General features: G+C 39.4%; 46 protein-coding genes (2 of these 46 cut by a window edge). 19 read left to right on the forward strand and 27 right to left on the reverse strand.

What is annotated here, in order from left to right; genetic code table 11:
- The 6 genes from cobA to TP70_RS00475 form a co-directional block, all read right to left on the reverse strand.
- Positions 1–525, reverse strand: partial view of a uroporphyrinogen-III C-methyltransferase gene (gene cobA, locus TP70_RS00450; RefSeq protein WP_044358543.1) — the 5' portion only. Its footprint begins 420 nt before the window's first position; only the first 525 of its 945 coding nucleotides appear in the window; its start codon is at positions 523–525; the stop codon falls past the left edge of the window.
- Positions 516–830 carry a nitrite reductase small subunit NirD gene (nirD, locus tag TP70_RS00455; RefSeq protein WP_044358544.1) on the reverse strand — a complete coding sequence of 105 codons (315 nt, stop codon included), beginning with the start codon at positions 828–830 and terminating at the stop codon, positions 516–518. Before nirD ends, cobA begins: the two co-directional genes overlap by 10 nt.
- Positions 830–3,235, reverse strand: a complete 2,406-nt coding sequence (nirB, locus tag TP70_RS00460; RefSeq protein WP_044358546.1) for a nitrite reductase large subunit NirB — start codon at positions 3,233–3,235, stop codon at positions 830–832. The genes nirD and nirB overlap by 1 nt, the downstream gene beginning before the upstream one ends.
- Entirely contained in the window at positions 3,228–3,689 is a 462-nt protein-coding gene (locus TP70_RS00465; protein ID WP_044358548.1) for a precorrin-2 dehydrogenase/sirohydrochlorin ferrochelatase family protein, read from the reverse strand. The genes nirB and TP70_RS00465 overlap by 8 nt, the downstream gene beginning before the upstream one ends.
- Positions 3,661–4,410 carry a sirohydrochlorin chelatase gene (locus tag TP70_RS00470; RefSeq protein WP_240626949.1) on the reverse strand — a complete coding sequence of 250 codons (750 nt, stop codon included), beginning with the start codon at positions 4,408–4,410 and terminating at the stop codon, positions 3,661–3,663. The genes TP70_RS00465 and TP70_RS00470 overlap by 29 nt, the downstream gene beginning before the upstream one ends.
- 178 nt (positions 4,411–4,588) lie before the next feature.
- Positions 4,589–5,140 carry a GNAT family N-acetyltransferase gene (locus TP70_RS00475; protein WP_044358550.1) on the reverse strand — a complete coding sequence of 184 codons (552 nt, stop codon included), beginning with the start codon at positions 5,138–5,140 and terminating at the stop codon, positions 4,589–4,591.
- Between the two features lie 166 nt (positions 5,141–5,306).
- Here TP70_RS00475 and TP70_RS00480 point away from each other — a divergent pair, with 166 nt between their 5' ends.
- A complete protein-coding gene (locus TP70_RS00480; RefSeq protein WP_044358552.1) occupies positions 5,307–6,122 on the forward strand; it encodes a formate/nitrite transporter family protein in 816 nt (271 codons plus the stop codon).
- 59 nt (positions 6,123–6,181) lie between these two features.
- Here the strand turns inward: TP70_RS00480 and TP70_RS00485 are convergent, their stop codons facing one another.
- A complete protein-coding gene (locus TP70_RS00485) occupies positions 6,182–6,364 on the reverse strand; it encodes a hypothetical protein (RefSeq protein WP_044358554.1) in 183 nt (60 codons plus the stop codon).
- 1,307 nt (positions 6,365–7,671) lie between these two features.
- On the opposite strand from TP70_RS00485, the gene TP70_RS00490 reads away from it, so the two are divergent.
- From TP70_RS00490 to TP70_RS12130, 6 genes are all read left to right on the forward strand, one after another.
- Positions 7,672–9,198, forward strand: coding sequence for an SLC13 family permease (locus TP70_RS00490; RefSeq protein WP_044358555.1), 1,527 nt, complete (start codon positions 7,672–7,674; stop codon positions 9,196–9,198).
- A 983-nt stretch (positions 9,199–10,181) separates the two neighbouring features.
- Positions 10,182–11,213 carry a PTS sugar transporter subunit IIC gene (locus TP70_RS00495; protein WP_044358556.1) on the forward strand — a complete coding sequence of 344 codons (1,032 nt, stop codon included), beginning with the start codon at positions 10,182–10,184 and terminating at the stop codon, positions 11,211–11,213.
- 14 nt (positions 11,214–11,227) lie between these two features.
- Complete coding sequence (sdaAB, locus tag TP70_RS00500; RefSeq protein WP_044358557.1) at positions 11,228–11,905, forward strand: L-serine ammonia-lyase, iron-sulfur-dependent subunit beta; 678 nt, start codon at positions 11,228–11,230, stop codon at positions 11,903–11,905.
- Between the two features lie 16 nt (positions 11,906–11,921).
- Positions 11,922–12,821, forward strand: coding sequence for an L-serine ammonia-lyase, iron-sulfur-dependent, subunit alpha (gene sdaAA / locus TP70_RS00505; RefSeq protein ID WP_044358558.1), 900 nt, complete (start codon positions 11,922–11,924; stop codon positions 12,819–12,821).
- 243 nt (positions 12,822–13,064) lie between these two features.
- Entirely contained in the window at positions 13,065–13,322 is a 258-nt protein-coding gene (locus TP70_RS00510) for a hypothetical protein (protein WP_044358559.1), read from the forward strand.
- Between the two features lie 606 nt (positions 13,323–13,928).
- The gene (locus tag TP70_RS12130; protein WP_156962247.1) at positions 13,929–14,516 is read left to right on the forward strand and encodes a hypothetical protein; all 588 of its coding nucleotides are present in this window, start codon (positions 13,929–13,931) and stop codon (positions 14,514–14,516) included.
- 17 nt (positions 14,517–14,533) lie between these two features.
- On the opposite strand, the gene TP70_RS00520 is transcribed toward TP70_RS12130, so the two are convergent.
- Positions 14,534–16,111, reverse strand: coding sequence for an L-lactate permease (locus TP70_RS00520; protein ID WP_084207621.1), 1,578 nt, complete (start codon positions 16,109–16,111; stop codon positions 14,534–14,536).
- Here TP70_RS00520 and TP70_RS00525 point away from each other — a divergent pair.
- The gene (locus tag TP70_RS00525) at positions 16,110–16,676 is read left to right on the forward strand and encodes a helix-turn-helix domain-containing protein (protein ID WP_044358564.1); all 567 of its coding nucleotides are present in this window, start codon (positions 16,110–16,112) and stop codon (positions 16,674–16,676) included. The two genes, TP70_RS00520 and TP70_RS00525, sit on opposite strands and share 2 nt — an antisense overlap.
- A gap of 91 nt (positions 16,677–16,767) precedes the next feature.
- Here the strand turns inward: TP70_RS00525 and TP70_RS00530 are convergent, their stop codons facing one another.
- Positions 16,768–17,934, reverse strand: a complete 1,167-nt coding sequence (locus TP70_RS00530; RefSeq protein WP_156962248.1) for a hypothetical protein — start codon at positions 17,932–17,934, stop codon at positions 16,768–16,770.
- Between the two features lie 290 nt (positions 17,935–18,224).
- On the opposite strand from TP70_RS00530, the gene pflB reads away from it, so the two are divergent.
- Together pflB and pflA are read left to right on the forward strand one after the other, a co-directional pair.
- Entirely contained in the window at positions 18,225–20,474 is a 2,250-nt protein-coding gene (gene pflB / locus TP70_RS00535; protein ID WP_044358567.1) for a formate C-acetyltransferase, read from the forward strand.
- Between the two features lie 166 nt (positions 20,475–20,640).
- Positions 20,641–21,405, forward strand: a complete 765-nt coding sequence (gene pflA / locus TP70_RS00540) for a pyruvate formate-lyase-activating protein (RefSeq protein WP_044358568.1) — start codon at positions 20,641–20,643, stop codon at positions 21,403–21,405.
- 427 nt (positions 21,406–21,832) lie between these two features.
- On the opposite strand, the gene TP70_RS00545 is transcribed toward pflA, so the two are convergent.
- Positions 21,833–22,903 carry a PTS transporter subunit IIC gene (locus tag TP70_RS00545; RefSeq protein ID WP_044358570.1) on the reverse strand — a complete coding sequence of 357 codons (1,071 nt, stop codon included), beginning with the start codon at positions 22,901–22,903 and terminating at the stop codon, positions 21,833–21,835.
- Positions 22,904–23,079: 176 nt separating this feature from the next.
- Here TP70_RS00545 and TP70_RS00550 point away from each other — a divergent pair, with 176 nt between their 5' ends.
- The 5 genes from TP70_RS00550 to scdA all read left to right on the forward strand — a co-directional run bounded on the left by TP70_RS00550 (position 23,080) and on the right by scdA (position 26,872).
- Entirely contained in the window at positions 23,080–23,829 is a 750-nt protein-coding gene (locus TP70_RS00550) for an amino acid ABC transporter ATP-binding protein (RefSeq protein ID WP_044358571.1), read from the forward strand.
- Positions 23,826–24,668 carry a transporter substrate-binding domain-containing protein gene (locus tag TP70_RS00555; RefSeq protein WP_044358572.1) on the forward strand — a complete coding sequence of 281 codons (843 nt, stop codon included), beginning with the start codon at positions 23,826–23,828 and terminating at the stop codon, positions 24,666–24,668. The genes TP70_RS00550 and TP70_RS00555 overlap by 4 nt, the downstream gene beginning before the upstream one ends.
- Position 24,669: 1 nt before the next feature.
- A complete protein-coding gene (locus TP70_RS00560; protein WP_044358574.1) occupies positions 24,670–25,350 on the forward strand; it encodes an amino acid ABC transporter permease in 681 nt (226 codons plus the stop codon).
- A gap of 12 nt (positions 25,351–25,362) precedes the next feature.
- A complete protein-coding gene (locus TP70_RS00565) occupies positions 25,363–26,052 on the forward strand; it encodes an amino acid ABC transporter permease (protein ID WP_044358575.1) in 690 nt (229 codons plus the stop codon).
- A 145-nt stretch (positions 26,053–26,197) separates the two neighbouring features.
- The gene (scdA, locus tag TP70_RS00570; RefSeq protein ID WP_044358576.1) at positions 26,198–26,872 is read left to right on the forward strand and encodes an iron-sulfur cluster repair di-iron protein ScdA; all 675 of its coding nucleotides are present in this window, start codon (positions 26,198–26,200) and stop codon (positions 26,870–26,872) included.
- A gap of 38 nt (positions 26,873–26,910) precedes the next feature.
- On the opposite strand, the gene TP70_RS00575 is transcribed toward scdA, so the two are convergent.
- The 4 genes from TP70_RS00575 to TP70_RS00590 form a co-directional block, all read right to left on the reverse strand.
- The gene (locus TP70_RS00575; RefSeq protein WP_044358577.1) at positions 26,911–27,468 is read right to left on the reverse strand and encodes a tubby C-terminal domain-like protein; all 558 of its coding nucleotides are present in this window, start codon (positions 27,466–27,468) and stop codon (positions 26,911–26,913) included.
- A 4-nt stretch (positions 27,469–27,472) separates the two neighbouring features.
- Entirely contained in the window at positions 27,473–28,618 is a 1,146-nt protein-coding gene (locus TP70_RS00580) for a glycerate kinase family protein (protein ID WP_044358579.1), read from the reverse strand.
- A 131-nt stretch (positions 28,619–28,749) separates the two neighbouring features.
- Positions 28,750–29,337 (reverse strand): class A sortase SrtA, encoded by a 588-nt coding sequence (gene srtA / locus TP70_RS00585; RefSeq protein WP_044358580.1) that lies wholly within the window; start codon positions 29,335–29,337, stop codon positions 28,750–28,752.
- Positions 29,338–29,484: 147 nt separating this feature from the next.
- Positions 29,485–30,756 (reverse strand): MFS transporter, encoded by a 1,272-nt coding sequence (locus TP70_RS00590; RefSeq protein WP_044358581.1) that lies wholly within the window; start codon positions 30,754–30,756, stop codon positions 29,485–29,487.
- Between the two features lie 555 nt (positions 30,757–31,311).
- Here TP70_RS00590 and TP70_RS00595 point away from each other — a divergent pair.
- Together TP70_RS00595 and TP70_RS00600 are read left to right on the forward strand one after the other, a co-directional pair.
- Positions 31,312–33,267, forward strand: coding sequence for a fructose-bisphosphatase class III (locus tag TP70_RS00595; RefSeq protein WP_044358583.1), 1,956 nt, complete (start codon positions 31,312–31,314; stop codon positions 33,265–33,267).
- Between the two features lie 470 nt (positions 33,268–33,737).
- Entirely contained in the window at positions 33,738–35,120 is a 1,383-nt protein-coding gene (locus TP70_RS00600; RefSeq protein ID WP_044358585.1) for an alanine/glycine:cation symporter family protein, read from the forward strand.
- Positions 35,121–35,174: 54 nt separating this feature from the next.
- Here the strand turns inward: TP70_RS00600 and TP70_RS00605 are convergent, their stop codons facing one another.
- The 11 genes from TP70_RS00605 to TP70_RS00655 form a co-directional block, all read right to left on the reverse strand.
- The gene (locus tag TP70_RS00605; RefSeq protein ID WP_240626948.1) at positions 35,175–36,962 is read right to left on the reverse strand and encodes an ABC transporter ATP-binding protein; all 1,788 of its coding nucleotides are present in this window, start codon (positions 36,960–36,962) and stop codon (positions 35,175–35,177) included.
- The gene (locus TP70_RS00610) at positions 36,949–38,739 is read right to left on the reverse strand and encodes an ABC transporter ATP-binding protein (protein ID WP_044358588.1); all 1,791 of its coding nucleotides are present in this window, start codon (positions 38,737–38,739) and stop codon (positions 36,949–36,951) included. The genes TP70_RS00605 and TP70_RS00610 overlap by 14 nt, the downstream gene beginning before the upstream one ends.
- A 103-nt stretch (positions 38,740–38,842) precedes the next feature.
- Positions 38,843–40,486: an amidohydrolase gene (locus TP70_RS00615; protein WP_044358590.1), complete on the reverse strand. Its 1,644-nt coding sequence runs from the start codon at positions 40,484–40,486 to the stop codon at positions 38,843–38,845.
- Between the two features lie 150 nt (positions 40,487–40,636).
- Positions 40,637–41,143 carry a hypothetical protein gene (locus tag TP70_RS00620; RefSeq protein ID WP_115301260.1) on the reverse strand — a complete coding sequence of 169 codons (507 nt, stop codon included), beginning with the start codon at positions 41,141–41,143 and terminating at the stop codon, positions 40,637–40,639.
- A gap of 267 nt (positions 41,144–41,410) precedes the next feature.
- Positions 41,411–42,145, reverse strand: a complete 735-nt coding sequence (gene trpA, locus TP70_RS00625; protein WP_044358594.1) for a tryptophan synthase subunit alpha — start codon at positions 42,143–42,145, stop codon at positions 41,411–41,413.
- Positions 42,138–43,355 carry a tryptophan synthase subunit beta gene (gene trpB / locus TP70_RS00630; protein WP_044358595.1) on the reverse strand — a complete coding sequence of 406 codons (1,218 nt, stop codon included), beginning with the start codon at positions 43,353–43,355 and terminating at the stop codon, positions 42,138–42,140. Before trpB ends, trpA begins: the two co-directional genes overlap by 8 nt.
- Positions 43,327–43,983, reverse strand: coding sequence for a phosphoribosylanthranilate isomerase (gene trpF, locus TP70_RS00635; protein WP_044358596.1), 657 nt, complete (start codon positions 43,981–43,983; stop codon positions 43,327–43,329). The genes trpB and trpF overlap by 29 nt, the downstream gene beginning before the upstream one ends.
- Positions 43,984–44,766 carry an indole-3-glycerol phosphate synthase TrpC gene (gene trpC, locus TP70_RS00640; RefSeq protein ID WP_044358597.1) on the reverse strand — a complete coding sequence of 261 codons (783 nt, stop codon included), beginning with the start codon at positions 44,764–44,766 and terminating at the stop codon, positions 43,984–43,986.
- A complete protein-coding gene (gene trpD, locus TP70_RS00645) occupies positions 44,763–45,767 on the reverse strand; it encodes an anthranilate phosphoribosyltransferase (protein WP_044358598.1) in 1,005 nt (334 codons plus the stop codon). The genes trpC and trpD overlap by 4 nt, the downstream gene beginning before the upstream one ends.
- Positions 45,751–46,329, reverse strand: coding sequence for an anthranilate synthase component II (locus tag TP70_RS00650; protein WP_044358599.1), 579 nt, complete (start codon positions 46,327–46,329; stop codon positions 45,751–45,753). The genes trpD and TP70_RS00650 overlap by 17 nt, the downstream gene beginning before the upstream one ends.
- A complete protein-coding gene (locus tag TP70_RS00655) occupies positions 46,326–47,729 on the reverse strand; it encodes an anthranilate synthase component I (protein WP_044358601.1) in 1,404 nt (467 codons plus the stop codon). Before TP70_RS00655 ends, TP70_RS00650 begins: the two co-directional genes overlap by 4 nt.
- 597 nt (positions 47,730–48,326) lie before the next feature.
- On the opposite strand from TP70_RS00655, the gene TP70_RS00660 reads away from it, so the two are divergent.
- A complete protein-coding gene (locus TP70_RS00660; RefSeq protein WP_044358603.1) occupies positions 48,327–49,307 on the forward strand; it encodes a YeiH family protein in 981 nt (326 codons plus the stop codon).
- A 58-nt stretch (positions 49,308–49,365) separates the two neighbouring features.
- Here the strand turns inward: TP70_RS00660 and TP70_RS00665 are convergent, their stop codons facing one another.
- Together TP70_RS00665 and TP70_RS11725 are read right to left on the reverse strand one after the other, a co-directional pair.
- Positions 49,366–50,409 carry a 2,3-butanediol dehydrogenase gene (locus TP70_RS00665; protein WP_044358605.1) on the reverse strand — a complete coding sequence of 348 codons (1,044 nt, stop codon included), beginning with the start codon at positions 50,407–50,409 and terminating at the stop codon, positions 49,366–49,368.
- Between the two features lie 224 nt (positions 50,410–50,633).
- On the reverse strand, positions 50,634–57,065 hold the full coding sequence (locus tag TP70_RS11725) for a YSIRK signal domain/LPXTG anchor domain surface protein (RefSeq protein ID WP_052502846.1): 6,432 nt from the start codon (positions 57,063–57,065) through the stop codon (positions 50,634–50,636).
- Between the two features lie 449 nt (positions 57,066–57,514).
- Between TP70_RS11725 and TP70_RS00680 the strand changes: the two genes are divergently transcribed.
- Positions 57,515–57,671: the 5' end (the start) of a sugar diacid recognition domain-containing protein gene (locus tag TP70_RS00680; protein ID WP_044358606.1), read on the forward strand. It continues 971 nt past the right edge of the window; only the first 157 of its 1,128 coding nucleotides appear in the window; its start codon is at positions 57,515–57,517; the stop codon falls past the right edge of the window.

Below are 57,671 nucleotides of genomic sequence, written 5' to 3' on the forward strand. Positions count from 1 at the left end.
CATATAAATCGCTAACGTGCCGCCATTTTCAAGTGTTGTAATATCAATTTCATTTTCAACGTTATCTTTAAAATGCCCGGTTGTAAATGTGATGTTCGTTGACACTTGTCGTTCTGTCAAACCTCGCCCTAATTGACTAATCGCCGCACTTGCCGCTGTAATACCTGGCACAATTTCAAAATTAATCCCATGTGCACGCAACGTATCTACTTCTTCAGCCACTCGACCAAAGACAGCAGGATCCCCACCTTTAAGGCGTACAACATAACGATACTGTTGTGCTTTTTCAACAAGTAATTCGTTAATACGTTCTTGTCTCATATATTTCGTATAAGGCGTTTTTCCAACGTGCACCCATTCAGCATCCAGTCTTGATAATTGTAAAATAAAAGGATGTACAAGCTGATCATACAAAATAACATCTGCTTGTTGAATACAACGTTCTGCTTTTTTAGAAAGCAGGCACGGATTCCCCGGACCTGCTCCAACTAAATACACTTTAGTTGCATTGTCTGTTACAGACATACATATACCTCTTCATCAATCACTTCAACTGCATACGTTTCAACACAGCCTTCATCTGGTTCTTGAACAATACCCGTATTCAAGTCAACCTTTTGATCGTGAAGTGGACAGTAAACATAATGACCACTTACAGTACCTTCAGATAACGGCCCTTGCTTATGTGGGCAAACATTATTTACCGCTTTAATTTGACCGTCTTCCATTAAAAACAAGCCGATTTGTTTGTCGCCAACGATTACTTTTTTGCCGATTAATGGTTCTAATTCTGACATATGTGCCACTCTTACTTTTTCTGCCATCTGCATTACACCTTCTCCACTTCGAAAATTTTACGTTTATGATCATCACTTACGATATCGTTCCATGGTTCTTCCGCAACAGCTGCTTTCGCTTCCATAATACGTCCGTAAAGTTCTTCTTGTTTTTCAGGGTCTAATACGACTGACTTCACTTGATCAAAGCCCATACGTTTCAACCATGGTGCTGTACGTTCTGCGTAAATACCTGTTTCACGGTAGTATTGCATGTACGCACCACATAATTTTACAACGTCATCTTCTGTTGGCACAGTTGTCAGGAATTCTGCTTTCACAACATCTGTACCACCGTTACCACCAACATAGATTTGGAAGCCGTTTTCGACACCGATAATACCGAAGTCTTTTACACCTGATTCTACACAGCTACGTGGACAACCAGACACACCCATTTTGAATTTATGTGGTGTATCAATGTATTCAAATGTTTTTTCAAGACGAATACCAAGTTTCGTTGTATATTGCGTACCGAAACGACAGAATTCTTTACCAACACAGCTCTTTACTGAACGTGTTTTCTTCGCATAAGCAGACGCTGAACGCATGCCTAATTCATCCCATACTTTCGGTAATTCTTCTTTTTTCACACCGTATAAACCGATACGTTGTGAACCTGTTACTTTTACAAGTGGTACATTGTATTTCTTCGCCACTTCACCTAAACGGATTAATTGATCTGCATCTGTTACACCGCCGCGCATTTGTGGGATAACTGAGAATGTACCATCATTTTGGATATTCGCATGGTAACGTTCGTTCGCAAAACGTGATGCTTTTTCATCTTCATGGTCATGCGGATACACCATATTTAAATAGTAGTTAATTGCCGGACGACACTTCGGACAACCGCCTTTATCTTTGAAGTCCAATACGTGACGTACTTCTTTAGATGTTTTAAGACCTTTCGCACGGATTTGTGTCACGATTTGATCACGTGATAAGTCCGTACATGCACAAATACCTGTTGGTGCACTTTCAACGAAGTCATCGCCTAATGTGTACTCTAACAACTCGCCAATTTGACCTTTACATTTACCACAAGAGTTCCCTGCTTTTGTTACTCTTGTCACGTCTGCAACAGATGTTAAACCTTGTTCTTTAATCGCTTTAACGATGACACCTTTTGAAATACCGTTACAGCCACAGATTGTTTCGTCGTCATCCATATCAGCAACACTAATCGCATCTACTTCGCCTGCTTTATGCAAGATAGACACAAGTGTATATTCATCAATTGTGTCGCCTTTCTTCATCATATTGTAGAAACGGTTACCTTCTTCTGTATCGCCATAAAGTACCGCACCGACAATTTTCTTATCTTGAACGAAGATTTTTTTGTAAATGTTATCAACACCATTGAACGTTTCAATACCACGTACATCTTCGTTTTCAGTAATGCGCCCTGCACTAAATAGGTCACAACCTGATACTTTTAATGATGTGAACGTTGTAGAACCTTGATAGCCGTCTGTTGGTCTACCGGTAATATGGTCAGCAAGCACTTTACCTTGATCATAAAGTGGTGCAACTAAACCGTATACTTTAGAACGGTGTTCCACACACTCACCCACGGCATAAATGTTTGGATCACTTGTTTTCATAAAGTCATCGACAACAATACCACGACCGATTTCTAAACCAGCAGCACGTGCTTCTTTTGTCACTGGACGGATACCCACAGCCATTACAACCATGTCAGCATCTAACACACGACCATCTGATAAACGGATACCTTCTACATGATCTTGACCAATAATTTCTTGCGTATTCGCTTGTAGTTCAAATTTAATACCTTGTTTTTCTAGGTCTGCTTTCAATAAGCCCCCTGCTTTACGGTCAAGTTGTACTTCCATTAACCATTCCGCTAAATGCACAACGGTTACGTCCATACCTTGATCGACAAGACCACGTGCACATTCAAGACCTAATAAGCCCCCACCGATAACGATTGCTTTCTTTTTCGTTTTTGATACTTCTAACATTTTTTCAGTATCATCAATTGTACGGAAACCTACAACATCGTCTAAGCGTGAGCCGTCGATTGGTAAAATAAATGAATCTGAACCTGTTGCGATAATCATTTGATCGTATTCAACAACACGACCACTTTCTGTTTCCACATTTTGTGCTTCACGGTTGATTGTCACGACTTTATCGCCTGTAATCAACTGAATACCATTCTCTTCATACCACTCATATGGATTCATGATTGTCTCTTCGACAGTCATTTTGTTTTGTAAGATATTCGATAACATAATACGGTTGTAGTTCGGATAAGGTTCTTTACCGATGATTGTAATGTCGAACTTATCTGGATCACGTTCTAAGATTTCTTCGATTGTGCGGACCCCCGCCATACCGTTACCAATCATTAATAATCTTGTTTTACTCATGGATATCCTCCTCTAACGTTTCTAAATATGCCTTTAATTTTTTTGCGTATGCCTGTGTTTTACGAATCGACTGCCCCGACGATCCTACGCTAATCATCATATCGTCGTGCTTGATTGTTAACATGTTAAAAAAATCGGATTGTGCTCTGTCTCCCGTATGGTTCACCCATTGTGTATCTCGGGCATCTCGTACCACACGATCATTGACGTCCTGGTCGTCTGTTGCGACAATCACTAACACTGCCGTTTCAATATCTTTCGCTTCATATGGTTTTTGCATCAAGCGTACCGTTTCAGGCCATTGCGTTTCCATAAAGCTTTCGTGAAATTCAGGACTTACCACATCAATGGTGCAGCCTTCATGTATGAGTGCTTGAAATTTTCTCCAAGCAATCTTGCCCCCACCAACAATAACTACGTGCTTCTTACACAAGTTCAACTGTATCGGATACATGGTGTGCCTCCTCGCATGATGCAATACGCGCTAGGATAATACTTTTTAATACTGGGTCGAAGTTGATTGCTGTCGTATACGTAATTTCAGTCGGTAATGCAAGTTCTGCAATTTGTCGTTTCGTCTTATTGACCAAATAACCATCATAGAAGAAAAATGGGATAATCAATAACTTTTCATATTGTGCAGCTAATGGTGGCAACGTTTCTTGAAATTTCAACTTGCCATATACCATACTCGGATAACATTGTCGTTGTTCAGTCGTATGGTGTTTCGCTAAACGTGTTAATGCAATATCCGGTTCATCAAAACGCGCATTGCCATGTGCTAAGATAACAATACCTGTCGTCTCATCCACTTCATGTGCGTAGCGTGCTATTTGATGTGATACCCATTCCGCCATTGCTGGATGTGTGCCAAGCGGTTCAGCTAACACAAAGCGAACGTGTCGATACTGTGCCGTCCAATGTTGCACTTGATCCGCAATGTCTTCATAGTAATGTGACGCTGTAAAAAGTAGTAACGGCACAAGATTCACTGCACGATAGCCTTGTTGAATCGTTGCATCAATGACTTGATCTAAGGAACGTTCCTTAGATTCTAAAAATGCCACATCATAATCAATGTACGTCCCACTAAACAACTCATGAACAAAATGTGCCAACGTCTCATTTAACTTTCCTTTTCGCATACCGTGTACAATTAAAATCGTCTTTTGCAATCCACTCACCCCTCACTTTATATTGTAAGCTAATTCACAAAGTTTTTGTGATTCTATTCACAACTTAAAATAAAATTAGGGAACCCCCTATGCAACTCGCAAGGGGATTCCCTAGTGATTTATAAATACCTATTCATAACGACATATCTTCGGTTTACCTAAAACACGTGTACTCGATTTATTCATCCGCTTCAGACCACGGTGGCGGTGTTAAAAATGACGGATTATAGCGCTCTGGAATTAATACTTTAACCATCATCACGCCTTTGTCACCACTCGTTGGGTCTTCCATTTCAAAAAATGTTTCATAACCACGTCGTTGATACACATCTTCCAGCCAGCCGACTTTACGTGCAGATGTTCCTAACACAACCGCTGGCGCTTTCAATGTATCACGCAAAATCGTCTCTTCGACATAGCGCATCATTTCACTACCATAACCTTGCCCATTATAGTCTGGATCTGTCGCCAACCACCAAATAAATGGATATTTAGACACAGGTTTATCGCTCTCCCACGGAAAACGAATAGACAATGTTGAAACAATTTTACCATCCACTTCTAAAACGTAACACGCATTGTCACGAATATTATCTTCTATCATATCAGGCGTTGCATTGACAGATGGCCAATCAATCCCTACTTCACGTAAAGGTGTAAACGAACGATACATCATATCATGAAGCACCGCTGTATCTTCTAAAGTCGCCAATCGAAACTGTTGTGTCATCGTGACACATCCTTTCTTTCTCATATCGTAAAAGTTATTCTACCAAATGAAACAATCAAACAAGTAATAGTTCGCTCAAAAATACATATAAAAGACACTATGTAACTGATACATAATCAAGTACAATGTAAGTGTGAAATATCATGCGTTAATGGAGGGATTGAAAATGTCGATTGAAAAACCGACGAAAACAATTGAAGACACGTATGCATCACGTGGAATTGTAGAAGGGATTATTAGTAGCGTAGCGATGAAAGAAGTCATGCTTGATCGCACGATGCCACGCTACATTTTGAAATCAATGATGTCAGGATTCTTACTCGCCATTGTCACAATTTTTATGCTAGCAATGAAAACACAAATGGCAGGCGCATTACCGGGCGTTGTGAACTTAATGGGCGCAATCGCATTCAGTATCGCCTTAGTATTAATCGTGTTAACGCACTCTGAATTATTGACAAGTAACTTTATGTATTTAACTGTCGGCATGTATTATCGTGCAATTAATGTCACGAAAGCCATGTGGTTATTCGCAGTATGTTTCCTGGGAAATATTTTAGGGGCATTCGTACTATTCGGGCTACTTTACTTCACACAAGTCATGACACCAGAAATGATTGAAGCCTTAACAAAAACAGTTTCTGCCAAAACAGTAGAACCAACATGGTATGCGATTTTAGTCAAAGCGATCTTCGCCAACTTCTTTATCAATATCGGTATTTACGTATCACTCATGTTTAAAGAAGGCATGACAAAAACATTTTTCATCGCAGCCGGCGTTGTTATCTTCGTATTTATGGGCTATGAGCACGTTGTGTACAATGCAGGTCTTTTCGTAGGCATGTTATTCTACAACTTTGATGGCGCAAACTGGCTCGCAGTCCTTAAAAACATCGTCTTCGCATTTGTTGGTAACTACATCGGTGGCGGCGTCATGATTGGTCTATTATACGCTTACTTAAATGGCACACCGAAAAAATAGTAATCATTACAAATAAAAAATCCGCTGAACATTTGATTCAGTCGGATTTTTTATTTATCTTATTGCGCCGCTTTTTTACGACGCGTCATTACTTTCAAGCCATATGCGAAAATCCCATAACCTAACCCTGTTTGTACTGTCCACTTCAATAAACCATCCAACTTACAGATTTTATTTAACATCGCAGGCACCGCTGCACTCACAACATATAAACCTAATACTTTAACATAACGTTGATTCATCTCAATCTCTCCTATCATTGAATGTAAAAAATTTGATGCGATCAAACTCATATGTACATCGACCTTATTGTAGCACCGTTAATATGAAAAAGTTCTGTATGAAATTCTGACAATTTATTGAATGCACAAGTTTGGCAGGAATAATAAAGGAGTTGGCATAAATTTTATGTACTTCCAAATGGTAGAGGACTTAACTATTTTTATTTCTTCGCCAATTAATTTACAGAAAATTCTTTGGGATAATAAATTTTTATGCGACACTAGTGACTATACTTAAATAAAATATTATATAAGTCATCTGGAGGAAGAAATGATCACTTTAATTTTATATCAATTACTTTTGTTATTTGGAGTAGTAACTTTGTATTTATTGATTGTTCATGGTTATTTAGTCCCTGATTTTACAGTATGATGGCTATGATGATTTTAACTATCTTTTTTGCTTACGTGTACTACATGTTGGCATTTACTAAAGATGAAAAAGAATCCGACTTTAAAAGATTATTGATTTCTTCTTTAATTTTTATACCGGGACTCTTGCTAGAAATATTTATGATTACTATAGTCTTTATATTTTTCTACTAAATTATGGGGATAGCCCCGATATATCTTTTATAAAAGCTTTCACTATTGATCGTACAAATTCAATTAGAGGGTGATATTGTGAAAATAGGTAAATTACAAACTTCAGGGATCATTGTTTTTTTACTTTTTTAATACTAAGTTGGATTTTACAAAATGTGTGGGTATCTTATGTTGGATTGAGTATTTTTATTGTGCTTTCACTTTATGAGGTAATGAACAATGGCACTGAGCAAGAAAAGATAGGACAAATCTCTTTGATTATTTTGATCGTAATATTACATTTCATCGTTTACTTTTTTTAGGAAGTTAAAGCGTGTCTTTTCAGTCTTAATGTTATTAGAACTAACATTCTTTTTTAATTAACCTTAAACGTTTGATTAACAACGCCTGTTCCCCCATCATCAACTACCCAAAGCTCTATCTCCAATATAAGTGACTACTTAAATCAACTTAAGGCGTCGCTTTTTTAATGACGCCAAGCATAAAGTCCTTTCAAAGTTCAGATGTTCAGCAATCCAATATACCCATAGCAAATTAAAATGATGGACTGTGAAGTTCTTTGTATTACATGCTATTTTTATCGAATAAAACTTATATCAAGCTCAAAATAATATATTTATGAACAAATTGTGTCCATTTTATGAACAATATAAAATTGTATTATTTTTGTATTTATTGGCTGATACAATGTAACCACTTACAAAAAGAAGGGGCGTTAAACAATGGGAACATCTCAAAAGAAACAAACTGCAAGTAACTTTAAGCCGGTATGGTTTATTCTCGCATTCGTTGCTTTATTTGCGATATTACTCGTACCGACACCGGCAAGTTTGCCAGTAATGGGGAAATGTGCGCTTGCAATTTTGGCATTCGCTGTCATCTTGTGGGTCACTGAAGCTGTGAGCTATCCTGTCTCAGCTGCGATCATTATCGGTTTAATTATTCTTTTACTTGGATTTAGTCCAGTTCAAGATTTAGCCGAATCACTCGGCAATCCAAAAGCAGGTGGCGAACCGATTACAGGTGCAACAGCATTTGGCACAAGTAATGCACTCAAGCTTGCTTTTAGTGGTTTTTCATCTAGTGCCGTTGCGTTAGTTGCTGCTGCATTGTTCTTAGCAACTGCCATGCAAATTACAAACTTGCATAAACGTTTAGCACTATGGGTTCTATCACTCGTAGGTAACAAAACAACACGTATCGTAATCGGTGCGATTGTTGTAGCAATCATTTTAGCATTTTTCGTACCATCTGCCACTGCACGTACTGGTGCGGTTGTACCCATCTTATTAGGTATGGTCGCTGCATTCGGTGCAAGCAAAAACAGCCGTCTCGCTGCTTTACTTGTCATTACTGCAGTACAAGCCGTGTCTATTTGGAATGTTGGTATTAAAACGGCGGCAGCACAAAACATCGTGGCAATTAACTTTATTAACAACCAGCTTGGTCATGATGTTTCATGGGGCGAATGGTTCTTATATGCAGCACCATGGTCTATCATCATGTCGATCGTGCTATATTTCGTTGTATTGAAAGTCATTCCGCCTGAAAAAGATAAAATTGATGGTGGTAGCGACCTTGTCAAACAACAACTTGCTGAATTAGGACCGGTTACTCCAAAAGAATGGCGTTTAATTGCTATCTCAGTTGCCCTACTCGTACTATGGTCAACGGAAAAAGTACTACACCCAATTGATTCATCATCTATCACTTTATTAGCATTAGCGATTATGTTAACGCCAAAAATTGGGATTATGAGCTGGAAAGAAGCAGAAAGTAAAATTCCTTGGGGGACAATCATCGTATTCGGTGTTGGTATTTCGTTAGGTAACGTTTTACTACAAACGACTGCGGCACAATGGCTAAGTGATAAAACGTTCGGTTTAATGGGCTTAGAACATCTACCGCTTATTGCGACGATTGCACTCATTTCAATCTTTAACATCTTAATTCACTTAGGATTCGCAAGTGCAACAAGCTTGTCGTCTGCATTGATTCCGGTATTTATTTCATTAGCATCAACATTAAGTCTTGGCGATCATTCCATCGGTTTCGTTTTAATCCAACAATTCGTTATTAGCTTTGGTTTCTTACTCCCTGTAAGTTCACCACAAGGTATGTTGGCATACGGAACAGAGACATTTACTGCCAAAGACTATTTGAAAGTCGGTTTACCATTGACAGTTGTCGGCTATATATTAGTTCTTCTCTTTAGTGCCACATACTGGCAATGGCTTGGTCTTTTATAAAATATACGAAAGCGCACGAGAATGGAGGAAGCATTCTCGTGCGCTTTTTCATTCAACATCTCAAGGGTGAAACAAAATCCGGCTTGATTTAATCTTGTTTCATCCTCGTTAAGGAGGTGTTTTTGGGTATAAGGTTTAGGGATTGTTATATCTGCTTTCACTTGATCCATATGGGAATAGCATAAAGTTCTAGATAGTAACAAACGTCTTTTCAATTTCAATAAAATGACCACATTGAAGAAAGCGTCTCTTTCTCTATACGTTTGTTACATCCAAAATCAAGTTACGCTTGAGGAAGGACTTCTCCATGTCTCAACCTCTGCCTATATCATACCCCTATTTTTACACTTTCACATCGGACATGAGTTTGAACTTTTTCTCCGACTTACGCATGAGAAGCTTTTGGTGAAATTCACATACTCTTGTTTTTTCACTCACACTGTTTACTAAAAAGTCCACCCACACATGAAGTAACACACTTTTATAATATTGTTAAACAGATAATATTTTTATAATCCATTTGTCACTTCTTTCAAATACACACTAACAAAAAAGCTTTATATTACCCACTCAATCCCCTATTCTTCGCGTTCTAACCGCATTTTTACATACATTTTAAAATATAAATACAACGCATATAACTATGTGTATTTATTAAACAAAAATTACAAAAGTTTTTGTCTGAAAATTATCAACATTAGAACTTTATGCCGTTCACAATTAAGACACAACTACTTATTTGCGTCAAAGCTTTTATACTTTAATGTGAAAAAGCGTCAACGCAATGCGGTATATCAGTATTCTTGAATGCACATATTTTCACAATCTATATAATTATTTTATAAGATTATATTTTATATTTATTAGTGTGTTACCTACTTCTCAAAACCCTATTGCATACGCTTTCAAAAGCCTTTATGATGAGATTGCATTCGAGAGAGAGATTAAAAAAATAAAATAGATTTAGAGAGAAGGAATTGGTTATGGATTTCATTTTAGGTATTGGTACTTTACTCGTAGTTTTACTGGCTATGACTTTATTCTTAAAGTTTGCGCCAAATGGTAAGGTCAGCTTACAAGCGCTCTCCGGTGCTGCTTGTGCGACATTCTTACCAGAAGCTTTCTTAAAATACGCAATTGGTGGCGTATTCCACATTGACTACTTCGTCAAAATTGGGGAAATCGCAGGAAGCTTGAGCGGGGTTGCAGTTGGGATTTTAACTTGTTTGAAATTTGGCGTTAACCCTGTATTCGCAGTATTAACAGGTCTTGTATTATTCGACTTCAAATTATTACCAGCATTTATCGCAGCTTACTTCGTTGCATTCGGTTTAAAACAAGTCGAAAAACGTGTGCCTGAAGGTTTAGACTTAATCGTTGTTATCTTAGTTTCACCAGCTGTTGCATACGGTATTGCATCAATTGTATCACCAAGTGTCATCGCAGTATTAAAACAAATCGGTACAGCCGTTACAGCTGTTGGAGACAACAACCCTTACGCATTAGCATTAGTAATCGGTGCGATCGTACCAGTTGTAGGTATGACACCACTTAGCTCAATGGTATTTACAAGCTTACTTGGCTTAACAGGTATTCCAATGGCAATCGGTGCATTCGGTTGCATGGGTAGCTCATTCGTTAACTTTGTGTTATTCAGAAAACTTAAAATCGGTAACCCAGGTAAAGCCTTTGCGGTTGCTATCGAGCCATTAACACAAATTGACATTATCGCGAAATACCCTGTTCAACTATACGGTACAAACGCAATTGTAGGTGCAATTAACGGTTTATTTATCACATACATGGGTATTGTAGTAAACCAACCGGGTATGGCAACACCAATTGCTGGTCCAATCGTAGCACTTGGCTTTAACGAAGTGGTACCAACAGTTATCACAATCGTTGTTGTTGCAGTAATCAGCATTATCTTAAGCTACATCATCGGTACATTTATGAGCAAACGTAATCTTAACTTTAATATCAAATCAAATAAATTAAACAATCAAACAAACTAAGGAGCGAATTCATTATGGCACGTACGAAAGACTTTCAAAGTGCATTCGATATTATCGGTCCAGTTATGATGGGACCTTCCAGTTCACATACAGCAGGTGCTGTTAAAATCGCTAAGGCTGCGCGTGCAGTCTTAGGCGGTACACCTGAGTCTATCGAAGTACACTACTACGAATCATTTGCTGAAACACACAAAGGACACGGTACAGACTTAGCGATTGTCGGTGGTCTACTCGGCTTTAGCACATTTGATGAGCGCATTAAAACATCAACAAAAATCGCTAAAGAACAAGGGATTCCTTATGAATTTATTGAAGAAAAAGGCACAAGCTTAGGTGAACATCCAAACTGTGCATTGATCATTCTTGAAAAAGACGGACGTCATGTTGAGCTTAACGGAATCTCAATTGGCGGTGGTGCTTTCAAAGTAAAAAGTATCCACGTGAACGGTATGTGTATCCTTTTATCACACACGCCAAACTTACTTGTGATCGACGGTGAAAGTGGTATTTCTGAAATCAACCTTCTAATTAATGCACTTGTTGAAGAAGGCGTAGATATTAACGAAGAAATTAAAACAATGAGCGGTGGACGTTGTCTCCTCGCATTACACTTAAATAAAGCAATGAACGCATCATTACTAGAATCGTTGAGAGAGAAATATTCGAGCTTGAATTTCTCTTACATCGAATAATCAGGGGGAAATAATCATGTTTGATTCAATGAAAGAATTAATAGAATACGCAGAGCAAAACGACACAACATTTTCCGAAATTATGATTGCACATGAGATGGAAACACGCGGAATGACTCGTGAAGAAGTCTACGGTTTAATGCAACAAAACTTAGATACAATGCGCGATGCTGTTGAAAAAGGTTCAACAGGTGAAGGCGTTAAAAGTGTGACTGGCTATACAGGTCAAGATGCGATTAAAGTACGTAAATATAATGAAACACATAAAGCCCTTTCAGGTAGCGATATGATTTCAGCGGTACAAGGCGCAATCGCTACAAACGAAGTTAACGCAGCAATGGGTATTATTTGTGCCACACCTACAGCAGGTTCTTCAGGTACAATCCCAGGCGTATTATTCAAATTAGAAAAAACACATGACTTAGATAACGATCAAATGATCAAATTCTTATTCTCAGCATCAATGTGCGGTATGATTATCGCTAACAACGCATCAGTTGCCGGTGCGATCGGTGGTTGCCAAGCAGAGGTTGGTACAGCATCAGCAATCGCAGCAGCTGCAGCAGTTGAAACATTCGGTGGTACACCTGAACAAGCAGGTCACGCCATTGCAATTAGCTTAGCAAACTTACTCGGCCTTGTTTGTGACCCAGTTGCTGGTTTAGTAGAAATTCCATGTGTTATGCGTAATGCTATCGGTTCAGGTAACGGATTAATCTCAGCTGACCTTGCACTTGCAGGTGTTGAAAGCCGTATCCCAGTAGACGAAGTTATTATGGCAATGGACACTGTAGGTCGTAACTTACCTGCATCATTACGTGAAACAGGTATCGGTGGTCTTGCAGGTACACCAACAGGCCAAGCAATTAAAGAAAAAATCTTTGGTACTTCTAATAAAGACGAAGTATTCTCATAAACAACATAAAGTTATATATACAGAAGTTTGAGATATCGAGCCTATCTCAAACTTCTTTTTTGTTTCTATTTAAATAAAGATGCTTACTATTCCCCTTTTCTATTAGACTTCCTTTTTATAATATAAATAATTTCATCGCAGAATTTTCTGAAAAATACTATCTTTTTATTTTAAAAAGTGATATAACTGTTGTAAGGCTTTTCAAAAAAAGGTCACATCATCGATAAAAAGGAGCTGAGAAAGATGCTTAAAAAGTTGGCGTTATTGTTTTTAGCACTCGTCATTACAACGACCATCGCTGAGACATATTTAATTGCAGGCACTTGGCAATATTTGCTCATGCAATCATTTTCACTCAGTATCATTGGTTTTTTCATCTATAATTATGTCGTATTCCGTTTAGAAGAGAACAAAGCATCCTCATCAGCTACCGTTCAACAAGAAGTTGATGACGAACCTTTCCACAAAGGCATCCTCGACAAAAATAAAACGATACAATAGATGATATAGATTCAATTGCGCATGAGCGTAGACGTTAAGTCGCCTATTCTCATGTGCTTTTTTATTGTACCTACTGCTTAAAGGAGGCCTATCGTTATGAAACTGAAACATCTCAAATACCTTTATTTACTAACGATCCTATCCTCAAGCTTATTGTATGCTTTTAGCACAACTAAAATCATTGCTTCTACTCAGTTGTCACCGTTCACAATTATTTTTATGAGTACTATAATGGAAATCTTCATATATATTGATTTGAACTACCTAAAAACATTAACAACACTCAGTACAAGAGCGATTGGCAGTATAGGTATCTTTATATTCTTTGTCATCCAGCTCTTATTTATGCGTAACTTGAATGACGCTATCATTTTATTAATAACATATTTAATATGTAGTATACTTTTCAATATTTATTTACTATGCCTTGAAAATCAAATTGTCATGTTAAATGGAAATATGCGAAACAGTCTAATAAGTATTACGTTATTAAGAAACATATCAAAAATTTTAGGATTTGGACTAGGTTCCCTCTTTCAATATATTTCTGTATGGCATTACACGTTTATTTTATTCTTTACATTTATCATTTTGCGTACTGTTCATATGAAAAATGCGGACACACCGTTAGCACCTATCTCATCGCTCAAACATCTAAATCATCGAGCATTGATTGTATTCCTACTTTGTTTAGGAAGTGTAGCAGTGTTTACCATTCCGCAACTCATACAAGATTTGCATGCACACGGTATGACAACATATAGTAGCTTGGCTTTTATGTTGCCAGGTATTTTTTCCATTTTATATTTAAAATATCTAAAAGACACACGGTTTAATCAGAACTTCAATTTAAAAAGCATGACGTACATTTCTTTGATTTCGTTTTATCTCATACTGCAATATTGGGACACATTCATTTTTATAAGCATTATCATTATTTCTATTATTATCACAATCAGCATTTCAATCATTATTGATATACGTGCGCGATTTATTCAGCACAATACACAAGTAACACTTAAAAACTTACTGCAGTTTATGAACTTGATAAGCGCACTATCGTTACTCGTCTTTTCCGTTATTGCACTGTTTCTCCCCGATATTACAACAATCATACTTATTATCAATATTGTTGCTGCAAGTATATTAGTGTTCAGCAAACACAAAAGTAGTGAAGATGACCTATCAACTTAGGCTTCTTCACTACTTTTTTAAATAAACCAATTTAACAAATATGCCGTAACTACTAATAACATAGTCGATACCATCATAATTTTTATAATATATGCTTGTAGTCTGCTTTCTTGGTCTTTTACGCCACATATTTCTGAAGCTAACATAATTCTTGAAGGCGTACTCATTGTTGCATTGGATGCACTAGCATTTTGTAGACTCGCAATAAGCTCTGATGAAATATTCAAGTGTTGTGCTGCTTGTACTTGTAGCTTCATAAACATTGCATTCGCACCTGTATTACTACCCGTTAGAAAACCACCTATACTACCAATCACACTTGATAGAATAATAAAATAACTTCCTAGTTGATCAGTTAAACTAGTTGATATTTCACTAATCATGCCAGAGACATCCATTATTTCAGCTAATGCTATGAAGGATGTCGTTGATATAACAAATAATCCCCATTGTTTAAAAGTTTTACGTATAGCATTTTGAACAATTGATAAATGAATTTGGAACTTTATAATCGTATAAACACAGGCTAGGATTAACCAAAACCCCGGAGAATACAAAACTGGTAATTGAAAATGATATTGCTCAAATGATACAACCATATGATTACTTAGAAACATCTTAAATGACGGGATAATTCTTGTGACCAAAACAAGCACCGTCAAAATAATATATGGACTTAAGAGCCATAATAATCTTTTATAATTGTTGTTATTTTTCTGATTGTATAATTTAACATTACCTATGCCAATAATAATTGCTAGTAAAGAACTAAATACCCCTGCTAATTCTACACTTATAAAATGGTTGAAAATCAGATTAGTAAATGAAAAGGTTAAAGGATATATCACAATTCGCCATTTATTGGCTAAAACAGTTTTATATCCTCCTAGAATAAACAGACACATCATTAAGAAGAATGTAATTGTCAAAAAAGTAAGTATGGCTGTTAAATAACCAACATTCTGTAAATCAATATTAACGAGTTGTGCACCAATCACTGTTCCAGTCGCTAAGGCACCCCAAGGAACAGCAATTAAGCTTAATATTCCAATGCAAGCTGCTTTATAGTTGTCAATTCCTAAAGCAATGAAAATAGGTGTTACCACCAGAAAAGCAGTACCAAATCCACTTGTAGATTCAATAAGTGGAGAAATTCCCATTACTAAAATAATGACTTGTAATGCTTTATCATCAGTTAAGTTTTTTATTTGATGTGAAATAGCTTTGATATTCTCTGATTCATTCATCAAATGAAAAAGCAATATACCGAAAAATATGACATAAGCTGCTATTGATGAAATAAGCACTGCACTTATTGTTGCTTCCATAACAGGTGCATAACTAATTTGATAAGGACCTTTTATAAATACAATAATAACTGTGGATATAAAAGCTATAACCCCTGATTTTAATGCTGAATATCTAAAAACAAATAAACATATAAATATGATTATTATGGGGAGCACCGCTATCAGTAGACTCATATTATCATCCCCTAATTGATTATCTAATTCCACCATAGTAGAATTAAAGCGATTATAATAAACTATAAGAGATTTTTCAAGAAAAATATCTACTAAAGGAGAATTAAACATGAACTTCTTTGAAAATGTTAGAAAGAAAAGACTAGAAAAAGGCTATTCTCTCGAAGTGCTATCTGAAAAATCAGGTGTAAGTAGAGCGATGTTATCTAAAATTGAAAGAAATGAAAAACAACCAACAATAAAAGTAGCGGCTCAAATAGCGGAAGGATTAGATACTACAATCTCAGAACTATTAGGAGAAAAACAAGTAGAACGTGCTATTCAAATAAAATCAGGAGAACATCTTAAATATACTGATCCTATTAGCGGGTTTGAAAGAATGTTACTTTCTCCCAATATTGGTTCTGACTTAGAATTCATTATTAATAAATTACCTGCTCAATCAAAAACAGGCGTTTTCCCTGCACATGCAGTTGGTGTTAAAGAATATATATATGTTCTGAAAGGAACTACTATAATTGAATTGACAAGCAATGGCGACTCACAAAAGTATCACTTACAAGCGGGTGACTCTTTTTATTTCGAGGCACATAAAGACCATCAATTTATCAACGATGAAGATGAGATTTGTGAATATATATTAATAATAGATTCAACTAAGTCGAATAGAAAGTGATGTATCGGGGAAGATTTTTTATCACTTACAAACAGAAAAGTAGGTCAACAACTTTTTAAGCGTTGCTGACCTACTTTTGTATACGTTCATCTTATTCTCTATGATCATTAATATCGATAATTTTTGAACTATCGTATTTGTATTCTTTGTCTAAAATTTGCATGTATTCATCAAATGTATGCCCGTGGAAAATCCAGTTACGCATTTTCATATAAACAGGCTTTACTTTGTTCTGGTGTGTTGCTGTGACACGTTTACGTAAAATGCCGTCGTTCACCATAGATAATAATACGTCTGCTACCATATCATATGAAATGGCGTGCTTCATCATTGTTAACAATTCAATGTTTAATTGATCTGGTGTGGCATTATAGTTATTATCCTTGATGACACTGCGATCTAACCAAGATAAGAAGTCAATCATATCTTCATCTGGCAAGTTAAAGACGTTCCTTTCAAAGTACAACATGTCTTCAACCGTTTCAGGCATGTAGTAATGTGCGTCTTTCAAGAAATGTGCCAGTTCATCTTCTTCCAATTGTAATCCTAGTGAGATGATGGCACCATTCACTAAGCGATAGTTGACATTTTCAGGTGCGACACGTTCACAACGTTTAACGAAACGCTGAATGTCCATCAATGTATTTTCTTCATCTAAGTATGTTTTAAAGACCTTTTGAAGTTGTGTATATGAGTACAAGCCGTACAAGTTCGTAGCCGCTTCAAACACACGATATTTTTGAATCAGTGCTTGTAAGTCAGCATCTTCTTGTTCAATATACTTTGCGACACGCTCAGCAACTTCTGCAGGTATTTCTAATGCGAATAACCCATCTTCTTCATCTGTATTAAAGACTAAATAACAATCAGGGAATGTCACTGCAGAAATAAGTGGTAACAAGTCTGTACTGTAGTGATGTGCCAGCACAAACGCTAAGCGCTGATCATTGCTCATCTTCCCTACTTCTTCCTTAATATATGTATCCGTCACAAGTTCTGTAATAAAGTGCACGAGCATTTCACCTTTTTTCATGCCAGAGTAGCCTTTAATACCATGTGACTTACATAACGCTTTAATGTCATCCACAGTGTATTCTGACATTAATTCAACAATTGAATTCGGTTGTTCTGGGAAAATACCTTGTCCCATAAGCGCTTGTTCAAACTCCGCACGCTCTTCATCGGTTAATCCTTCTAGTAAACCTGATAAAAAATCATTATCTCGATCCATATTCTCACCCATTCGTTCATTTTTCATACTTTCATTGTACAGAGTTACCGTCCCTTTGTGAAACCCTTTCTTCTAAATTAGCGGAATAACTCACCCATTTGTTCAAATCCTATCCATATTCATTGTATGTTTCTGAAATTTTATTATTTGTCAAATAAATATATGTAATTTATCAATCAAATTATGTCGGAATTATATCCAAATAAAAGCCAAAATTTGACAACTGTAAAGCGTTTTCAATAATTGCGTGATTTTATTCACATGGATTGTTATACTAATTGTGAAATGATGAACAAAACCTATTTGGAGGTATTCATATGATTAAAGAACCGAAAAAACAAAACAATGCATGGGCTGGATTTAAAACTGGCCGCTGGACACGCAACGTAGATGTGCGTGAATTTATTCAATTAAACTTCACTGGTTATCAAGGTGATGATAGTTTCTTAGCTGGTCCTACTGAAGCAACAACAAAATTATGGGATCAAGTGATGCAACTATCGAAAGAAGAACGTGAACGTGGCGGTATGTGGGATATGGATACAAAAGTTCCTTCTACAATCCTTTCTCACGATGCTGGTTACTTAAACCAAGAATTAGAACAAATCGTCGGCGTTCAAACTGACAAGCCTTTCAAACGTTCGATGCAACCATTCGGTGGTATCCGTATGGCGAAAGCTGCTTGTGAAGCTTACGGTTATGAATTAGACAAAGAAACTGAAAAAATCTTCACAGACTACCGTAAAACACACAACCAAGGTGTATTCGATGCCTACTCTAAAGAAATGTTAGCTTGTCGTAAAGCAGGTATCATCACTGGCCTTCCTGATGCTTACGGTCGTGGTCGTATTATTGGTGACTATCGTCGTGTTGCATTATACGGTGTAGACTTCTTAATGGCTGAAAAACAACGTGACTTTAATTCTATCTCAGCAACAATGTCTGAAGATGTCATTCGCTTACGTGAAGAAGTTTCTGAACAATACCGTTCATTAAAAGAATTAAAAGAACTTGGTGAACGCTATGGTTTCGATTTAAGCCGTCCAGCTGAAAACTTTAAAGAAGCTGTTCAATGGTTATACTTAGCATACCTTGCAGCCATTAAAGAACAAAACGGTGCTGCAATGAGTTTAGGTCGTACTTCAACATTCTTAGACATCTATGCTGAGCGTGATTTACAAGCTGGTACAATTACAGAATCTGAAGTACAAGAAATCATTGACCACTTCATCATGAAATTACGTCTTGTAAAATTCGCACGTACACCTGACTACAATGCGTTATTCTCTGGTGACCCAACTTGGGTAACTGAATCTATCGGTGGTGTAGGTATCGACGGACGTCACATGGTAACGAAAAACTCATTCCGTTTCTTACACTCTTTAGATAACTTAGGTCCAGCACCAGAACCAAACTTAACAGTATTATGGTCTACACGCTTACCTGAAAACTTCAAACGTTATTGTACGAAGATGAGTATTCAAACAAGCTCTATCCAATACGAAAACGATGACTTAATGCGTGAAAGCTATGGCGACGACTACGGTATCGCATGTTGTGTATCTGCAATGAGAATTGGTAAACAAATGCAATTCTTCGGCGCACGTGCAAACTTAGCTAAAACATTACTTTACGCAATCAACGGTGGTAAAGATGAAAAATCTGGCGACCAAGTTGCACCTAAATTTGCACCTATTGAATCTGAAGTTTTAGATTACGATGAAGTATATGCACAATTCGATGAAATGATGGAATGGCTTGCTGGTGTGTATGTGAACTCACTTAACGTTATTCACTACATGCACGACAAATACAGCTACGAACGTATTGAAATGGCATTACATGATACAGACGTTCACCGTACAATGGCGACTGGTATCGCTGGTCTATCTGTTGCAGCTGACTCATTATCTGCAATCAAATACGGCGAAGTACGCCCTATCCGTAACGAAGACGGTCTTGTCGTAGACTTCGAAACAACTGGCGAGTTCCCTAAATATGGTAACAACGACCCACGTGTTGATGACATTGCTGTTCAATTAGTTGAAAGCTTCATGAGAAAATTACGTAAACACAAAACTTACCGTGATTCTGAACATACAATGAGTGTCCTTACAATCACTTCTAACGTTGTATACGGTAACAAAACTGGTAACACACCAGACGGACGTAAAGCAGGCGAACCATTCGCTCCGGGTGCAAACCCAATGCACGGCCGTGATGAAAACGGTGCATTAGCATCATTATCATCTGTTGCAAAATTACCTTACGACTGCTGTAAAGATGGTATCTCAAACACATTCAGTATCGTACCAAAATCATTAGGTAAAGAAGCACATACACAAGAACAAAACTTAGTAAGTATTTTAGATGGTTATGCATTACAACATGGTCACCACCTAAACATTAACGTATTCAACCGTGAAACATTATTAGACGCGATGGAACATCCTGAAGAATATCCACAATTAACAGTTCGTGTATCTGGTTACGCTGTAAACTTCATCAAGTTAACACGCGAACAACAATTGGATGTTATTTCTCGTACATTCCACGAATCAATGTAAGAACGTGATTGCGCAGTGCGAACGTGTTAAACCCCTGCACCTAGCATGCTGACAATCCAAAAGTTAAGAACAATAGTTGTGATTATAAGCAGGACGAGATGTCCTGCTTATCGTCCGACTTTTAAACATCTATGAAGAGAAATGAAAGGAAACAGAGGGATATACTATGTTAAAAGGTCACATTCATTCAATAGAGAGCTTAGGAACTGTAGACGGCCCTGGTCTACGTTACATCATCTTTACGCAAGGTTGCTTACTACGTTGCTTATATTGCCATAACCCCGACACATGGAAAATCAACGAACCATCAAGAACAGCAACTTCAGATGAACTTGTGGCTGAAATTACACCGTATCTTCCCTATTTCCAAGCATCTGGAGGCGGTGTCACAGTAAGTGGTGGTGAACCGCTTCTTCAAATGCCGTTCATTGAAGAATTGTTCCAAAAATTACAAGCGCATGGTATTCACACGTGTATCGACACGTCACTTGGATGCGCGAATGACACAGAAGCTTTTAGAAAGCATTTCGACCAATTGCTCCCCCACACTGATTTATTAATGGTCGATATTAAACATATTGATAATGAAAAGCATAAAAAATTAACAGGAAAACCCAACACCCATATATTAAAATATATTCAGTATTTAGCCGATAAAGGCCAACCCATCTGGATACGTCACGTGCTTGTACCAGGTCTTACTGATGCCCCGGAAGACTTGCGTGCACTCGGCGAATTTATTAACCAACTTGGTAATGTAGAGAAGTTCGAACTACTACCTTACCATCAACTTGGTGTGCATAAATGGCAAGCACTTGGCATTCCATATGAATTGAGTGATGTCTCCCCTCCAACAGACGAAGAGGTAGAAGCAGCATATCAATTGGTCAACTTTAACGGTGTTACCCCCTTAACATCGATCGGTTCATAAGAATAAAAATGACATACTCCTACCAATAGTAAATAAATAAAATGAGACACATGCGAACCCCTGCGCATGTGTCTTTTAGTTTGTGGCAATTTCTACTTTTCACCTACAATGGATGCTGTTTCAGACTTGTTGAATCTTGACTAAGCAAACAAAATTTCATGTTATGGTATATTACAAATCAAAAAATAAAGAGGTGATGATATGCAAGCACTTTTAAAGTTGATCTGGTTTATTTTCGCTTTAATACTTGCCATCTATTTTATTTGGCATGATATGTTTATCTCTTTAGCAATAATTATATTTTTGAGTTTGTTCGTTTACAGTCTAATAGAAATACTTTGTAAAGATAAGAAGTCAAAAGACTGATAAAGTTTTAGGCAGCAAAAAGTGAGATAGCCATTGCCGTCTCACTTTTTTTGAATGCTATTTAGTTTTCTTCGTTCGCTGTGAATCGATAAATGTCAGGTTTGTACAACTTCAATACTTTGCAGAATAACGTATTGACGATAAAGCCTACAACTAACGGGATGATAATAAATACAAGGCTGACTAATAGGACGTTCGTCATCGCATCATGTGTTAGGAATGACAATGCTTTAATCGGCCCAACGAGTCCAACAATACCGAAACCTGCTGATTCTTTTGTCCCTTCAATGCCTACGAGTGCGCCCGCTGCGCCTGTAACACCAGCTGTTAAACCAATCGGCAATAACATAATCGGATAGCGGATAATGTTCGGCATCATCATTTTCATACCGCCTAAAATAATGGCAATCGGCACCCCTAACTTATTTACACGCAATGTCCCGATAAACAATACTACGGCTGCTGCAGCAACACCGATAGCGGCGGCACCGGCTGCTAAACCTGAAATACCGATTGCGAGACCAACGGCGATGGTCGATACAGGTGACACGATAATAAATGAAAAGAGAATGGCGATTAAAATACACATTAAAACAGGTTGTAATGTTGTTAACGTATTGACTAAGTTACCGATAGCTAATGTAATTTTGCTGACATATGGTAATGTCAATGTCCCAATAAGACCTGGAATCCCACCAACAAGTATCGGTAGTAAAATAATCGTTAAGCTACCTAAACGCCCACTTAACCATAACACCATTAACACGGCAATCGATGCAGTAATCATCGTATTGATCAAGTCGCCGATACCTGCGATTTGCCAACCTGCTTCAGTCGCTTTTGCTGCACCTGAACCAACATAAGCAGCGGCACCAACTACAGCTGTTTCCATTGGATTGAGTTTAAATTGAAAGGCAATCAGTACCCCTACCATTAATGGTAATGCAAATTGAATGCCTAGCACGACGTGATGTAACGTTGTAAAGAATGGTAGCTCTTGCCCTAAATATTGGAATAAACCGCCTAACACCGCATTAGGTATTAAACCGACAACGATGGCAACGGCCAAACCATTTAATACGTTAAACGTAAACTTTTTGAATGTCATTTTGTCATTTGTGCTTGTTTCCATAAACATGCCCCCTATGTTTTAGATTACTCATCGTTATTATACGCTATTGTACGTTATTTTTTACGATTATTTCGATAAAACAGATATTTCTTTTCATTTTCTGTCTTTATTTTTATAATTCCGACTTTACTGATATGAATTAATGTGGTACTTTATTTTTCAAGGGGGAATGCAGCATGCTAAAAGTCAAAAACTTACATCACCATTATCACGACAAACCTGTGCTGAAAGACGTTTCATTCACGCAAGCACAAGGTACCGTTACAGCCATTATCGGCCCGAGTGGCTCAGGTAAAACAACACTTTTGCGCACATTGAATGCGCTCGTACAACCACAACAAGGAACGATTTCAATTGATGACGCCTCGGTTGATTTTAGTCATTCGACCAAACAAGATATTCAACGACTTCGCAGTCAGTCGGCGATGGTGTTCCAAAATTATAACCTTTTCAATAATAAGACGGCGTTGGAGAATATTACAGAAGGACTCATATACGGGCAAAAATACAGCAAAAAAGAGGCCGAAAAAGTGGCTTACGAGCTTTTAGATGAAGTGCACTTACGTCAACACGCCGACCACTACCCAATTCAACTGTCTGGTGGTCAAAGCCAACGTATCGGTATTATTCGTGCACTCGCATTGAATCCGAAGTTATTGTTGTTAGACGAACCGACTTCTGCGTTAGACCCAGAATCTGTATCTGGTATTTTAGCGCTTATTCAAAAAATTGCACAACGTGGCATGACGATGACTATAGTGACACATGAAATACAGTTTGCTGAAGCCGTTGCGGATCAAATTATCTTTATCGACAATGGGGAAATCATCGCACAAGGGTCACCACAACAAGTTTTACATGATCGCGAACATCCACGTCTTAAACAGTTTCTAGATCGTGTTAGCACAAAGCAGGTGGTCTTATGAAGCGATGGTTCCAACTCTGCTTAGTCGTTGGTTTGGCATTGTTACTCGCAAGTTGCCAACAGCATACAACATCCAATAAGCAACATAAAAAAGTCGTTAAAGTGGCGGTCTCAGCTGAAGTGAATCCACCGTATTTATATACGGATAAAAACAATCAATTTATCGGATTAGATATGGATTACATGCATTTATTAGAAAAGAAATTACCGCAATATGACTTCCAGTATGAGATTGGCGAAGAAGAAGCAAACTTAGTCGGATTAGGTGCTGGTAAATTCGATATGGCGATTAACTGGTTCTTCAAAACACCCGAACGTGAAGAGAAGTTTCTTTATCAAAACGAGCCGTACAGTTATTCACTTACAATGCTGGCTGTTCATAAAGATAACGAAACGATTCATGGATTAAGTGATATGCCGAACTATCGCTTAACGCCAATGGCACCGAGTGGCGGTCTTTATTCTATTTTGTCACGCTACAATGAGGCGCATGACAAACAAATTGATATTGACACGATTCACTCACCGTCAAATGGCGATAACTTAAAAATGATTTCACAAGGGCGTCGGGATGCGATGTTTATTAACTGGAACACCTATACAGCCATTCAAAAAGTGTTAAAACAAGATGTCAAAATCGGTGGTATCGTCTCTAAAGAACCGTTACATATTGTTTACAATAAAGAGAATAAGCAATTACATGACGACATTGATCGTGCAACGAAAGAACTGAAAGATGAAGGTAAATTACAAGAACTGTCACACCGCTACTTTGACATTGATATTTATCAAGATTTAGATACGATTAACAGTAAAAAAGATGCATTGGAGGTGCAATGAGATGAACGTTGATTGGCTGCATTTATTTGAACAAGTTTTACAACAACTGCCTTTGACACTTATTATGATTGGCTTTGCGCTCTTTTTTGCATTGATTTTAGGTTTTGTCCTTGCGATAATACGCATTCGTCGCACACCGATATTCAACCCTGCTGTGCGTGTCTTTTTATCATTCAGTCGTAGTACACCACTTGTGTTACAGCTCTTTCTCGTTTACTTTGCGTTGCCACAAGTGCTACTCATCGTCGGCATTGATATTAACCAATTCAGCCGACTCTTTTTCGCTATCTTAGCGTTTACATTGCACACCGGTGCTTACTTGTCAGAAGTGATTCGTGCAGGCTATCAATCCGTACCCTATGCACAAGTGGAAGCAGGTCTCACAGTCGGCTTGTCTTACCCGCAAGTCATCCGCCGTATTGTTGTACCACAAGCATTGCGCAATAGCTTACCGAACTTAACAACACAAATTATTGAGTTAATTAAAGATACATCGCTCGCATTTACCATTGGGATTATCGATATGATGGGACAAGTTCAACTGATTATCGGTAACAACTACGGTCTCGGTATGTTAGAAGTCTATATTGTCATATCTGTTATTTACTGGGCACTCGCACTCATCGTTCAAGGCGCATTAGCCTATGTCTCACACCGTACAAGTCGCCCATATCAAGTATAAGGAGGATCCGTTATGTCATTTATGATAGAAGCATTTACAGAAGTCTTAAAAGGCGTTCCTTATACGATCGCCATTGCCATTATTGCGATGATCATTGGGGTCCTTGCCGGAAGTCTTTTTGCGCTCATTCAATATCGACGCATACCTGTACTGTCACAAGTGATTACAGTGTACAACTCTTTTATGCGTAGTACGCCACTCATCGTTCAATTATTTATTTTTTATTATGGCTTACCTGCGCTCATTATTTGGCTAAATGCACAGTTCAACTGGCAGCTGAATCCGGATATGTTCCACCCACTCGCCATTGCACTCGTTGCATTTTCATTACATGCCGTTGCCTATCTATCTGAAAGTATTAAAGGTGGGTTACTCGCCGTATCCCATGATCAGTACGAAGCGGCACAAACAATCGGACTCAGCAAGTGGCACCTTTATACACGTATCGTATTGCCACAAGCGTATGGCTATGCGTTACCGAACATCGAAAACCAGTTTATTATGCTCATCAAAGGGACATCACTTGCTTTTGCCATCCAAATTCCTGAAATTATGGGTGTTAGCACGGTTATTGCCAATGAAGGCTACCGATTCGTTGAAGTGTATACGATTGCTGTTATCTTTTATTGGGCGCTCGCTATTTTGTTAGAATATGTGTTTCATCATCTCGAATCACGCACAACCCGTTATTTACGTGCGTAACAATCAACTATTCTCACTAAAAACCATGAGAATGAGAATCAATTAGGTGCTTTCTCTATCATTATCTAGCCATTTCCCTAATGTTCAATTTATCACAAAGGGCGTACAATGGAGATATCACTCATATAGAGAAAGGATGTTCGAAATGATACAAACAACAGAAAAAGTAGCAGACGTCGTTACAAAATATCCAAAAACTGCTGATGTTTTCCGTAAGTATGGCATTGATTTTTGTTGTGGTGGCCAAATTTCAATTGATGAAGCAGCTGCAGACAACAAGCGCGTTGATATAGATACACTCTTGCCTGAGTTAGAAGAAGCAAGCAAAATTCAAGGAGAAGGTATTAATCCAAGTTATTTAGATGTCCCTTCTTTAATTCAATACATTAAAGCCCGCTATCATGAAACATTGCGTGAAGAGTTCAAACAACTGACACCATACGTGACGAAATTAGCACGTGTGCACGGGCCAAATCACCCATATTTAGTGGAGTTGAAAGAACTTTACGATACGTATAAATCAGGCATGCTGACACACACTGAAGAAGAAGATAATGAAACATTCCCTAAATTAATTAAAGCACATAATGGTGAAACGGTTGCTGACCTTGATGAAGCGATCCAATCATTAGTCGATGATCACACTGGTACAGGTGCTTTACTTGAAAAAATGCGTGAACTTACGAACGACTATCAACCACCAATGGAAGCGTGTGGTACTTGGCGTCTCGTATACAACCGCTTAGAAGCATTGGAACAAGAAACACATGCACATGTACACCTTGAAAACCATGTGTTATTCCCGAAAGTAAGTCAATAATGACGATATAAAAAAGACTGGCGAGATGCCAGTCTTTTTTAGTTGGATGTACTTGCACTTGAACTTGCGTTTTTGATCATTTCAAAGTATTCAAATGTCACTTGGAAAAGCAACAGTAACAACAATGGCGAATAGTCCTTCGTCTGCAATGTCACATCGTGTGTCGTTCTAATTTTAAAATAACTTGATTTTGATTTTACAATTTCGTCACCGCGTGAATCCGTTGCCGTGACACTATGTGATAATAAGCCTGTCTGCCATGTTAATTCATTCCCTTGTACATCGGCGTACTGTATTTTCGGTTTGAATATAGATACGCTGACCGTAAACTGCCCTATTAATTGATGGTTATGGTACACATCCCACACTGGATAGAAATGTGAACGAAATGACTTTTGTCGACGTACATAGTATATATCATTGCCATCCGTAATTTCATATTCTTGTTTTAACGCACCTAGCCATCCAGAGAATCCCCGATGTTTCTTGTTGTGTAACACGCGCATCATCATCACATGTTGCTCATGTTCATCATAGATTGGCATTTCTTTTGTAGAACTATCTAAAAGATTTTCCTTGTAATGATACGTTGTCATCCCATCACTCCTTATTCATCGTTTGATAAAAACGTGCCATATTTTCTGCCCAACGTTCTAACATGACTGGCCCTTGTGCCAATGCTTCTGCTAAAGATATTGGGCCTGAGGACATGCTATAAACTGCATCGATACCTTGTTGGTAGACCGCTTCATACCCGTCACCAATACTTCCAGCAACAGCGATGACCGGTTTACCATACATCTTCGCCACTTTTGCTACACCAACGGGCGTTTTACCAAAAGCGGTCTGTCCGTCAATGCGCCCTTCACCTGTTACAACTAAGTCACAGTTTAACGCATAGTGTCGAAATTTCGTGACATCTAACACAATATCGACACCACGGCGCATTGTGACAGGTAGACATGCTAACAACGCTGTTCCTAAGCCACCCGCAGCACCGGCACCTGGTACCGTTGCGACATCTTTCCCAAGGTCACGTTGAATGACTGCATGATAATGCGCTAGTGCTTGCTCAAGTATTGGGAATGTCTCCTGCGTGACACCTTTTTGCGGGCCGTATACCGCTGTAGCACCTGATGGCCCTAACAATGGATTCGTCACATCACATGCCACTTCAATATCGACATGTGCTAATCGCGGATCCATATATGTCGTGTCGATATGTGCAAGGTGTTGTAGCGCTGCACCACCAAATGGTAACGCTCGACCTTGAGCATCAAGCAGTTTTACACCTAATGCTTGTAAAAAGCCGGCACCCCCATCATTCGTTGCGCTACCACCAATACCGATAATTAAGCGTGTGACACCATGATCTAGCGCATCACGAACAAGTTCTCCCGTGCCATATGTCGTTGCATTAAGAGGGTTCAGCGTCTCGGGTGTCAATAAGTCTATTCCAGACGCTGCTGCCATTTCAATAATCGCAGTCGTGCCATTAAATGCGATGCTGTACGAGGCGTCAACAGGCTCACCTAATGGCCCGGTGACAGTTGTCGTCACCCACGTGCCATTAAGCGCATCGTGCAAAGATTGTGTTGTGCCTTCTCCACCATCTGCCATTGGTACTTTGTAGTAAGACCATGTATCACCCACAGCTGCTCGCCAACCACGCTCAATGGCTTCCGCCGCTTCCATGGCAGTCATACACCCTTTAAATGAATCTGGCGCAATTAATAATCGTTTCATACATAAGCACCTCTTTGTTGTTGATTGATAATTTTATTATATCTTAAAATTCCCTATTATTGTCCCATACAAAAAAAGACTTATGAACATATTGATGCTCACAAGCCATAATTTTAAATCATTCCGTTTTTCTATGCTGCTTCAGCGACATAAATGCTACGTTTCAACCATTGCCCTGTATTCGGATCATAGTCATCACACGTAATCAACGTCAACTGATCTTTATCTTTTTGCATTTCATCTAGTACTTCTACTTCTGTCGGATCGACATCTTTAATTGAGGTAATCTTATACTTACGCACTTCTTTACCGACTGTGAACGTCACTTTATCGCCTTTTTTCGCTTTATGCAAATCTGTAAATTGGTTGAATAAGCTATAATCTGTATGACCTGCAATCGCAATGTTTTGGTCAGACAGTGACTCATCTTCTTCGGCAAATGCGACACCACGCTTTAATTGCTCTGGTGTGGCTGCACCCGGATACACCGCTTCTTCAATATCGACAGATGGGACACGCAACACGCCGACGACTTTCGACTTATCTTTAGGAATTTCTTGTTGCGTCTTAGTTTGTTGAGATTCATATTGCTCAATCTTTTGATCCGTTTCACGCTGTGCGAAGTAACTGTCAATTTTAGGTTTAAACACTAAATATAATCCACCGGCAATCAGTGCAACACCAATAAGTGGAATTAAAATACTTTTTAAACGTTTCATTCAATAGCCTCTTTCGTTCTAAAATATGTAGCACTATTCTACCATAAAAAATTGATAAACACCTATACGAATGCGTTGGACACAACTTCTCCTTTAAAAAAAGCAAAAAAACTAGGACATTGCGCGTGTCCTAGCTTTTCATCTCTATTATGCTTGTGATTCGTCTTTAATTAATGGCTCGTCAGGTTTAACGAAGAACCATAATGCGATCGCGATCACAACTAAAATTAACATTAAGCGTAATGTTGTAGACCAACCAACCATTGTCGCAAGGTAACCTGCTAAGATTGGACTCAACATCGCACCGATATTACCCCATAAGTTCATCCAACCAGATACTGTACCAGCAAAGTTACGACCTAAGTCAGTTGCTGATGCCCAGCTCATTACCATTGATAAGCCGATACCACTTAAACAGAATGACATCCAGAAAATGTTCATTGTTAATGTTTGTGCTGATACGGCAAAGTTTAATGCGATACCGAATACAGCGAAACCTGCAATAGCAATAGATGCACGTGCTACGAAACGTGACTTTCCAGCACTTAAAATCTTATCTGAAATTGCGCCACCTAACATGATAACGATAAACATCATAAACCATGGAATCCCTGCGATTTTACTCATTGTTAAGTTATCGATATGGAATGTTTCCATTAAGTATGATGGTAACCATATTAAGAATAATGTAATCGCAAACTGTACGATGAAGTACTGTGCTGCAATCGCATAGAAACTAAAACGTGAGAAGAAGATACCCCATGGTGCTGATGATTTGTCAGTTGACACAACATCGCGATTCTCCATAATGAATTGTTTCTCTGCTTCGTTAACCATTGCATGTTGTTCTGGTAAATCTTTCGCAATAATAATCCATAAAATGGCGATTAAGAAACCGATTGCCCCGAAAATATAGAATACTGCTTGCCAACCGAATGTGTTGTAAATTGCAACCGTGATGAATGGTGCTAATACTGGTCCGAAATATGAACCTGCTAACAACGCACTTGATGCACGACCCTTTTCGTTTTTACCAAACCAATGTGTATTAAACACAGCGTTTGATGGATACATCGGCGCTTCCCCAACACCGAATAAGAAACGTACTAAGTAAAGTAAACCGTGGTTTTTCACTAATCCAGTTAAGATTGTGAATGCGCTCCACCATACTAACGCAATTGAAATCATTTTCTTAGGTCCGAATTTCTCAGCTAAGAACCCTGCAGGCACTTGCATAAGTGCATAACCTAGTGAGAAGAATGACGCTAAGAACCCGAATTGCGTCTTTGATAAATGTAAATCTTCCATCATTGGTACTGCGATATATGAAATGTTCGCTCGGTCCATATAGGCAATAACCCCGATCAAGAAGAAAATCCCTGCAAACATCCAACGGACATTTGTTTTTTTCTTGTTCATTATTTTTCCCCGCTTTCATTAGGTCATCAGATGACCTTTAAATTAGCATTTTGAATATACCACACGGGTAAAACGTTTACAAGAAAATTTTTAATGCTAAAAATGACTAATTTAGTTTGTGCAATATATCACAAACGAACTCTTATTCTCGCAATATTTTAGTTATTTTAAAAGGTCATTATCGCAAAGAATTCTCGTTTTCATTTATTATTTTACAATAGTATTTAACGTAACTATGAAATCGCTTTATTTATTGCGTTTTTCATTCAAAACATTAAGTAACATACCATTCATCGTGATTCACATGTCAACTAACTTAAATGAGTTAAAATGTATATTGTTAACTTGTAGCAAAATTCGGTATCATCACACGCCTTTTTCAACTGCTGTGAAAACCATATAGCCATCACATTTTATAGCCACTTACTACGCTAATATGGGCATCATGCACATATTGTTCAAATTATGTTAATTAACGTACAGCAAATAATGTGGTTTAATAGAATTGGAAGCGCTTAGAAAAACAAAAATATGACTATAAGAGGTGTCAATTCCATGCAATCATCACAAGAAACAGAACTGAAGCGACAATATCTCGACTTGCTCGCTGAAAAGTACGATTCAGAAGAAAAAGTTGCGACAGAGTTGATTAGTCTGGCGTCTATTTTAGAACTGCCAAAAGGGACGGAACACTTTGTCAGTGACTTACACGGTGAGTATCATGCCTTTCAACACGTCCTACGCAACGGCTCTGGTAATATTCAATCTAAAATTCATGATATTTTTGATGATCGTCTCTCTGAAGAAGATATTAATGAGTTGATCGCCTTAGTGTATTACCCAGAAGACAAAATCAAGCGCATTAAAGCGAACTTTAACTCTAAAGAAGCGCGTAATCAATGGTATGAAGCGACAATTAAACAATTGTTGGAACTCGTTACATATACATCATCTAAATATACACGTTCAAAATTAAGAAAAGCTTTGCCGAAACAATATGTTTTCATTATTGAAGAGTTGTTGTACAAGTCGAATCGTTACAATAACAAAAAGGATTACTACTCGACGATTATTCGCCAAGTGATTGACTTGAATCAAGCCGACAAACTTATTACGGGGCTTTCTAATTCGATTCAACGTCTCGTTGTCGATCATTTACACGTTGTCGGCGATATTTATGACCGTGGGCCACATCCGGATAAAATTATCGACACGTTGATTGATTATCACTCTGTCGATATTCAATGGGGGAACCATGATGCGTTATGGATGGGCGCTTACTCAGGTTCAAAAGTCTGTCTTGCAAACTTACTGCGCATTTGTGCACGCTATGACAACTTAGACATTATTGAAGACGCATATGGTATTAATTTACGTCCATTGCTCACACTTGCGGAGAAATATTATGGCGATAACCCGGCATTCCGTCCGAAAAAGCACCCAGAAAAAACACCATCTGCATCGGAACAACTTCAAATTACGAAAATTCATCAAGCGATTGCGATTATTCAATTTAAGCTTGAAGCGCCGATTATTAAACGTTGCCCTGAATTTGATATGGATTCTCGCCTATTATTAGATAAAGTGAACTATCGTGAAAACACCCTTGAAATCAACGGGACAGTTTATCCATTAGAAAATACATGCTTTAAAACCGTCGATCCACGTAATCCGACAGCCCTATTAGAAGAAGAACAAGAAGTTATTGATCGCCTGCTAATTGCTTTCCAAGAATCTGAGAAATTACGTCGTCATATCGACTTCTTAATGAAAAAAGGGACGCTCTACTTACGTTATAACGGCAACTTACTGATTCACGGCTGTATCCCTGTTGATGAAACAGGCAAAATGGAAGGTATGATGATTGACGGTAAATATGCGGCTGGCCGCGAACTCGTTGATGAATTTGAAGCACATGTTCGTTATGCATATGAACATTTAGACGAGCAAGATGATATTTCAACAGACTTAGTCTGGTATTTATGGACGGGTAAATATTCTTCCTTATTCGGTAAACGTGCAATGACAACGTTCGAACGTTACTTTATTAAAGACAAAACAACACATAAAGAAGAAAAGAACCCTTACTACCATTTGCGTGAACAAGAATCACACGTGAAATACATGCTGCAAGAATTTGATATGGATCCAGAACAAGGTCGTATCATTAACGGGCATACGCCTGTCAAAGAGCGCGACGGCGAAGATCCAATTAAAGCAAACGGCAAAATGCTCGTAATCGACGGTGGATTTTCAAAAGCGTACCAGTCAACAACAGGTATTGCAGGCTACACTTTGCTTTATAACTCATTCGGCATGCAACTCGTGGCACACCAAGAGTTCAACTCGAAAGAAAACGTGCTTGAAACGGGCGAAGATGAACTGTCAATTCGCCGTGTTGTGGACGAAGAACTTGAGCGTAAGTTGATTAAAGATACGAATAAAGGTTGCGAGTTACAAAAAGAAATTGATATGTTGAAAGAACTGATGACCTATCGCTATATGAAATAAGGTGTATACGGCTATGTTGTTTAAATTATTTAAGCAACATAGCTTTCTTTTTGCATCTTTTACTCCAGATAAACTGACAAGTTATCAAAATATAATAATCCCTCTTAATCATCTTCCTTTTTATTTTTGTTATTTCTTATTAATTTTGAGTCATTTGTTTTGAACTTCTGACTATTTTTTGTTATATTTCTCTGATTTGAGTAGATTTTTAATGTTGAAAGATGTAAAATTTTATAGTGCGATTCTAAACTATATCAATCGTACCATTTCATAAAGAAGCGCATTATTTGTTATTTTCATTTAATACATAGACCAAAAATCCAAAATTATAAACATTTTGTTAAGGGCAGTCATCATGCGTCGCTATATGAAAATAGTGCGTTAAAGAGAATATTTTACATTTGATTTTAATGTGTACTATAATGATGAAAGCGTTTACTTATGAAGTGGAAATACTGGAGGGGTTATGTGTGATAGAAATCCTAGAGAAAATTAATGGGCTGTTATGGGGGGCCCCAAGTTTAATTTTACTATCTGGGACAGGTTTATTTTTAACCTTTGTACTTAAAGGCATGCAATTTACAAAGCTATTCCATGCCTTCAAACTCGCTTTCGTCCCAGATAAAAAAGAATCAGAAAGCGAAGGAGACATTAGTAACTTTAAAGCTTTGATGACCTCACTTGCCGGAATGATCGGTAACGGGAACATCGCAGGGGTAGCGACTGCAGTAACGCTAGGTGGACCCGGCGCTGTATTCTGGATGTGGGTCGTTGGTTTACTCGGTATGACAACCAAATATGCCGAAGCCTTACTTGCCATAAAATATCGTGAGCAAAATGCAAACGGCGAATATTCAAGCGGACCGATGTACTATATAGAAAAAGGACTCGGATCAAAGTTCAAATTCTTAGCCGTTGCGTTTGCAGGATTTGGTGCCTTCGCTTCATTAGGGATCGGTAACAGCGTACAATCTAACACAATTGCCGATGTTATGACGAATTCTTTCAATGTTAGCGGCTTTATTACAGGAATTATTTTAGCCATTTTAATTTCGTTAATTATCTTTGGCGGTCTTAAACGTATTAGTAACGTTGCAGGCGTATTCGTGCCAATGATGGCCATCTTCTACATCGGTGCTGCCGTTACAATCATGTTGATTAACTACGACAAAATTATTCCTGCGTTTGGTTTAATCTTCCAATATGCATTCACACCTGTATCAGCTGCAGGGGGCTTTACAGGTATTATGGTTATGCAGGCCGTTCAAAATGGTGTATCAAAAGGGATTTTCTCAAACGAAGCTGGTTTAGGGACTGTTGCTTTGATCTCAGGTAATGCGAAATCAGGCCATCCTGCGATTCAAGCACTCGTTGCCATGACAGGGACATTTATTGTAACGATTGTTGTATGTACAATGACAGCACTCGTATTACTCGTTACAGGTTTCTGGGATCCAAGTGGTGGTTTATTATCTGGCGTACCACACGATCCAAAATTAGAAGCCGGTGCATTAACAAGTGCTGCTTTCGGTTCTAGTCTCGGTACATTAGGTGAATATGTTGTATCATTATCAGTAATCTTCTTTGGTTTCTCAACAATCATCGCTTGGTTCGTATACGGTGCGAAATGTTTCGAATATTTATTCGGCGTAAAATACGTGATGTTATATGGCGTGATTTACGTATTCGCAACGTTTATAGGAACAGTTGCTGACTTGCGTACAGTATGGCTGTTCGCAGACGTCGCAAACGCAATGATGATGATTCCAAACTTAGTCGGTATCTTATTGCTATACAAAGTGATTAAACGTGAAACAGATGATTACTTCAAACCATCTATTAACAAAGCTTAATAGTGTGAAAAACGACCACAGCTGAACATGCTGATGGTCGTTTTTTGATATTTATTACGTTAACTCGCCTCTTAATTGTAGTTGATACAAATTGTAATAAATGCCGCGTTGGGCTAGTAATTGTTCATGTGTGCCACGTTCTGCAATCACACCTTTATTAAGAACGAGTATTTGATCTGCGTCTTGAATGGTCGACAGACGGTGTGCAATCGCTAATGTCGTACGTCCGTGACGCATTTTGGCTAATGATTGCTGGATGGCTTCTTCTGTTTCAGAGTCGATATTTGCGGTCGCTTCATCAAGGAGCAATATTTTCGGATCCATCGCCATTGTACGTGCAAACGCAATTAACTGACGCTGACCGCTTGAAAAGGCACGCCCTTGCTCAATTACTTGATGTTCATAGCCGTCTGGTAAACGCATAATAAAGTCGTGGGCATGGACGAACTTCGCTGCTGCTTCGACTTGCTCAAACGTCATAGTTGGATGATACAAGCGAATATTCGATGCCACTGTGCCATAGAAAATAAATGGATCTTGCAATACAAGTCCAATACTCTGCTTCAATGTTTGTTGTGCATATTGTTTAATCGACACACCGTCAATCAAAATTTCTCCACGGTCAAACTCATAAAAACGCATAAAAAGATTGGCAATCGTACTTTTACCTGAGCCTGTATGACCGACAAGCGCGATAGTTTGTCCCGGCTCGGCAGTAAAGGAAATGTTATGTAACACATCATGTGTACCGTCATAACTAAAGCTCACATTTTTAAATTCAATACGCCCTTGTTGAATCGTTGCTGTTGTATCTTCTTGTTGTTGTGGCGCAGTCGTTTCATTGTCCATCATATTAAACACTCGACTCGCTGATACAATCGCTTGTTGGAAAATATTTAAATTTTGACTGACTTGGTTAATTGGTTCAAAGAAACGTTGCATATATTGAATAAAGGCGTAAATCACACCTGCCGTTACAGTTTCACTAAAACTTAACACGCCAAAGTAAGCGAGAATCATCACAGTCGCAAATGTTGCAAGCATTGTCATCGCAGGTCGTAACATTAAGCTATCTAAACGTATCGTCTTAATCGTTTGCTCGTAGTGTGCGTCATTAATCGCGCCGAACTCTTGACGTAAACGTTGTTGCTGATTGAACACTTGAATAATTTTCATGCCTTCAATCGACTCTGCTAACTTGGCGTTTAAATCAGATAAACGCTGACGTGTCGCATTGAAATAAACAGATGCCAAGCGACGATACAATGCCAATATCCCTACGACCACAGGCACAAATAACATCGCAAAAAAGGCCATACGAATGTCCAAAACAAACATCATGACAAAACTGGCAATAATCATAAAGAACGCTTGTAAGAAAGACGTTAAAACACCTGTAAACATCTCGATAATCGCTTCTGTATCATTCGTTAATCTCGACACGATACTGCCACTCGGTGTTTCGTCAAAAAACGCCATACCGAGTCGTGTAATATCATGAAATGCATCAATACGCAGTTGCTGAATGACTTTGAGTGCCAAATATTGTAAGAAATAGACGCTTAAATACGTCGTCACAGCACCGATGATTTGAATAATAATAAATGCGATAAATAGCCAAACAACTTGCTGATCAGACATTGTACCATTTAATAAATACGCATCGATAAAAACTTTTACAAGGTATGGAATGCTCATACTCGCCGCAATCGACAAGCCGAGCATGATTAACGCAAACGCAATCAATTTTTTAAAAGGAAGTGTATAGCGTAATAAGCGTAACAATACGTGCCATTGTTCTTTAGCTGAAAGTTGTCGTGTTGTTTCACTAGAATGTTTCACCATCATGACCACCTCTTTCTACTTGCTGCGTCAAATCTTCCCTTAAACGTGCTTGCATCGCTTGGGCATGGAACGTATCTGCATACCAACCACCACGAGCAATCAAGTCATCATGTGTACCTCGCTCAATAATCGTGCCATCACGCATCACTAAAATCATATCTGCGTGCATCACGGCACTCATACGATGTGCTGTAATCATATTCGTCTTGCCTTGTCGTGTTTGTTTCAAGTTATGCAATATCGCCGCTTCCGTCTCGGCATCTACAGCTGATAATGCATCATCTAATATAAGTACTTCTGGATCTGTCATCAGCGCACGTGCAATAGAAATACGCTGTTTCTGTCCACCTGATAGTGACACACCACGTTCCCCTACAACTGTCTCATAAGCATCCGGCAGTGCCATAATATCTTGATGAATATGACTCATTTGACTAGCATGGTACAACACGTCATCCGACACGTCTGGCTGACTAAACGCAATATTCCCACGTATCGTTGATGAAAATAAAAAGTGTTCTTGTGGCACATAGCCAAATTGTGCACGCAATGTATCTATTGGATAGTCACGAATTGGACGATCTCCGTATTGAATATCATTTGGTTGTGCAGTGTCGAATTCGCGCAATAGTAAGCGCAACAATAAACTTTTACCAGAACCCGTACTGCCGACAATACCGACCGTCATTCCTTTTTTCAAAGTAAAGTGAATGTCGTGTAAGCGCGGTGTCTTTTCATGCGGAAATTGAAATTGCGCCAGTTGAAACACAATATCCCCTGCTGGTGTTGCATCCGTCACTGCTTTATCTTGTATATCATTTTCCACTTGTTCAATCAGACGGATACGATCATATGACGCATGTCCACGTTGCACGATATTAAAAAAGAAGCCGAGTGCCAGCAACGGCCAAACTAACATGCTTAAGTACGTTGTAAAAGTGACGAGTGCCCCAATCGTCAATTCGCCACGCAATGTCATCGCAGCACCAAAGCCCATACTGAGCAAATAGCTACTGCCTAATACTAACTGAATTGTTGGATCAAATAATGCATCGATCTTCGCGACACGCATATTTTTATCAACGACATCATCACTCAGCTCACGGAAGTCGGCTTCGTCATCTGCTTCATAACCGAACGACTTCGTTACTTTAATCCCCGAAATACTTTCTTGCGTTTTATCGTTGAGCTGACTGAATGCCGCCTGTGCTTTTTTAAAAGTTTTATGTAGCAGACGTCCGTAATAGTTCGTTGCCAGCACTAAAATAGGAAGTGGTAAAATCGCAATCAATGTCAACTTAGGACTCACTGTCATTGCCATCATCGCAAGTGTCATCCCGCCCGTAATCAGTGCATCGCCAATCGTTAGCACACCGATACCTGCTGAACTTTGAACGGCACGAATATCATTTGTCGCATGCGCCATCAAATCGCCCGTTCGATACTTTTGATAAAAGGACGGACTCATCAGCGTATATTTTGAATAAAGTCGCTCACGTAAAATACGCCCGAGTTTTGCACTCGCACCGAACAGCTGCATACGTGAAATAAAACGTAACAGATAGATCATAATCCCCAAGCCAAAAATAATCGCCAAATACATCGTTAACAAGCTGGGCGTCAATGTCTTATTCGTAATATGGTCGATGACAAACCCGATAATTTGTGGCGGAATCAAACTACAAAACGTCGTTACGAACATCGCTATAAAAGCAATGATATAGCGCTTTTTCTCTTGTTTTAAAAACCAACTTAAATCTCGAAATACTTTCATTCAATGTCACCCCCATGTTGCCTATATTTTAGTTGAAAGTTACAAAAATTTGTTATATCTACTATCATATACAAATTAAGGTTCAAGACAAAGTGATTGAGACTTATAATACGTCGCCTTGTAGCGTATAAACAACTTTTCCCGCCACAATCGTTTGCAGCACATCTATATCCAACAAAGACACATCCAGATCAAGCGGATTATCAGACAAACAGACAAAGTCCGCAAGTGCCCCAGGTCGAATCACACCTTGGTCACCTGGTACACCGTTCAACGCTGCCGCGTCACACGTCACCGCAGCTAACGCATCATAACGCGACAAACACTCTGATGCGCCTAGCTGCACGCCTGCACTTGTGCGTCGTTCACATGCGTGATGCATCAAGTGCAACGGTGCTATCGGCGTCACCGGTGCGTCCGCGTGCAATGTGTAACAGACACCACATGCACGCGCCGTGGCGGTCGGAAACACCTGTTGCGCACGTTCTGCACCCAGTAACGTCGTGCGCAACAAGTCACCCGTCACTGAAATTTGATTCGTGAAAAACGAGCCACCAACGTCATATTTCGACATCAATTGCAGTTGCGTTGGCGTGACCGTGTGTAAGTGTTCGATACGATTTCGACACACACGGTTGGCAGTGCGATAGCGAGCCGTCGCAATATACGCCTCCAATGTACGCTGTATTGCGACATCGCCTATCGCATGCGTGATGAGATGAAACCCACGTTGTTGAAAATCAACAAACTGACGATACATCTCATCTGACGATAGAACCGGGTTAGGCGCCTGACGTCCATCAGCGTAGGCGCTCGAGAGCGCAGCCGTTCGCAAGTTCATCGTCCCATCGGCGAAGAACTTCACACCATTGGCCGTTGCCATGCCTTTTGAATGCTGGCGAAAGCGTAGCGCCCAGTCGTCATGTGTCGTTGTGCGATACGCAGGATAGGCATTCAAAGTGTCGGCTTGCAACGTCCATCGGCTGCGTATCTTCTGTGGGGTCGCCAAGAAGTGACACACCCCGTCGACTTCGCTCTTGCCATACAGGCCACCGACGTTGAGCTCGCTCAGCTCTGTGACACCCGCGCGCAAGTAGCTGGCGACGCCTTGGGCAAGAGCGGACGCAATGGACTCGGGGGCGAGTTGCGGGGAATGACGTTTGGCACTCGGTATCGAATAAAAGTCACAAATATGACCCGTCAGCGCGCCCGACACGTCACGGGTGTAGAAGGCTTGTGGTGGGTCGTCATCTGTTAAGCCAATACCGACACGTTCCAAGCCAGCCGTGTTCAAAACAACTGCATGAAACGACGCATGTTCTAATAAAATCGGTATATCCCGACTGATTTGATCCAAGTCATGACGTGTGGGATGACGTTGTTCTGTGAATTGTTCCGCTGTATACCCCACGATTTTTAACCAGCCATTTGGTGTTAAAGTAATTTCTGACAAACGCGCACGTATTGACACGACGAGTGCCTCAATAGAATCATAGCTGTCACACGATGGAAAAGGCGTTTGCACACTGCCCATTAAAATATGGCTATGTGTATCAATCATGCCAGGAATTACATAATGCCCTTGCACATTTAATACATCGTCTTGTCCCGTCGTCTCAACAAATGTATCCTGTCGCACAATACGTAAAATTTTCCCGTCCTCCATTTCAATCGTTCCGAGATACGGCGCTTGTTCTTTCGTCATATCAATCATCTTTGCATTCACAAGTCGTTTGAGCTCTTTCATCACATCACCCCATTTAGTTACTGTTCATTCTAAAAGTATTTCACTCAAGGTGCCAGTCCAATCATCACTTCCCCATATTTTGAGGGGGCACAAAACTTTAGGAGCAGGACAGAAATCTTTGATCACAATAAACTTTCTGTCCTACTCCTATTAAAAAACAATCCATAATACGATATTCATCAGTACTAAAAACATATAAAGACAAGCCAAATAACTTAAATCATTCAGAGTCAGCCTACTTTGCTTTTTCCATAGAAATGTAGCCATACAGAGTACGCCTAGAACCATAGCCGGATTAAAAATAATGAGCCAGCCACCCATTAAATCATGCGTTAAGATAGAAAAACCTAACGTGATAAAAAATAGATTATTCACTACTGTCACATTTTTTATACGGAACCATCTATTCGATAAAATGCGTAAAAAGCTAGACACAAAGTAATATACAAAACACGCTGCAATGAACACTAACAAGATTAAGACACCAAAGTAAAAATATGCCCTTGTCCCATCATAATTCAATAGTTTTTGTATACGATTCACTTCTTCTGTAGGCAGGGAGCGGGACAGAAAGCTCATTTTTACAAAAAGCTTTCGTCGTCCCGCCCCGGCAAGGGTGACTAGAAGTGGAAAAAGTTTTTTAAAACGCATTTTCACTTCAGACACCTACTGCCATTTACAAATATTTGCTTACTTATTTAAAAAATTTTTCCTATGTCCCAGCCCCTAGACAGCGTTAGAAATAAAATAAGGATCCCTGATACAATCTTATGATTTAAGCGCAATACAATCTCTCCTTTATAACCGCACTTTTTAATTGTTCTTACTCTTAATCATAAAATAAAAGCGCTTTCATTCCAAATTACTTTGTTAAATAAAAAGAGAAACGACCTTCTCAAATAGATCGTTTCCCTACATTTCACGCTATTTCACATCATCCAACGCCTGACGAATGCCTACTAAATAGTTTTCCGTCTCATCTTGCGGTTCTGATTCAAAACGTCGCACAATTTCGCTGCCGATAATAATACCGTCTGCGAATGTGGCTAATTGTTGCACTTGTTCTGCTGTACGAATGCCAAAGCCTGTAAATACCGGTACATCACTACTTTGTCGAATCAATGCGAGTTTTTCACGGAGTTCCGGATGAAATTCGCCATTTTGTCCGGTAATTTGGTTCATCGTAACGGTGTAAATAAAGCCTTCTGCCTGACGGGCAATACGTTCAATTCGTGATGCATCTGCCGTCATCGCAATTAATGAAATGAGTTTGAGTTGGCGCTCAGGATAACGTGCTTTCATCGCTTCAATATATTCAGCTGGCATATCAGGAATAATCAAGCCATATACGCCTGCCGCTTCTGCCTCTCGCATAAAGTCCGCTTCGCCATACGCTTCAATCGTATGCATATACGTCATCAACAAATAGTTCACTTTCAAATCGTGTTGTTCCGCTTTCAATGTATCTAAAATACGTTTTGCAGTCATGCCTTGTTGAATCGCACGTTGCCCCGCTGCCATAATCACCGGGCCATCTGCTACTGGATCTGAAAATGGAATACCAATTTCTACAAAATCTGCACCTGTACGTTCGAGCGTTTTTAAGTTTTCAATAAAGTTTTGATTGCCCATAATGTATGCGACAAATTGTTTACGCATGTGCTTCACCGCCTTGTTCATTCATATACGTTCTAATCGTCTCCATATCTTTGTCGCCACGTCCAGACACTGTCACAACGATAATGTCATCTTTTGCCATTTGTGGCGCAAGCTTTTCTACATAACTGATCGCATGTGCACTTTCAATCGCTGGAATAATGCCTTCCGCTCGAGAAAAACGAATCAGCGCTTGCATCGCTTCGTCATCCGTTGCTGTGACGTAATCCACACGACCAATATCATGATAGTAACTATGTTCCGGTCCAACACCCGGATAATCCAGTCCTGCTGAAATCGAATGGGCTTGGGCAATTTGATTGTTTTCATCTTGAATAAGATACATTTTAGCGCCGTGCAACACACCGACATCGCCACAGTTTAATGCCAGTGCATGTCGATTCGTATCCGCACCTTCTCCAGCTGCTTCAACACCATATAACTTCACACTTTCATCTTCTATAAATGGATAGAACGTCCCAATCGCATTAGAACCGCCACCGATACAAGCAACGACAGCGTCTGGTAAGCGCCCTTCACGTGCTTGCACGGCTGTTTTAATTTCATCGCCAATGACACGTTGGAAATCGCGCACCATCGTTGGGAATGGATCCGGTCCGAGTGCTGAACCGAGCAAGTAGTGCGTGTCATCTACATGTGCGACCCAGTATTGTAACGCCTTGTTTACCGCATCCGACAGTGTTCCTTGACCGTCCGTCACTGATACAACTTTCGCCCCTAACAGTTCCATACGAAAAACATTCAACTGTTGACGTTTAATATCTTCTTCGCCCATAAACACGACCAATTCCATATCAAACAACGCAGCCACTGTGGCACTCGCAACACCGTGCTGACCCGCACCCGTTTCTGCGACAAGCTTTTTCTTACCCATACGCTTTGCGAGTAATGCTTGTCCTAAGGCATTATTAATTTTATGTGCACCCGTATGGTTCAAATCTTCACGTTTTAAATAAATCTTCGCACCACCTAGCTGTTCTGTTAACGATGCGGCATACGTTAATGGCGATTCACGTCCGACATATTCTTTTAAATAGCGATGATATTCCGCTTGAAACGCTTCATCTTGCTTCGCTTCATCATATGCTGCCTTTAATTCTAAAATGGCTGGCATCAGCGTTTCTGGAACGTAACGTCCGCCATAACGTCCGAAAAATCCTTGTTCATCTGCATGTAATTGTATCTTTGTCATGATAAATGCCTCCTAAAATATGTTGGATTGTTGTCATTTTGTTTGGGGACTTCTGCCCTTTCGTTTCATCTTCAATACCACTCGCAATATCTACGCCTGCAATATTTGGGCGTTGCGACAAAAGTATCGGTAGCATCTCTGCGTTCAAACCACCGGCAATCAGTACTTTTTCTAACGGGATGCTTTCGAGCAAACGCCAATCAAACGTCGCCCCTACACCGCCATATGCATGCGATGGGGTATCAATTAATAATCGATCCACATACGGTGCATACTTTGCGACTTGTTGGGCAATGGTGTCATCGCCTTTGAGCGCTTTAAAAATTTGAATATGTGGCAATAGCTCACGCAACTTTTGAATATATGTCGTCGACTCATCGCCATGAAGTTGCAGTGTATTGATTCGTGTCTGTTTAACAAGTTGCTGAATCATACATAATGGCATGTTCACTGTCACTGCTACACGGTCAATATGATCTGGGACATCAGCAGACAATCGTTTGACCGTTGCCACATCCACAGAACGTGCACTCGGCGGGTACATGACGAAACCAATCGCGTCTACATCACACGTACACGCATATCGCACATCTTGTACCCGTGTAAACCCGCAATACTTCACGTACATTTAGCGTTCCTCCTTAGCCACTCGCAATTGTGTTAACGTCTCTGTGACATTGTCTGCTTTCATTAACGTCTCGCCAACGAGTACGCCATCAATACCTACTGGTGCTAACTTTTCTACATCTTCGGCTGTTCGAATCCCACTTTCTGAAATATAATGCACCCCTGCTGTATGCCTTTTTAAAATATTAAGCGTGTGTTGAACGTCGGTTTTAAACGTCCGTAAATCTCGATTGTTCACGCCGATAAAAGTCGGTTGTATACGCAACGCACGGGCTAGCTCTACTTCATCATGTACTTCAACCAATACTTCTAAGCCTTTTTGTCGTGCGTAATCATACAAGTCTTTCAACTGAGCATCTGATAATATATTCACGATTAATAAAATAATAGATGCCCCTGCATGATACGCAACATCAATTTGTTTTTTACTAATCATAAAATCTTTACATAAAACAGGTAACGTTGTTTGTTGTGTTAATGAAACTAAACGCTCAAAACTACCACCAAAATATTTTTCATCTGTCAAAATAGAAATCGCTGATGCACCTGCTTCAGTATATGATGCTACTTGCGTTTCCAAGTCACGCACCGGAATATCTGACACCGATGGACTTTTCGATTTCACTTCCGCAATTACCGCAACGTGCGTATCTTTCTCGATTAATGCTTGTAAAGTCGGTTTGTGCTCGACAGACACTTTAGGCAATTGATTCAGTAAGTCATCATAATATCCTGACGCTAACAACGTTTGTTTATACGCGACTATCTCATCTAATATCGTCATACCTCCACACTCCTACTCGTCAAATATTGTTCGTAAGCACGCCCTTCATCAATCGTTTGTCGTGCCAGCGCAACACCCGCTTCAATTGTATCCGCACGTTCTGACGCATACAGTGCCAATCCTGCATTTAACAACACGACATCTCGGCGACACGACACATCATCCCCTTTTAAAATGCCGAGCGTAATCACTTTATTTTGTTCCGGTGTACCACCAACCAACGCCGTATCTTTGGCAAAACGTAAGCCCACATCTTGTGCATTCAATGTATACGTACGAATACCTGTCGCTTGATTCACTTCAACAATCGTATTGTCGCCAGATAACGTCGCTTCATCCATACCGTTTGCTCCATGCACAACGAGTGCACGTTGACGTCCAAGTTTGTGTAACGCATGTGCAATATCCGTCATTTTTGTTTTGTCATACACGCCCATCACTTGATAGTCCAATGCAAATGGATTAATTAAAGGTCCTAGCAAGTTGAATACCGTTGGAACAGGTAATTGCTGACGGACAGGTTGTAGATGACGCATAATCGGGTATGTATCCGTCGCATTAAGAAACGCTAAATTTTTTGCCGACACTTGTTGTGCAACGTCTACTACTTGTGTCGTCGGAACCTCTAATGCTTGTAAAATATCGACACTCCCTGACTGTGATGTCACACTTTTATTACCGTGTTTCACGACTTTCGCACCTGCAGCAGCAACCACAAATGCAACTGTTGTTGAAATGTTAAAGCTATTCGAACCATCGCCACCCGTACCACAAACACACAGACTACCGGGTAACTGCGGTTGTTTAGGATACATCGTTTGGATCAACGCTTGGCTCAAGTCATAAAGTTCATCTGCCGTCGTCCCTTTCATTGTGAATGCTATAAGTAGCGTCAGCTTTTCTGATAAATCGACGGTTTCTGATAATAAAGTCTCTGTAAATTGTTGTATTTGTGCTGTATTTAAATTGCGATAATGCATCAAATCATTGAGTAACGTCATCTGTTACCCCTCCAATCTCATTTATAAAGTTTGTGACAATCTGTGCGACGTCCGGACTCGCAAATGACTCAGGATGGTACTGTATGCCGTAATGCGGTTTTTCACGATGTTCAAACGATTGAATACAATCACTTGTACTTCCTGTCACAATCAAGTCTGCTGGTAACGTCTCACGCACGCATACGAGTGAATGATACCGCATAATATCAGAATGTTCTGATATATCTTTATACGATGTCGATGGTGCTTCAAACTTAAGCTGATCAATTTTGCCATGTACAATGCGTTCCCCCACATCAACGACGCCACCATAGTAGTGATATAATGCTTGTGCCCCAAGACATATCCCTAAAATCGGTAAGTCTTGATAGTAATCAATAATACGTCGCAACCAATCATTATCGTTCGGATGTCCGGGCCCCGGCGACAACACGACTGCAGACGGTTCATAGTCCAAAACATGTGGGTCATCGGGATAAATGACTTCTACCGTATCGTGTGCACGCAACAGATCGACAAGATTATATGTAAAGGAATCATAGTTATCAATGACAAGTATCATAGTTCCACCTCCAACAAACTTTTTGCTTTTAATCGTGTCTCTTCTAACTCTTTTTCAGGTACGGAATCATATACAACGCCACAACCTGCTTCTACATGAACGTGCGTCTCATCAATCACCATTGTACGAATCGCGAGCGCTAAATCTAAGTCATGGTTGCAGTTAATGTAGCCGACACCGCCACTGTATACGCCTCGTCGAATCGGTTGTTGTTCGTAAATACGCTGAATCGCTCGAAGCTTCGGTGCGCCTGATACAGTGCCTGTCGGTAACAAGCTCGCAATAACATCAATCGGTGAGTAATCTTCTGGCAAACGTCCTGTCACTTCGCTCACAATGTGCATAACATGTTCATAACGTTCAATCGTCATCAATTTTGGAATTTTGAGTGATCCCGGTTCAGCAATTCTTAAAATATCATTGCGTCCTAAATCAACAAGCATGCGATGTTCACTCAATTCTTTTTCATCACTTAACAGTGTTTCAGCCAGCTGGACATCTTCTCGTTCATCTTGTCCTCGACGAATCGTGCCGGCAATCGGATTGGTCATAACTTCTAAACCTTTCACTTTCACAAAACTTTCTGGTGAACTGCCCACTAAAACATCTTCGCCCATATTGACGTAAAACAAGTACGGGCTTGGATTGTTACGTTTCAGTCGTTGAAACAAGCGGAATGTATAAGCATCTCGTGACTTACCAAAATGATGTTCATAGCGATAAATACGTGATGGCACCGCTTGGAACATATCGCCTTGGCAAATATAATTTTTGAAGTCTGACACGTATTGTTTGAACGTTTCATCATCTACAGACGTCGTAATCTGTTTCGCAGGTAACTGCTCTGTCAATGGCGTTTCAAACAACTCAACGTATTGAAACTCATCAATCATTTGCATGACACGTTGTTGTAATACTTCCTTTGATACACCTGAAAATAAATTTGTCGCAACGACATAGACACATTCTTTAAAATGATCAAACACGTACACTTGCTCTACCATGTAAAGATGCACATCTTCACCTGATCCTTTAATCGGATATTGTTGTAAAATCGGATACGCGTGTCTTACAAAATCAAAACTAAACGCCCCCATAAAACCTGATACAAACGGTAATCCTTCAAGCTGTTCATCATCAATGGACACCTTTGTGTCGGCAACACGCGCTTTCAATGCTTCGAGAGGTTGCGTCTCAATCACTTCCGTCTGTTGTGGCGTCTTTACTGTTAATGCGCTGTCAGTCAAAATTATTTCGCCGTACACATCAAATGCTAAAATCGAATAACGTCCTTTCGTTTGTTTCGTTGTCGCACTTTCAAATAAAATTTTATGCTGCTTATGACGCGCTAACGTCTCCGGATTCACCGGCGCATCTATCACACGATAATAGACTTCCATCTTTATCATCCCTTCCTCAGTACAAAATAAAAACCGCATGTCACACCCTATAAAAGGACGTTCACACGCGGTACCACCTCATTTGATAGCTATTTAGCTACCCACTCAAATACTTATACAATTGGCTGCTTCCAGACAAACCCATTTCATCATCAGCTGGTGTGAACTCACATCGACCGTTCACTTTCTGACACTACCGTCACTGACGACTACTCCCTTTATCCTCACAGTTATTTACGACATAAACAAAAAACACCACAAGAAACGCATTGTTAAGGACGCGTTACCGTGGTGCCACCTTAATTAACATGACGAGCATGTTCACTTTGACATCGTTCATTTTGTTGTACTCAACGACTGCCCAATTCATCTTTGCGGTGTACTAACTTGCATCAACCGTTAGTTTTCTATATGCTACACGTCGCAAACACTACTTATCAATCGCATTAATTTTTTGATAATTCTCACTATACAGACCTTTGATAAACGTGTCAACACTTTTTACAAAATAACCTTATTTTATTGTTTCTTTCGTATATTGCACAACCATTTAGAGACGCTTATACTTGAGCTAACACATTAAAAAGGGGTGTATCTATGTCACATCTTAAAGGACTCCTATTAACCATTAGTATTGCTCTGATTGCAACAGGTGCGGGGCATTTCTTTCCTATCGTCGGAAGTGCTGTGTTTGCCATTGTGATTGGCATGCTTATCAATAACCTTATGACTGTGCCAGCTTCATATAGACCAGGCATTCAATATAGTAGTAAAAAAATCTTGCATTACAGTATTATCGCACTCGGTTTCACGTTAAGCTTCCATGCGATTGGTACTGTCGGCTTAAAATCATTACCTATTCTCATCATCACGTTACTATTTTGTATCATTATGAGTCTATTACTCATTAAATTATTAAAAATAGAGACATCACTTGGCATTTTAATCGGCGTTGGTACCTCTATTTGCGGTGGTTCTGCCATTGCAGCCACAAGTCCAGTTATTAAAGCAAAAGAAGACGTGATTGCCTTGAGTTTATCCACTGTATTTCTTTTTAACCTTGTCGGCGTCATTGTTTTCCCACCACTCGGTCATTTATTTCATATGAGTGAAGAAACTTTTGGCTTTTTCGCTGGAACAGCGATCAACGATACATCCAGTGTGGTTGCAGCCAGTGCTGTATACGGGCAACAAGCGTTAGAAGTTGCAACGATTGTCAAACTGACACGCACACTGTTTATCATTCCTATTACACTAGGCCTTGCTTTATGGATGGCAAAACAACAAACAACATCCGAACAATCACGCAAGCCATGGTATCAAGCGATTCCAAAATTTATTTTATGGTTTTTAGTCGCTGCAGCGATCAGTTCTATTTTCAACTTCTCTGATACAATAATTGCTGTGTTTCGCCAGCTCGCACACTTCTTAATTACGATTGCATTGGCAGGTGTCGGCTTAACTGTCAAATTCCGTCACTTTAAACAAGCTGGCTTTAAACCTATTTTATTCGGACTTACACTTTGGATTGGTTTAACGATTGTCAGCTTAATCGTCTTAACATATATGCTTCCATAGAACGAAATTAACCCCTCACGGCATTATGTCATGAGGGGCATTTTTATAAGCATATAGATTAACCTTGTAATTTCACAAGAATTTTCGCTTGAGATTTGTCATTCACAAGTTGTTCAAAACCTGCTTCGACAATGTCTTCTAATTCAATTTCATCTGTAATAACACCTTTAACATCTAAATTACCTTCATTAATCAAGTCGATTGTTTGTTGGAATGTTGTCGGTGTGTATGCAATTGTTGATGTTAACTTAACGCCTGTATTTGTTAATTGCATTGGGTGCCATTCAACAGGATGACCGAAGATAGATACGATTACAACTGTACCACGTGGTCTTGTGACATCAATTGATGCTTCAAGTGTTGATGCGACACCTGCTACTTCAAATGTTACATCTACACCGCCGTTTGTATGTTGCGCAATTACTTCTTTCGGATCTTCCTTACCAGAATTCACTGCGAATGTTGCACCAAGTTCTTTCGCTTTTGCTAATCTTTCTTCAGGTAAGTCGAATACAAAGATTTTACTTGCACCCGCTGCTTTTGCGGCAATCACTGTTAATAAGCCGATTGGACCTGCACCAAATACCGCAACTGTGTCACCAAAGAGTACTTCTCCTTCTTTGATTGATTGTACTGCAACCGCTGTTGGTTCGACTAACGCACCTTCTTTATCTGATACATTGTCTGGTAGTTTGTAAACATTGCCCTCAGGTGCATTCGCAAACTCCGCAAAGCCACCATCTGCGCCTAAACCGATAAATGAATAGCCATCATATAAATCAATATTTTCTTCTTTAATACCGTGTGATACGGTTGGGTTTACAACGACACGGTCGCCTTTTTTGAATTTCGTTACATCTGCACCAACTTCTTCAACGACACCCGCAAATTCGTGTCCTAGTGTTACAGGTGCTGTTTGCCCTAGAAATGGATCTGGTTGATCTGTCGAAATAAAGATAGGTCCTTCTAAGTATTCATGTAAGTCTGTCCCACAAATACCTGCCCAAGTTACTTTTACCTTTACTTCATTGTCCTTTAATGTCTTAGGTGCTCTTTCCTCAACGCGTACATCTTTTTGACCATACCATACTGCTGCTTTCATAGGTGTAACCTCCTTTTATTAACACCTTAATGTTATGACTTTTCAGAAATATTTTCAAGGAATTAGACTCGTTTTCACAATTATTTAATATTTATATATAGATTGTGAAAATATATTTTATCTTTCGGATTATCTCAAGTATAACACGATTCTGCGCACTAGAAAGAAATTAAAAAAGGACCCGAGCTATGCCCGAGTCCTGTTCATAAACGTGTTAGCGTTTATTATTTTTCTTCTTTTTCTTTACGACGTCTGCCGAATAAGAATAATGAACCAAGTGCTGCAATTAAGCTACCGAACAATGGCGCATTTGTTGATTCGTTACCAGTATCTGGTAATTCTTTCATTTCTTTGCCTTTATTGTTCATGTCTTTAGATGCTTTCATATCATCTTTCATTGCTTTGTCAGTGTTAGAAGCGTTGTCCATGTTACCCATGTCGTTCGCTTTATCACCTTTATCCATACCAGTCATACCATTGTCTTTACCTTTAACAATAACGACTGTTGGTTCAGAAGTGTTACCTGCTTCATCAGTAGCTGTCACGATTAATTTATCGCCCGCTTTGATGACTGTGCCATCTGGTACTTTAACAGTCCAGTTGCCATCTTTATCTACTGTTGTTGTTCCTTCTTTACCATCTGGGAACTTAACAGTGATTGTTGAACCTGGCTCACCTTTACCAGTTACAGTTTTATCACCTGGGTTAACAGGGTTCACTGTTGGTTGGTCTGGTGCAACTGTATCTTTGTCAGTATCTGGTACTTTCACTTTTGTAACGTCAGATTTGTTACCTGCTTCGTCAGTTGCAGTCACATCTAATTCGTCACCTGGTTTGATTACTGTGCCATCTGGTACTTTAACAGTCCAGTTACCGTCTTTATCTACTGTTGCTGTTCCTTCTTTACCATCTGGGAACTTAACAGTGATTGTTGAACCTGGTTCACCTTTACCAGTTACCACTTTATCGCCCGGTTTAACAGGGTTTACAGTTGGTGCATCTGGTGCTACTGTATCTGTTACTTTACCTTCTGTTGGTGTTGATGTGTTACCGTTGCCGTCTTTCGCTACAACTGTAACTTTGTCGCCTTCTTTAAGGTCTACACCTTCTGGTACATCCACTTTCCAGTTTCCATTTTCGTCTACTGGTACATCTTTGATCACATCGCCGTTTGGTAATGTTACATCTACTGTTCCGTTTGGTTCAGCTGTACCTGTGATTACTTTGTCTCCTGGTTGTGGGTTTGTAATCGTTGGTGCATCTGGTGCTACTGTATCTGTTACTTTACCTTCTGTTGGTGTTGACGTATTACCGTTGTCGTCTTTCGCTACAACTGTAACTTTGTCGCCTTCTTTAAGGTCTACACCTTCTGGTACGTCTACTTTGTAGTTACCTTCTGCATCTACTGGTACGTCTTTGATTACATCGCCATTTGGTAATGTTACATCCACTGTTCCGTTTGGTTCAGCTGTACCTGTAATCACTTTGTCACCTGGTTGTGGATTTGTCACTGTTGGTGCGTCTGGTGCTACTGTATCTGTTACTGTACCTTCTGTTGGGTCTGATACGTTACCGCTGTCATCTTTCGCTACAACTGTAACTTTATCGCCTTCTTTAAGGTCTACGCCTTCTGGTACGTCTACTGTGTATTCACCGTCTGCGTTCACTGGTACGTCTTTGATCACATCGCCATTTGGTAATGTTACATCCACTGTTCCGTTTGGTTCAGCTGTACCTGTGATTACTTTGTCTCCTGGTTGTGGATTTGTCACTGTTGGTGCGTCTGGCGCTACAGTGTCTTGAACTTTAACCGGTACTTCTACTGTATCTTTTGAACCGTCTGGGTATACAACTTCTACTACACCAGTGTAATCTCCTGGTTTATCTGTATCAATTGTGCCTTCTGGTGTTACGTCTACAACTTTTGTACCTTCTGGTAAGTCTGTTAAGTCAACATTGTCTGTTAAATCAACGTCTCCACCTTTTTCTACTTCTTCAGGTGTTACTTTCGGATCGTTTTGATCTGCGTCAGTTAATTTTTCTTTAACTGTTACTGGTACGTCAACTGTTTCTTTAGAGCCATCTGGGTAAGTAATTTCTACTTTACCTGTATAGTCTCCTGGTGTGTTTGTATCAATTGTGCCAGTTGGTGTTACGTCTGTAACTTTCGTACCGTCTGGTAATTTTGTTAAGTCAACGTTGTCTGTTAAGTCAACATCTTGTCCTTTTTCTACCACTTCTGGTGTTACTTCAGGATCGTTTTCATCCGCTTGTGATGGGTTAACTTTAACCGGTACGTCAACAGTATCTTTTGAACCATCTGGGTATGTTACTTCTACTTTACCTGTGTAGTCACCTGGTTTGTCTGTATCAATTGTGCCAGCTGGTGTTACGTCTGTAACTGTTGTACCTTCTGGTAAGTCTGTTAAGTCAACATTATCTGTTAAGTCAACTTTTCCACCTTTGTCTACTTCTTCAGGTGTTACTTTTGGATCGTTTTGATCTGCATCAGTTAATTTTTCTTTAACTGTTACCGGTACATCTACAGTGTCTTTTGAACCATCTGGATATGTTACTTCTACTTTACCTGTGTAGTCTCCAGGTGTATTCGTATCAATTGTGCCAGTTGGTGTTACGTCTGTAACTGTTGTACCTTTTGGTAAGTCTGTTAAGTCAACATTATCTGTTAAATCAACTTTTCCGCCTTTTTCTACTACTTCTGGCGTTACTGTTGGATCATTTTCATCCGCTTGTGTTTTCGCTTCTTCTTTAACTGTTACTGGTACGTCAACAGTATCTTTTGAGCCATCTGGATATGTTACTTCTACTTTACCTGTGTAGTCTCCAGGTGTATTCGTATCAATTGTGCCAGTTGGTGTTACGTCTGTAACTGTTGTACCGTCCGGTAATTTTGTTAAATCAACGTTATCTGTTAAGTCAACATCTCCGCCTTTTTCTACTACTTCTGGCGTTACTGTTGGATCATTTTCATCCGCTTGTGTTTTCGCTTCTTCTTTAACTGTTACTGGTACGTCAACAGTGTCTTTTGAACCATCTGGGTATGTTACTTCAACAAGACCAGTGTAATCACCTGGTTTATCTGTATCAATAGTTCCTGGTGGTGTTACATCTTTAACTGTTGTACCTTCTGGTAAGTCTGTTGTATCAACATTATCTGTTAAATCAACGTCTCCACCTTTTTCCACTACTTCTGGCGTCGCTTTTGGATCATTTTTATCTGCATCAGTTAATGTTTCTTTAACAATTACTGGCACATCTACTGTTTCCTTAGAGCCGTCTGGGTACGTAATTTCTACTTTACCTGGATATTCTCCTGGTGTATTTGTATCAATTGTGCCATCTGGCGTTACATCTGTAACTTTAGAACCTTCTGGTAATTTTGTTACAACGTTGTCTGTTAAGTCAACGTCTCCACCTTTTTCTACCACTTCTGGTGTCACTTCTGGATCGATTTCATCCGCCATTGATGGGTTAACAACTACCGGTACGTCAACAGTATCTTTTGAACCATCTGGGTACGTTACTTCTACTTTACCTGTGTATTCTCCAGGCGTATTTGTATCGATTGTGCCAGTTGGTGTTACGTCTGTAACTGTTGTGCCGTCTGGTAATTTCGTTAAGTCAACGTTATCTGTTAAGTCAACTTTTCCACCTTTGTCTACTACTTCTGTCGTTACTTCTGGTGTATTTTCATCCGCTTGTGATGGTTTCACTTTCACTGGTACATCAACAGTATCTTTTGAACCATCTGGATATGTTACTTCTACTTTACCTGTGTAATCGCCAGGTGTATTCGTATCAATTGTGTCAGCTGGTGTTACGTCTGTAACTGTTGTACCTTCTGGTAAGCCTGTTAAGTCAACGTTATCTGTTAAGTCAACTTTTCCACCTTTTTCAACTTCTTCAGGTGTTGCTTTTGGATCATATTTATCCGCATCAGGTGTCGCTTCTGTTACAGTGAATTTCGCTTGAACTGTATCAGTCGTACCGTCTTCGTAAGTTACAACAACTGGTACTGTGATTTCTTTACCAACTTGATCGTTTGTAGGTGTGAATGTAATTTTACCTGTCATTGGGTCAACTTTAACACCTTCAGGAACGTCTGTCGCATTAGGGTCTAATTGGAATGCGTTTTCTGTTGCTAATGGTACATCCGCATTTGCAACTGGTTTACCATCTTTTGTAGTGAATGTTGGTGTTACAGATGCTTCTTCTCCAGCTTTTGCTGTTGTATCTTCATATGCAGGTTCATGAATGATATTTTGATCAACTACTGCTGTGAATGAGTCTACTGCAAGTGCATCTGATAAATCAGTTGTCTTTTCATTTGGATGGAAGATTGCTGATGTGTATGTCGCATTCTTATCTAAGTCTGCTGGTACTGTAATTGGCACTGAACCAATTGTTCCGTCTACGTTCGAAACTTTCGTTACAGGATCACCAATTGCTACACCATCTTTAAACCATTGAATTTGGTATTCACGTGATGGTAATAAACCACCTGATTTTGATTCAACAGTATCACCAGGAATCGCATAGTTCTCTACAGAGTCATATACTAATACATCGTGCATTGGTTGTGGTGCTAATGCGATAAAGTTTTGTTTGCTTCCGTTAGCACTTGTTAGCATTTGTGCATCGAAAATATCACGTCCTGCATCTGCAGTTGTAAACATGTTGTTTTGATAGTTGTTGCTCCAGATCGCATAGTCATCAATCATCGCTGTTACATACATGTAATCAGAGTTGATATGACGATGTCTTTGACCGAGCGTACCATTCCATTGCATTAATGATTTATGGTTAACGTCTGCGTCTGCAACTAATTGACCATATTCTTCATCTGAAGTTCTAGCACCTTTATTTTGTGCGCTAACACCATATAAACCTCTAAACGGAATATAGTATGAACCATCTGACTCAACAGTACCCACTACTGTTTCAGCAATATGAGAACCTGCGCCATGCTCAGCTTGGTATTTTGTAACAATGTCTTGTTGTGCTGCTCTGAAGTCTTCTAAAGTGTAACCTTTATTAGCTTCTTTCCATGCATCAAATTGACGTGTTACTTCATCGTTAACATATGATGCGACAACTTTAACGCCTGTTGCGTTAACATCCCATGAGTCTTTTTTCCATGCACGAGAGTCTGAACCACTTGGGTCACCTGTTTCGTACCATACATTACCTGAAATTTTACCGTAAGCACCTTCATTTGGCCATACACCATCTGAATGAGGCGCTGTTGTCCATTGATCTTGAGGTTTCATTAACCAATCGTTTTCTCGTGGAATTTCTTGAACAAGTACTTGACCGTTAACGATACGGTTAATACCTGCTGTGAAGTCCCAAGATTCATTTGTACGGCTTAAACGTGTATGGAAACCATATTTTTGGTCACCGTGTTTAATAACGTTGTATTTTTCTGGATCTGGATTTTCAACCCAAGTTCTTACAGCTAAGTTACCATCACCTGCTAATTTGAACTCATGCTCTTGACCTGTTGGGTCTATTAATTTTTTAGAAAGGTCAAATACATATGAACCGTCCGGGTTTGTTGTTGTGTAATAAACTGGCGATACAAAACCTTTACCATTTACCCATTGTAAGTAAACTTTAGCATTTGCTAATGGCTCTTTTTCATTAAAGTTGTTAATGTTACCGCCTCTATAAACCCATGCTTTACCTGCATAGCTTTGAGTTTGTCCCTCAGTACCTGGTGCATAGATTGCGCCTTTTTGTGCTTCTTGTTGTAATTCACTGTCAAACGCACGTGTTGCTGTATCAGTTGTTGCTGCGCGTGTTGCACTACGGAATGCTGTAGCTGAAACAGGTGTTTCATTAACAACATCTTCGTTTGTTAATGCAGTTTCTTCACGAACCGCTGCTAATGTACCATCAACATTATATTTATTTTGCTCATTGGCTAAATAATCAACAATTGCTTGTTGTAACGCTTCAGGTGTTACTTCTGATAAGTTTGCGTTTAAGTTGCTCGCAATTTTGTTCGCTTCTTCTGCAGAAATGTTTTTCTCAGCAACTAAATAGTCTGCTGCAGACGCTTGGTCTGTTACAGTTGCGATATCTGTCGCAGGTACTTCTGCTGGCTTTTCAGTCGTTGTGACCGGTTCCGCTGTTGCAGGTGTTTCTGCTGCTGGTTGTTCAACTGTTGTATCTGCTTCTTCTGTTGGAGTCTCTGCTGCTGGTTGTTCAACTGTTGTGTCTGCTTCTTCTGTTGCAATTTCTTCTGCTGGTTGTTCAGCTGATGCGTCTGCTTCTTCTGTTGCAGTTTCTTCTGCTGGTTGTTCAGCTGTTGTGTCTGCTTCCTCTGTTGCAGTTTCTTCTGCTGGTTGCTCAGCTGGTGTTTCTACTTCCTCTGTTGCAGGTGTTTCTGTAGTTGCTTCTTCTGTCGCTGTGCTTTCAGCATCTGCATTTGCTTCTTCTGTTGCTGCTGCCTCTTCTGTTGTTGCTTTGTCTAGCTCTTCAGCTTGTGCATCGTTGTGCGCCCCGAAAATTAATGTTGCTCCTACTAAAATAGAAGCTGTTCCAACGGTGAATTTGCGAATCGAATACTTATTTTGCTTGTTTGGCAAAAAGTCGAAACGCTTTGAGTTTGTGGTCTTTTTATTAGCCATTTCATTGCTCCTTTTCTAAAATCTTTCATGCCCAACCTAACTCCAACTGATAATTTACGTTGGACAATACAATTCAAATACTAACATACAATTTATAATTAAATGATTCTTTAACTTATACCAATAGTTTAGATTTATTTTAATTAGATATTTCTTATTGATAGAAACAGGTAGAAAAAAGCGTAGTCATAGTGATAAAAAGAAGTGTGTTATTTTAATGTAGAATTTGTACTTTTGTTCACATGCACAATGTAAAAGCACGAAATATAATTCATATTTATATTAAGTTTAGAGTGTGTTATATATTGTCTTATTCGAAATTATTTTTTTGAGCTAATAATTAAGATTACTTAAAAATATATGTATTAAGCGGACGATCCAGTCAAATCATTATATGTGACACATCATAGAAAATGGCGATGTGGATTTTCAGAGGGAGCAGTAATGACATGGTAAATCAGCATTGGGCACAGAAAACGGTTAAGAAAATAGCCGCAATTATTAAAAGAAACGTACAAGTTGTTAACAAAAGTGGACAAATTATTGCGACGTCAAACTCAGAGAGACTTGGCGAAATACATTATGCTGCAAGGCACTCCATTCAAC

The sequence above is a fragment of the Staphylococcus microti genome (assembly GCF_000934465.1).
Taxonomy (GTDB): Bacteria; Bacillota; Bacilli; order Staphylococcales; family Staphylococcaceae; genus Staphylococcus; species Staphylococcus microti.

Excerpts from the sequence above, each read along its gene's own strand:
- trpA (WP_044358594.1), bottom strand. The coding sequence starts at position 42,145 with ATGCGTAAACAATTTGTCGCATACATTATGGGCAATCAAAACTTTATT.
- TP70_RS00650 (WP_044358599.1), bottom strand. The coding sequence starts at position 46,329 with ATGATACTTGTCATTGATAACTATGATTCCTTTACATATAATCTTGTC.
- TP70_RS00490 (WP_044358555.1), top strand. The coding sequence starts at position 7,672 with ATGGGAACATCTCAAAAGAAACAAACTGCAAGTAACTTTAAGCCGGTA.
- pflB (WP_044358567.1), top strand. The coding sequence starts at position 18,225 with ATGATTAAAGAACCGAAAAAACAAAACAATGCATGGGCTGGATTTAAA.
- TP70_RS00485 (WP_044358554.1), bottom strand. The coding sequence starts at position 6,364 with ATGAATCAACGTTATGTTAAAGTATTAGGTTTATATGTTGTGAGTGCA.
- TP70_RS12130 (WP_156962247.1), top strand. The coding sequence starts at position 13,929 with ATGAAAAATGCGGACACACCGTTAGCACCTATCTCATCGCTCAAACAT.
- TP70_RS00555 (WP_044358572.1), top strand. The coding sequence starts at position 23,826 with ATGAAGCGATGGTTCCAACTCTGCTTAGTCGTTGGTTTGGCATTGTTA.
- TP70_RS00480 (WP_044358552.1), top strand. The coding sequence starts at position 5,307 with ATGTCGATTGAAAAACCGACGAAAACAATTGAAGACACGTATGCATCA.
- TP70_RS00610 (WP_044358588.1), bottom strand. The coding sequence starts at position 38,739 with ATGAAAGTATTTCGAGATTTAAGTTGGTTTTTAAAACAAGAGAAAAAG.
- TP70_RS00595 (WP_044358583.1), top strand. The coding sequence starts at position 31,312 with ATGCAATCATCACAAGAAACAGAACTGAAGCGACAATATCTCGACTTG.
- TP70_RS00465 (WP_044358548.1), bottom strand. The coding sequence starts at position 3,689 with ATGTATCCGATACAGTTGAACTTGTGTAAGAAGCACGTAGTTATTGTT.
- trpC (WP_044358597.1), bottom strand. The coding sequence starts at position 44,766 with ATGACGATATTAGATGAGATAGTCGCGTATAAACAAACGTTGTTAGCG.
- TP70_RS00525 (WP_044358564.1), top strand. The coding sequence starts at position 16,110 with ATGAACTTCTTTGAAAATGTTAGAAAGAAAAGACTAGAAAAAGGCTAT.
- srtA (WP_044358580.1), bottom strand. The coding sequence starts at position 29,337 with ATGAAACGTTTAAAAAGTATTTTAATTCCACTTATTGGTGTTGCACTG.
- TP70_RS00550 (WP_044358571.1), top strand. The coding sequence starts at position 23,080 with ATGCTAAAAGTCAAAAACTTACATCACCATTATCACGACAAACCTGTG.
- TP70_RS00560 (WP_044358574.1), top strand. The coding sequence starts at position 24,670 with ATGAACGTTGATTGGCTGCATTTATTTGAACAAGTTTTACAACAACTG.
- TP70_RS00665 (WP_044358605.1), bottom strand. The coding sequence starts at position 50,409 with ATGAAAGCAGCAGTATGGTATGGTCAAAAAGATGTACGCGTTGAGGAA.
- TP70_RS00660 (WP_044358603.1), top strand. The coding sequence starts at position 48,327 with ATGTCACATCTTAAAGGACTCCTATTAACCATTAGTATTGCTCTGATT.
- sdaAB (WP_044358557.1), top strand. The coding sequence starts at position 11,228 with ATGGCACGTACGAAAGACTTTCAAAGTGCATTCGATATTATCGGTCCA.
- TP70_RS11725 (WP_052502846.1), bottom strand. The coding sequence starts at position 57,065 with ATGGCTAATAAAAAGACCACAAACTCAAAGCGTTTCGACTTTTTGCCA.
- pflA (WP_044358568.1), top strand. The coding sequence starts at position 20,641 with ATGTTAAAAGGTCACATTCATTCAATAGAGAGCTTAGGAACTGTAGAC.
- scdA (WP_044358576.1), top strand. The coding sequence starts at position 26,198 with ATGATACAAACAACAGAAAAAGTAGCAGACGTCGTTACAAAATATCCA.
- TP70_RS00530 (WP_156962248.1), bottom strand. The coding sequence starts at position 17,934 with ATGAAAAATGAACGAATGGGTGAGAATATGGATCGAGATAATGATTTT.
- TP70_RS00590 (WP_044358581.1), bottom strand. The coding sequence starts at position 30,756 with ATGAACAAGAAAAAAACAAATGTCCGTTGGATGTTTGCAGGGATTTTC.
- TP70_RS00580 (WP_044358579.1), bottom strand. The coding sequence starts at position 28,618 with ATGAAACGATTATTAATTGCGCCAGATTCATTTAAAGGGTGTATGACT.
- sdaAA (WP_044358558.1), top strand. The coding sequence starts at position 11,922 with ATGTTTGATTCAATGAAAGAATTAATAGAATACGCAGAGCAAAACGAC.
- TP70_RS00475 (WP_044358550.1), bottom strand. The coding sequence starts at position 5,140 with ATGACACAACAGTTTCGATTGGCGACTTTAGAAGATACAGCGGTGCTT.
- trpB (WP_044358595.1), bottom strand. The coding sequence starts at position 43,355 with ATGACAAAGATACAATTACATGCAGATGAACAAGGATTTTTCGGACGT.
- TP70_RS00655 (WP_044358601.1), bottom strand. The coding sequence starts at position 47,729 with ATGGAAGTCTATTATCGTGTGATAGATGCGCCGGTGAATCCGGAGACG.
- TP70_RS00565 (WP_044358575.1), top strand. The coding sequence starts at position 25,363 with ATGTCATTTATGATAGAAGCATTTACAGAAGTCTTAAAAGGCGTTCCT.
- TP70_RS00495 (WP_044358556.1), top strand. The coding sequence starts at position 10,182 with ATGGATTTCATTTTAGGTATTGGTACTTTACTCGTAGTTTTACTGGCT.
- TP70_RS00615 (WP_044358590.1), bottom strand. The coding sequence starts at position 40,486 with ATGAAAGAGCTCAAACGACTTGTGAATGCAAAGATGATTGATATGACG.
- nirD (WP_044358544.1), bottom strand. The coding sequence starts at position 830 with ATGCAGATGGCAGAAAAAGTAAGAGTGGCACATATGTCAGAATTAGAA.
- TP70_RS00575 (WP_044358577.1), bottom strand. The coding sequence starts at position 27,468 with ATGACAACGTATCATTACAAGGAAAATCTTTTAGATAGTTCTACAAAA.
- trpD (WP_044358598.1), bottom strand. The coding sequence starts at position 45,767 with ATGACGTTACTCAATGATTTGATGCATTATCGCAATTTAAATACAGCA.
- TP70_RS00510 (WP_044358559.1), top strand. The coding sequence starts at position 13,065 with ATGCTTAAAAAGTTGGCGTTATTGTTTTTAGCACTCGTCATTACAACG.
- TP70_RS00545 (WP_044358570.1), bottom strand. The coding sequence starts at position 22,903 with ATGGAAACAAGCACAAATGACAAAATGACATTCAAAAAGTTTACGTTT.
- trpF (WP_044358596.1), bottom strand. The coding sequence starts at position 43,983 with ATGTACGTGAAGTATTGCGGGTTTACACGGGTACAAGATGTGCGATAT.
- TP70_RS00520 (WP_084207621.1), bottom strand. The coding sequence starts at position 16,111 with ATGTTTAATTCTCCTTTAGTAGATATTTTTCTTGAAAAATCTCTTATA.
- nirB (WP_044358546.1), bottom strand. The coding sequence starts at position 3,235 with ATGAGTAAAACAAGATTATTAATGATTGGTAACGGTATGGCGGGGGTC.